Annotated in this window: 46 protein-coding genes and 1 CRISPR repeat array (1 of these 47 running past the window's edge); of the genes, 21 read left to right on the top strand and 25 right to left on the bottom strand. The window is 54.8% G+C overall.

Annotated elements, in window-relative coordinates; all coding sequences use genetic code 11:
* Positions 1–804: direct repeats of the CRISPR family, unit length 37 nt; unit sequence GTTGCAACGCTAAATCCATTACAACAAGGATTGAAAC; it reaches 4,407 nt to the left of the window's first position.
* A gap of 5 nt (positions 805–809) precedes the next feature.
* From CKO12_RS08000 to CKO12_RS07970, 7 genes are all read left to right on the top strand, one after another.
* Positions 810–998: a type II toxin-antitoxin system HicA family toxin gene (locus tag CKO12_RS08000; RefSeq protein WP_200154213.1), complete on the top strand. Its 189-nt coding sequence runs from the start codon at positions 810–812 to the stop codon at positions 996–998.
* Between the two features lie 3 nt (positions 999–1,001).
* Positions 1,002–1,316, top strand: a complete 315-nt coding sequence (locus CKO12_RS07995) for a type II toxin-antitoxin system HicB family antitoxin (protein ID WP_200154211.1) — start codon at positions 1,002–1,004, stop codon at positions 1,314–1,316.
* A 103-nt stretch (positions 1,317–1,419) separates the two neighbouring features.
* Positions 1,420–1,608 carry a type II toxin-antitoxin system HicA family toxin gene (locus CKO12_RS07990; RefSeq protein ID WP_200154212.1) on the top strand — a complete coding sequence of 63 codons (189 nt, stop codon included), beginning with the start codon at positions 1,420–1,422 and terminating at the stop codon, positions 1,606–1,608.
* 3 nt (positions 1,609–1,611) lie between these two features.
* Positions 1,612–1,926, top strand: coding sequence for a type II toxin-antitoxin system HicB family antitoxin (locus CKO12_RS07985; protein ID WP_200154211.1), 315 nt, complete (start codon positions 1,612–1,614; stop codon positions 1,924–1,926).
* A gap of 372 nt (positions 1,927–2,298) precedes the next feature.
* Positions 2,299–4,203, top strand: coding sequence for a pre-peptidase C-terminal domain-containing protein (locus tag CKO12_RS07980; protein WP_200154210.1), 1,905 nt, complete (start codon positions 2,299–2,301; stop codon positions 4,201–4,203).
* A gap of 81 nt (positions 4,204–4,284) precedes the next feature.
* Complete coding sequence (locus tag CKO12_RS07975) at positions 4,285–4,479, top strand: hypothetical protein (protein WP_200154209.1); 195 nt, start codon at positions 4,285–4,287, stop codon at positions 4,477–4,479.
* A 308-nt stretch (positions 4,480–4,787) separates the two neighbouring features.
* Positions 4,788–7,880 (top strand): putative Ig domain-containing protein, encoded by a 3,093-nt coding sequence (locus CKO12_RS07970; protein WP_200154208.1) that lies wholly within the window; start codon positions 4,788–4,790, stop codon positions 7,878–7,880.
* Positions 7,881–7,969: 89 nt separating this feature from the next.
* Here CKO12_RS07970 and ribD read toward each other — a convergent pair whose 3' ends face one another.
* From ribD to lpxK, 6 genes are all read right to left on the bottom strand, one after another.
* The gene (gene ribD, locus CKO12_RS07965) at positions 7,970–9,091 is read right to left on the bottom strand and encodes a bifunctional diaminohydroxyphosphoribosylaminopyrimidine deaminase/5-amino-6-(5-phosphoribosylamino)uracil reductase RibD (RefSeq protein WP_200154207.1); all 1,122 of its coding nucleotides are present in this window, start codon (positions 9,089–9,091) and stop codon (positions 7,970–7,972) included.
* On the bottom strand, positions 9,091–9,603 hold the full coding sequence (nrdR, locus tag CKO12_RS07960) for a transcriptional regulator NrdR (RefSeq protein WP_200154206.1): 513 nt from the start codon (positions 9,601–9,603) through the stop codon (positions 9,091–9,093). Before nrdR ends, ribD begins: the two co-directional genes overlap by 1 nt.
* 115 nt (positions 9,604–9,718) lie before the next feature.
* Entirely contained in the window at positions 9,719–11,305 is a 1,587-nt protein-coding gene (locus CKO12_RS07955) for a methyl-accepting chemotaxis protein (protein ID WP_200154205.1), read from the bottom strand.
* Positions 11,306–11,478: 173 nt separating this feature from the next.
* The gene (gene glyA, locus CKO12_RS07950; protein ID WP_200154204.1) at positions 11,479–12,732 is read right to left on the bottom strand and encodes a serine hydroxymethyltransferase; all 1,254 of its coding nucleotides are present in this window, start codon (positions 12,730–12,732) and stop codon (positions 11,479–11,481) included.
* Positions 12,733–12,823: 91 nt separating this feature from the next.
* On the bottom strand, positions 12,824–13,600 hold the full coding sequence (gene kdsB, locus CKO12_RS07945; protein ID WP_200154203.1) for a 3-deoxy-manno-octulosonate cytidylyltransferase: 777 nt from the start codon (positions 13,598–13,600) through the stop codon (positions 12,824–12,826).
* 12 nt (positions 13,601–13,612) lie between these two features.
* Positions 13,613–14,644 (bottom strand): tetraacyldisaccharide 4'-kinase, encoded by a 1,032-nt coding sequence (lpxK, locus tag CKO12_RS07940; RefSeq protein ID WP_200154202.1) that lies wholly within the window; start codon positions 14,642–14,644, stop codon positions 13,613–13,615.
* Positions 14,645–14,703: 59 nt separating this feature from the next.
* On the opposite strand from lpxK, the gene CKO12_RS07935 reads away from it, so the two are divergent.
* The 5 genes from CKO12_RS07935 (at position 14,704) to recQ (ending at position 24,314) form a co-directional block, all read left to right on the top strand.
* Entirely contained in the window at positions 14,704–15,750 is a 1,047-nt protein-coding gene (locus CKO12_RS07935; protein WP_200154201.1) for a response regulator, read from the top strand.
* A 38-nt stretch (positions 15,751–15,788) separates the two neighbouring features.
* Positions 15,789–16,160, top strand: a complete 372-nt coding sequence (locus CKO12_RS07930) for a response regulator (RefSeq protein WP_200154200.1) — start codon at positions 15,789–15,791, stop codon at positions 16,158–16,160.
* Between the two features lie 88 nt (positions 16,161–16,248).
* Positions 16,249–16,488 (top strand): hypothetical protein, encoded by a 240-nt coding sequence (locus CKO12_RS07925; RefSeq protein WP_200154199.1) that lies wholly within the window; start codon positions 16,249–16,251, stop codon positions 16,486–16,488.
* Positions 16,472–22,063, top strand: coding sequence for a PAS domain S-box protein (locus tag CKO12_RS14910; RefSeq protein WP_242466257.1), 5,592 nt, complete (start codon positions 16,472–16,474; stop codon positions 22,061–22,063). The genes CKO12_RS07925 and CKO12_RS14910 overlap by 17 nt, the downstream gene beginning before the upstream one ends.
* 37 nt (positions 22,064–22,100) lie before the next feature.
* Positions 22,101–24,314, top strand: coding sequence for a DNA helicase RecQ (gene recQ / locus CKO12_RS07910; RefSeq protein WP_200154198.1), 2,214 nt, complete (start codon positions 22,101–22,103; stop codon positions 24,312–24,314).
* 40 nt (positions 24,315–24,354) lie between these two features.
* On the opposite strand, the gene CKO12_RS07905 is transcribed toward recQ, so the two are convergent.
* Together CKO12_RS07905 and gpmI are read right to left on the bottom strand one after the other, a co-directional pair.
* On the bottom strand, positions 24,355–25,194 hold the full coding sequence (locus CKO12_RS07905; protein ID WP_200154197.1) for a thymidylate synthase: 840 nt from the start codon (positions 25,192–25,194) through the stop codon (positions 24,355–24,357).
* A 4-nt stretch (positions 25,195–25,198) separates the two neighbouring features.
* A complete protein-coding gene (gene gpmI / locus CKO12_RS07900; protein WP_200154196.1) occupies positions 25,199–26,740 on the bottom strand; it encodes a 2,3-bisphosphoglycerate-independent phosphoglycerate mutase in 1,542 nt (513 codons plus the stop codon).
* A gap of 289 nt (positions 26,741–27,029) precedes the next feature.
* Here gpmI and CKO12_RS07895 point away from each other — a divergent pair, with 289 nt between their 5' ends.
* The 3 genes from CKO12_RS07895 (at position 27,030) to CKO12_RS07885 (ending at position 31,229) form a co-directional block, all read left to right on the top strand.
* Positions 27,030–28,091, top strand: a complete 1,062-nt coding sequence (locus tag CKO12_RS07895; RefSeq protein WP_200154195.1) for a cytochrome-c peroxidase — start codon at positions 27,030–27,032, stop codon at positions 28,089–28,091.
* Positions 28,092–28,109: 18 nt separating this feature from the next.
* Complete coding sequence (locus CKO12_RS07890) at positions 28,110–30,530, top strand: O-linked N-acetylglucosamine transferase family protein (RefSeq protein WP_200154194.1); 2,421 nt, start codon at positions 28,110–28,112, stop codon at positions 30,528–30,530.
* Positions 30,531–30,629: 99 nt separating this feature from the next.
* A complete protein-coding gene (locus CKO12_RS07885; RefSeq protein WP_200154193.1) occupies positions 30,630–31,229 on the top strand; it encodes a hypothetical protein in 600 nt (199 codons plus the stop codon).
* Between the two features lie 204 nt (positions 31,230–31,433).
* Here the strand turns inward: CKO12_RS07885 and CKO12_RS07880 are convergent, their stop codons facing one another.
* The 4 genes from CKO12_RS07880 to purF all read right to left on the bottom strand — a co-directional run bounded on the left by CKO12_RS07880 (position 31,434) and on the right by purF (position 34,891).
* Positions 31,434–31,772, bottom strand: coding sequence for an HVO_A0114 family putative DNA-binding protein (locus tag CKO12_RS07880; protein WP_200154192.1), 339 nt, complete (start codon positions 31,770–31,772; stop codon positions 31,434–31,436).
* Positions 31,769–32,056: a hypothetical protein gene (locus tag CKO12_RS07875; RefSeq protein WP_200154191.1), complete on the bottom strand. Its 288-nt coding sequence runs from the start codon at positions 32,054–32,056 to the stop codon at positions 31,769–31,771. The genes CKO12_RS07880 and CKO12_RS07875 overlap by 4 nt, the downstream gene beginning before the upstream one ends.
* On the bottom strand, positions 32,053–33,246 hold the full coding sequence (locus CKO12_RS07870; protein WP_200154214.1) for an O-succinylhomoserine sulfhydrylase: 1,194 nt from the start codon (positions 33,244–33,246) through the stop codon (positions 32,053–32,055). The genes CKO12_RS07875 and CKO12_RS07870 overlap by 4 nt, the downstream gene beginning before the upstream one ends.
* 130 nt (positions 33,247–33,376) lie before the next feature.
* Complete coding sequence (gene purF / locus CKO12_RS07865) at positions 33,377–34,891, bottom strand: amidophosphoribosyltransferase (RefSeq protein ID WP_200154190.1); 1,515 nt, start codon at positions 34,889–34,891, stop codon at positions 33,377–33,379.
* Positions 34,892–35,038: 147 nt separating this feature from the next.
* Here purF and CKO12_RS07860 point away from each other — a divergent pair, with 147 nt between their 5' ends.
* From CKO12_RS07860 to CKO12_RS07845, 4 genes are all read left to right on the top strand, one after another.
* Positions 35,039–37,315: a diguanylate cyclase gene (locus CKO12_RS07860; protein WP_200154189.1), complete on the top strand. Its 2,277-nt coding sequence runs from the start codon at positions 35,039–35,041 to the stop codon at positions 37,313–37,315.
* A gap of 92 nt (positions 37,316–37,407) precedes the next feature.
* The gene (locus CKO12_RS07855) at positions 37,408–40,854 is read left to right on the top strand and encodes an acyl-[ACP]--phospholipid O-acyltransferase (protein ID WP_200154188.1); all 3,447 of its coding nucleotides are present in this window, start codon (positions 37,408–37,410) and stop codon (positions 40,852–40,854) included.
* Between the two features lie 63 nt (positions 40,855–40,917).
* The gene (locus CKO12_RS07850; RefSeq protein ID WP_200154187.1) at positions 40,918–41,172 is read left to right on the top strand and encodes a hypothetical protein; all 255 of its coding nucleotides are present in this window, start codon (positions 40,918–40,920) and stop codon (positions 41,170–41,172) included.
* A complete protein-coding gene (locus CKO12_RS07845; RefSeq protein ID WP_200154186.1) occupies positions 41,173–42,180 on the top strand; it encodes a S49 family peptidase in 1,008 nt (335 codons plus the stop codon). It begins immediately after the preceding gene.
* A 63-nt stretch (positions 42,181–42,243) separates the two neighbouring features.
* Here the strand turns inward: CKO12_RS07845 and CKO12_RS07840 are convergent, their stop codons facing one another.
* The gene (locus CKO12_RS07840; protein ID WP_200154185.1) at positions 42,244–42,828 is read right to left on the bottom strand and encodes a chorismate--pyruvate lyase family protein; all 585 of its coding nucleotides are present in this window, start codon (positions 42,826–42,828) and stop codon (positions 42,244–42,246) included.
* A gap of 291 nt (positions 42,829–43,119) precedes the next feature.
* Between CKO12_RS07840 and CKO12_RS07835 the strand changes: the two genes are divergently transcribed.
* Positions 43,120–43,314, top strand: a complete 195-nt coding sequence (locus CKO12_RS07835) for an alanine-zipper protein (protein WP_200154184.1) — start codon at positions 43,120–43,122, stop codon at positions 43,312–43,314.
* Here CKO12_RS07835 and CKO12_RS07830 read toward each other — a convergent pair.
* The 12 genes from CKO12_RS07830 to CKO12_RS07775 all read right to left on the bottom strand — a co-directional run bounded on the left by CKO12_RS07830 (position 43,293) and on the right by CKO12_RS07775 (position 56,565).
* Positions 43,293–44,249: a L,D-transpeptidase family protein gene (locus CKO12_RS07830; RefSeq protein ID WP_200154183.1), complete on the bottom strand. Its 957-nt coding sequence runs from the start codon at positions 44,247–44,249 to the stop codon at positions 43,293–43,295. The two genes, CKO12_RS07835 and CKO12_RS07830, sit on opposite strands and share 22 nt — an antisense overlap.
* A 59-nt stretch (positions 44,250–44,308) precedes the next feature.
* A complete protein-coding gene (locus CKO12_RS07825; RefSeq protein WP_200154182.1) occupies positions 44,309–45,229 on the bottom strand; it encodes an NAD(P)H-binding protein in 921 nt (306 codons plus the stop codon).
* Between the two features lie 92 nt (positions 45,230–45,321).
* Entirely contained in the window at positions 45,322–45,684 is a 363-nt protein-coding gene (locus tag CKO12_RS07820; protein ID WP_200154181.1) for an HPF/RaiA family ribosome-associated protein, read from the bottom strand.
* 178 nt (positions 45,685–45,862) lie between these two features.
* Positions 45,863–46,417, bottom strand: coding sequence for a hypothetical protein (locus CKO12_RS07815; protein ID WP_200154180.1), 555 nt, complete (start codon positions 46,415–46,417; stop codon positions 45,863–45,865).
* 57 nt (positions 46,418–46,474) lie between these two features.
* Positions 46,475–47,761 carry a citrate synthase gene (locus CKO12_RS07810; RefSeq protein ID WP_200154179.1) on the bottom strand — a complete coding sequence of 429 codons (1,287 nt, stop codon included), beginning with the start codon at positions 47,759–47,761 and terminating at the stop codon, positions 46,475–46,477.
* Between the two features lie 3 nt (positions 47,762–47,764).
* On the bottom strand, positions 47,765–48,748 hold the full coding sequence (locus tag CKO12_RS07805) for an aldolase catalytic domain-containing protein (RefSeq protein WP_200154178.1): 984 nt from the start codon (positions 48,746–48,748) through the stop codon (positions 47,765–47,767).
* 254 nt (positions 48,749–49,002) lie between these two features.
* Positions 49,003–49,761 (bottom strand): bacteriorhodopsin, encoded by a 759-nt coding sequence (locus CKO12_RS07800; RefSeq protein ID WP_200154177.1) that lies wholly within the window; start codon positions 49,759–49,761, stop codon positions 49,003–49,005.
* Entirely contained in the window at positions 49,758–53,141 is a 3,384-nt protein-coding gene (locus CKO12_RS07795; RefSeq protein WP_200154176.1) for a hybrid sensor histidine kinase/response regulator, read from the bottom strand. The genes CKO12_RS07800 and CKO12_RS07795 overlap by 4 nt, the downstream gene beginning before the upstream one ends.
* 1 nt (position 53,142) lies before the next feature.
* A complete protein-coding gene (locus CKO12_RS07790) occupies positions 53,143–54,729 on the bottom strand; it encodes a methyl-accepting chemotaxis protein (protein ID WP_200154175.1) in 1,587 nt (528 codons plus the stop codon).
* On the bottom strand, positions 54,726–55,229 hold the full coding sequence (locus tag CKO12_RS07785; RefSeq protein WP_200154174.1) for a chemotaxis protein CheW: 504 nt from the start codon (positions 55,227–55,229) through the stop codon (positions 54,726–54,728). Before CKO12_RS07785 ends, CKO12_RS07790 begins: the two co-directional genes overlap by 4 nt.
* On the bottom strand, positions 55,229–55,603 hold the full coding sequence (locus CKO12_RS07780) for a response regulator (RefSeq protein ID WP_200154173.1): 375 nt from the start codon (positions 55,601–55,603) through the stop codon (positions 55,229–55,231). The genes CKO12_RS07785 and CKO12_RS07780 overlap by 1 nt, the downstream gene beginning before the upstream one ends.
* Positions 55,604–55,755: 152 nt before the next feature.
* Complete coding sequence (locus CKO12_RS07775; RefSeq protein WP_200154172.1) at positions 55,756–56,565, bottom strand: response regulator transcription factor; 810 nt, start codon at positions 56,563–56,565, stop codon at positions 55,756–55,758.
* A gap of 462 nt (positions 56,566–57,027) precedes the next feature.
* Here CKO12_RS07775 and CKO12_RS07770 point away from each other — a divergent pair, with 462 nt between their 5' ends.
* Positions 57,028–57,528, top strand: a complete 501-nt coding sequence (locus tag CKO12_RS07770; protein WP_200154171.1) for a hypothetical protein — start codon at positions 57,028–57,030, stop codon at positions 57,526–57,528.
* Positions 57,529–57,671 lie beyond the last annotated feature (143 nt).

The raw sequence follows: 57,671 nt of genomic DNA, 5'->3' as shown, positions 1-57,671 counted from the left end.
GTGATCGCATCCATAAGTTCGGCTTTCAAGTTGCAACGCTAAATCCATTACAACAAGGATTGAAACATAGCCGGTTGCCTCATCAATCAAGGCAACGATGCCGTTGCAACGCTAAATCCATTACAACAAGGATTGAAACGACCAAGATGATTTTCTGGAACAACAAGGATATACAGGTTGCAACGCTAAATCCATTACAACAAGGATTGAAACATGCCGCATAAATCGCGGCGGTCTTCTTCACGTCAAGTTGCAACGCTAAATCCATTACAACAAGGATTGAAACAATGATGTGCAAAGTCTTATCAGTTTGGCATTTAGCGGTTGCAACGCTAAATCCATTACAACAAGGATTGAAACACAAACAGTGATCCAGACGACGATACGGACACATGTGTTGCAACGCTAAATCCATTACAACAAGGATTGAAACGCGACAAGCGAAACTGGGTGAGAAACCGCGCTTCAGTTGTTGCAACGCTAAATCCATCACAACAAGGATTGAAACTACGCCTTCTGCCATGCGTCGGCTTCATAGCCCCTGTTGCAACGCTAAATCCATTACAACAAGGATTGAAACCGGTCATCATTTCAGGGCGGATACCAGTGGCATCTCGGTTGCAACGCTAAATCCATTACAACAAGGATTGAAACTGATTCTGAAATTATCTGGCTTAATCGCCGGACACCACGTTGCAACGCTAAATCCATTACAACAAGGATTGAAACACGCCGCGCAGCGTTCCATTGCCGCCGTGCTGGGCACAGTTGCAACGCTAAATCCATTACAACAAGGATTGAAACATAAAATGAATAGCGCGGCAATTATTAAACGCCTTTATTCTGAGGGTTGGATAATGGTGGGTGGAAAGGGCGATCATCAAAAATTCAAACATCCTCAAAATAACGGGCACGTTGTAGTGCCGCATCCTCGAAAAGACATTGCGATTGGTACGTTGCGCAATATCTATCGGCAAGCAGGATGGGAATGGAGTTAAAACATGTTATATCCTGTTTATATTCATCTTGGTGATGCACATCATGCGCATGGTGTAACGATGCCTGATTTTCCGGGCTGCTTTTCGGCAGCAGATGATTGGGTTATGCTTCCTGCTGCAATTCAGGAAGCAATTGACGTTTATTTTGAAGGTGAGGATATGGAAATACCACTGCCAACGCCGTTAGAAGTATTAGCAGTGAATCCTGACTATCAAGACGGGGCATGGTTACTTGTGGATGTTGATGTATCACGATTTCACAGCGAGTCTAAAACAGTGGAACCAAGCGAAGTGAGGCTGGCGGCGTTGCAACGCTAAATCCATTACAACAAGGATTGAAACTGCCGGGGTGTGACTTCACGCCATGCAGTAAACGAGTGTTGCAACGCTAAATCCATTACAACAAGGATTGAAACATAAAATGAATAGCGCGGCAATTATTAAACGCCTTTATTCTGAGGGTTGGATACTGGTGGGTGGAAAGGGCGATCATCAAAAATTCAAACATCCTCAAAATAACGGGCACGTTGTAGTGCCGCATCCTCGAAAAGACATTGCGATTGGTACGTTGCGCAATATCTATCGGCAAGCAGGATGGGAATGGAGTTAAAACATGTTATATCCTGTTTATATTCATCTTGGTGATGCACATCATGCGCATGGTGTAACGATGCCTGATTTTCCGGGCTGCTTTTCGGCAGCAGATGATTGGGTTATGCTTCCTGCTGCAATTCAGGAAGCAATTGACGTTTATTTTGAAGGTGAGGATATGGAAATACCACTGCCAACGCCGTTAGAAGTATTAGCAGTGAATCCTGACTATCAAGACGGGGCATGGTTACTTGTGGATGTTGATGTATCACGATTTCACAGCGAGTCTAAAACAGTGGAACCAAGCGAAGTGAGGCTGGCGGCGTTGCAACGCTAAATCCATTACAACAAGGATTGAAACCAACGCAGCGTGAGATACTCCTGCGCCTTTTCGTACAGGTTGCAACGCTAAATCCATTACAACAAGGATTGAAACCTAGGGCGTTGTACCCTAGTAACGCAGAAAGGTACCGGCACACATATCTGGCAGTAGATAATCAGCGCCTACAGCGCCTTGACCTCTAGTTAAATAAAAGAATTTTGGTTACAATCTTCTAGGAGTTACACAGTTGGATGCTAAGTGCCTGATTTTATTGAAACTTGGTTTGTGCAGTGCATGATCGCGTTTTCATAAAAATCAATGACTTAACTTTCAACTGCGTAACTCCTATCTTCAATAAATTGCCGTACAGTAATCAGGAGTGTGAATATGGCTACAGACACAGACTATGCTGCCAATACTGCGACTAAGGGAACGGTTGCAGTGAATGGATCAATATCTAGCACCATCGAAACTGGCGGTGATAAGGACTGGTTTCGCGTATCGCTCAACGCTGGTACCGTTTATACCATCGACCTCGAAGGCTCAGATACTGGTCAAGGAACGTTAAGCGATCCCTTTCTAAACGGCATCTATAACAGCAAGGGAACCTCAGTTGTTTCTGGGATTGATGGCGGTGGATACGGGCAAAATGCCCAATTGACCTTCATTCCAACCAAGACTGGCGACTATTACATTTCCGCTGATGGCGATGCTAACAGTATCGGTACTTATAAGCTGTCGGTAACAAGCGGTGCGACCGATTATGTTGACACTACTGCGACTAAGGGAACGGTTGCAGTGAATGAATCAATATCTAGCACCATCGAAACTGGCGGTGATAAGGACTGGTTTCGCGTGTCGCTCAACGCTGATACCGTTTATACCATCGACCTCGAAGGCTCAGATACTGGTCAAGGAACGTTAAGCGATCCCTTTCTAAACGGCATCTATAACAGCAAGGGAACCTCAGTTGTTTCTGGGATTGATGGCGGTGGATACGGGCAAAATGCCCAATTGACCTTCATTCCAACCAAGACTGGCGACTATTACATTTCCGCTGATGGCGATGCCAACAGTATCGGTACTTATAAGCTGTCGGTAACAAGCGGTGCGACCGATTATGTTGACACTACTGCGACTAAGGGAACGGTTGCAGTGAATGAATCAATATCTAGCACCATCGAAACTGGCGGTGATAAGGACTGGTTTCGCGTGTCGCTCAACGCTGATACCGTTTATACCATCGACCTCGAAGGCTCAGATACTGATCAAGGAACGTTAAGCGATCCCTATCTAAACGGCATCTATAACAGCAAGGGAACCTCAGTTGTTTATGGGATTGATGGCGGTGGACTCGGTAAGAATGCCCAAGTGACATTCACCCCAACCAAAACCGGCGACTATTACATTTCTGCCGATGGCTCTGGCAAAAGTATCGGCACTTATAAGCTATCGGTAACAAGCGGTGCGACCGATTATGTTGACACTATTGCGACTAAGGGAACGGTTGCAGTGAATGAATCAATATCTAGCACCATCGAAACTGGCGGCGATAAGGACTGGTTTCGCGTGTCGCTCAACGCTGGTACCGTTTATACCATCGACCTCGAAGGCTCAGATACTGATCAAGGAACGTTAAGCGATCCCTATCTAAACGGCATCTATAACAGCAAGGGAACCTCAGTTGTTTCTGGGATTGATGGCGGTGGACTCGGTAAGAATGCCCAAGTGACATTCACCCCAACCAAAACCGGCGACTATTACATTTCTGCCGATGGCTCTGGCAAAAGTATCGGCACTTATAAGCTATCGATTGACAATGGTTCTGGAGGCGTTACGCCAAACCTTACGCTAGAAGGTGGAAATGGACACGATCTGCTAGTTGGCGGCGTAGGAAACGATATTCTGCTAGTTGGCGGCGTAGGAAACGATATAATGACCGGCGGAGCGGGACGAGACACGTTTCGATTTGTAAGACTAAACCAAGACGACACACAAACTACTACGACAATCACTGATTTCACTTCTGGCGTAGATAAGCTTCAGTTTGTTGCTCCTAATTTTGGTAATCTTGCAGTTGGCGTTTTGTCAGAAAGTCAATTGCTATCTGCCACCACGCTTGGGGCAGCCAAGTCGATGATGACAACAAACAATCCGGTATTTCTCTACGAAACAGATGGTGGCGCTCTTTATTTTGATCCTGACGGTATTGGATCAGCATTAGATGTGTCAATTGCAACTTTGGGTACCGTCGATTTAGCTTTTTCAGATATACAGATATTCAGCGTATAGTATCCAGGAGTTACACAGTCGAAAATCAAGCATTTAGGAATCAAACTGCGTAACTCCTGTTTTTTAAAAATATTGATTACGATGATTTATCCAGCAACCAATTTTGTCAATATCATCATATTAAAACCTTGGCGCTTTCTAGCGCAGCGTTTCGAGAAAACTTTAATAAAAAAGCGAGGTTTGGAATTTACGCCAGATGCCGTACCTAAAACTGCTTCTAAAGAGATGAATTGTTTTCAAGCAATTGCGGTGCGGGCAATGCACGATGAATCATGATATTTACCATGCGCATTGTCGCTGCAATGCGCTGCATGATGGTAATGACCGGCTCGCCGTGATCGCGTTGCAACGCTAAATCCATTACAACAAGGATTGAAACATAACGGCGGGCAAGAGGGCGTCACTCGCTTGATCAAAGTTGCAACGCTAAATCCATTACAACAAGGATTGAAACTCTGTCCCGCATGTCTCGCACAGTGGCTCGCCCGCATGTTGCAACGCTAAATCCAATATAATAAAAATTGAAACTTTCGATCTTAGTGCCTATAATTAATCATATATCCAGATTTAAAGAAAACCAGACAATGACAGATGATTCAATCACGCTCGACGCCAATCGTATTGCCGAAGCAGCGGCAGTGAATACTGCGCCAACGTTTAACGAGGAGGAAACCGGCAAGGTAATCACGAGCTTTGGTAGCGGTAGCGGTCGGAGCGTAGCGATACAAACCGACGGCAAGATTTTGGTGGCGGGAAGCAGTGGTTCCGATTTTGCCCTTGTTCGCTATAACACTGATGGCAGTTTAGATAGCAGCTTTGGTGGTGTTATTACTGATTTTGGCGGAGGTTACGATTCCGGCTATAGCGTGACTCTGCAAAAAGACGGCAAGATTCTGGTAGCTGGAACCAGTAGCAACAACTTTGCTCTCGCTCGCTACAACACTGACGGCAGCTTGGATAGTAGCTTTGACGGTGACGGCAAGGTCACGACTGATTTTAGTGGCAACGGCTACAGCGTAACCGTGCAAAAAGACGGCAAGATTTTGGTAGCTGGAAGTAGTGATTCAGATTTTGCCCTCGCCCGCTACAACATAGATGGCAGCTTAGATACCAGCTTTGATGATGACGGCAAGATTGTTACTAATTTCGGTGGCGCCTACGGTAGTTCTGGTCAGAGCGTGACCGTACAAACCGACGGTAAAATTCTGGTGACTGGAAGCAGCAGTTACGATTTTGCTGTCGCTCGCTACAACACTGACGGCAGTTTAGATGCCAGCTTTGACGGCGATGGAAAGGTCACTACCGATTTTGGTGGTGATGGATACTGGAACAGTGGCGATTCCGGCTACAGCGTCACCTTACAAACCGACGGCAAGATTCTGGTGGCTGGAGGCAATAGTTACGATTTTGCTATCGCTCGTTACAACGCCAACGGCAGCTTAGATACCAGCTTTGGCGGCGACGGCGAAGTCACTACCGATTTTGATGGGTATGATTCCGGCTACAGCGTCACCTTACAAACCGACGGCAAGATTCTGGTGGCTGGAGGCAATAGTTACGATTTTGCTCTCGCTCGCTACAACACGAATGGCAGCTTAGATGCCAGCTTTGACGGCGACGGCAAAATCACCACCGATTTTGGCAACTATTCAAGTAGTTGTGGCTACAGCGTAACTGTACAAACCGACGGCAAGATTCTGGTGGCAGGAAACAGTAACAGCGATTTCGCCCTTGCTCGATACAACGCCAACGGCAGCCTAGATACCAGTTTTGGCGGCAACACGCTTGATAGCATCCCCGTGTACACTGAAAACCAGTTGTACCCTTCTGCAACAACGCCATTAGATACTTCAGTTCACATCTTCGATGCCGAGCTTGCCGCCAAAGATGATTACGCTGGTTCTAGCATCACACTACAACGTCACGGTGGCGCAAATGCTGACGACGTGTTTTCTTCTAGCCTATCGGTACTTGATGAAGGGCATTATTTTTCGGTAGACGGCATCACCGTCGGCCGCGTCACGACTAACAGCGGCGGAAAATTGACCTTGACCTTCAGTGCTGGCGCAACGCAAGTGCAAGTAAATCAAGTCCTCAGCAGTTTCATCTACGGTTGCATGTCTATTTCAGATGTGTCCCCTGCTTTTATTCGCATCGATTGGATATTTAACGACGGCAACAGCAGCGGCACAAAAAGTGTGACTGATAGTCTTTCGGTGGCGATCATTCCGAGCGATGACGGGTTATTCAACGCGAATAATCTGCCAGATAAAACTGTTATTGCTAACGCACTTTTTACGTTCACTTTGCCCAACGATGCGTTTACCGACCCTGACAAAGAACCGCTGATTTACAGTTTGAGCGATGCCGATGGTCTCGCGCTGCCGCCTTGGTTATCAATTGATTCTAAAACCGGCGTCCTAAGCGGAACTCCTGACCCATTGGATGTTGGTGTTCTTAATTTGACCATCACCGCTCGCGATAGCTACAGCAACATTGCATCTGACACCTTCCAATTCACCATCACCGCCCCGAACAACGCGATCAATGGCACTGCAGGTAACAACAACTTAGTCGGCACTGGTGGCGACGATGTCATCAACGGCTTGGCGGGCAATGACACGCTCGATGGTGGCGCTGGCAACGACAACCTGCTCGGCGGCGATGGCACTGATGTGTATTGGGTGCGCGATGCTGGCGACACCGTGACGGAAACCAACGCTAAAACCAGCGGCGGTGTCGATACGGTCAACAGCGCACTGACGGCGTACACCCTGACCGCGAATGTAGAAAACGGACGCATCAGCGCCAGCGGCAGCGCCAATCTCATCGGCAATGCGCTGGCTAACGTCCTCACTGCCGGAGCTGGTGACAATATCCTCGACGGCGATGCTGGCATTGATACGGTTTCTTATGTAGACGCCACCGCAGCAGTCACGGTCAATTTAGCCATTGGCAGCGCCCAAGAGACCGGCGGTTCTGGCACCGACACCCTGCGCAATATCGAAAATCTGACTGGTTCTCATCACGACGACATTCTCATTGGCACTGCTGCCGCCAACATCCTCACTGGCAATCGCGGCGCGGATGTGCTGATTGGGCGCGACGGCGCTGATATTTACTACATTGATAATGCTGGAGATTTAGTCGTCGAAACGAGCGCCAGCGGCGGAATAGATACGGTTTACAGCGGACTAGCGGCGTACACGGTGCCGCTCAATGTGGAAAACGGACGCATCAACGCCAACAGCAGCGCCAATCTCACCGGCAATGTATTGGATAACACCTTGATTGGCGGGGCTGGCGCAAATGTGCTCAGTGGTGGCGCGGGTAATGACACGCTCACTGGTGGCGCTGGCCGCGATAGCTTTCAATTTGACACTGCGCTGGGCGCAGCCAACGTGGATCGAATCACCGACTTCAAAGCCGTTGATGACAGCATCCAACTTGATTGCGCCATATTCACGCAACTGAAGCCGACCGCCACACTTGCCGCAGCAAACTTTTATGCCAGCGCCAGCGGCAATGCCCACGATGCGGATGATCGCATTCTCTACAACACCAGTTCTGGTGCGGTTGCCTATGATGCCGATGGAGCAGGCGCGAGTCCCGCTGTTACCTTTGTCATTCTTGGTATTGGCGCAACGCTCACAGCAGCAGATTTTGTGGTGATTTGATATGGTGATTTACGCAATGATTTGTTGTGCGCTAAAGGATTGATAACAAACAACTCATAAAAAAGCCCCCAATCAACGGGGCGCTAAAATTAAAACAGTGGTCGCGCCACAATCCGCACATCCACCCCAATCTGCCGCACTTCGATAAATGTGAATGCCACTCGCTCGTTCATCGTCATTAACTGCGGCAATTGAAATAAACCCAGCGCCATGTCGCCCATAATATGCGGCGCTAAATACAACACCAATTCATCAATCAATTCTGCCGCCAGCATCGCGCCAGCTAAAGTCGCGCCAGTTTCTAATAACACCTCGTTAATTCCGCGCTGCGCCAGCTCGCGCATTAACGCCGTTAAATCCACCCGCCCCTCGTGCGCAGCGCAACGATAAACCTGCGCCCCCACCGCTTGCAGCGCCGCCATCCGCTTAGGCGCATCGGCGCAACCAACCACCAGCGTCTCACCCGGCAACCGCAGCAATCGCGCATTCAGCGGCAGCCGCCAATGGCTATCGACCACCACCCGCAGCGGCTGGCGCACCGCCTCATCTGCCGCCATGCCCGGCAATTCGGTCGCACTCAGGCGCACATTCAGGCTCGGATTGTCCACCAACACAGTGCCGATGCCGGTCACAATCGCAGAACTGCTCGCCCGCAGCCGCTGCACATCGCGCCGCGCCGCGTCCGACGTAATCCACTGACTATCGCCATTTGCCAGCGCCGTGCGCCCGTCCAAACTCGCCGCCAATTTGCAGCGCACCAGCGGCAATCCCAGCTCCATCCGTTTGATAAACCCACGATTGAGCGCCCGCGCCTGCGTCTCCAGCAGCCCCACTTCCACCGCGATACCCGCTTGGCGCAATTGCGCAAAACCCTGTCCGGCCACCAGCGGATTAGGATCAGTCATCGCCCCCACCACCCGCGTCACTCCCGCTGCCAGCAACGCCTCAGTGCAGGGCGGAGTGCGCCCATGATGGCAACACGGTTCCAGCGTCACATACGCAGTTGCGCCCCACGCCGCCGTGCCAGCTTGTGCCAGCGCCAACCGCTCGGCGTGTGGTTCACCAGCGCGGTGATGCCACCCTTCGCCCACCACCCGCTCGCCCTGCGCCAGCACGCAGCCGACGCACGGATTGGGCGCAGTGGTATAGCGCCCGCGCTCCGCCAATTGCAGAGCACGCGCTAAATGTTCGTAATCGACCCGCGTATTCATTAAATGCTTGGCTCCGCATCAATAAATAAATCCAATTGTTGCTCACTGAAATCACAGCCGGGCTGGCGCTCCAGACGGGCAATTTCATCGCGGAACGCATTGACATCCGCAAATTTGCGATAAACCGAAGCAAAGCGCAGATAAGCCACCTGATCAATTTGGCACAATTCACTCATCGCCAATTCTCCAATCCAGATAGATGACACTTCACATTCTCCGCCCGACATCAACCGATGCTGAATGTGCGACAAGGCTTGCTCAATTTGCGCAGTGCTAATCGGGCGTTTTTCTAAAGCCCGCAACATACCGGAGCGCAATTTGCGAATATCAAACGGCACCCGACTGCCATCGCGTTTAACGATGCGCGGCAAATTGAGTTCGGCGGCTTCATAGGTCGTAAACCGTTCTTTACAGCCCGCGCACTGCCGCCGCCGTCGCACCTGTTCGCCTTCGCCAACTAAGCGCGAATCAACCACTTTGGTGTCTTGGGTACCGCAGAAGGGGCAGCGCATGAGATCAACCGCCAGCCGCAGCGCCGCGAAGCGTTGCGAGCAAAATGTGACAGTGCCAAACGGGATACAGCATTAACTCAGGCATTCGATTCCAATTATTCAATCATTCACTGTGTTATTGATAAAATCGTTGCATTTTTAATTCAAGCGTCTGCGCCAAATCGCGCAATTCATCACCAGCATCTGTGGTGCGATGTGCGCAAGCAGCCGAGCGGGAAATTTCCAACGCAATATCGCGCAAATTGTGGTTAATATCTTCCACCATTGCGCTTTGTTCTTCCGCTGTATTAGCAATGCGTGAATTCATCGAACTGATTTGCGCGACGGCTTCAGTAATGGTGGCGAGTGAAACGCCCGCTTGCGTTGCCTGCTCCACGCTGACCTGCGATTGCCCGCGACTACTGGCCATCGCCCGCACCGCTTCCTGACACCGCTGCTGCAAGGTTTCAATAATCTGCTGAATATCGCGGGTCGATTCCTGCGTCCGACTCGCCAGCGTCCGCACTTCATCGGCGACCACCGCAAACCCGCGTCCCTGCTCACCAGCGCGAGCGGCTTCAATCGCCGCGTTGAGCGCCAGCAAATTGGTTTGCCCCGCAACGCTGCGAATCACCTCCAACACCTTGCCGATGTTCTCGCTGTCAGTGGACAACTGCTGAATCACCTGCGTCGCCGCGTCGATTTCCAGCGCCAGCGCATCAATCGCCGTCAGCGTGGCATCAACCACCTTGCGCCCGGTGGCGGTTTCCTGTTCCGCCAACTGCGCCGCATCTGCCGCTGCCGTTGCATCCTGCGCCACCTGCGCCACCGTGTGCGTCATGTCTTGAATCGCCGTCGTCATCGCCGAAGTTCGCGCCTGCGCCCGCACCACTTCACGATCATTTTCTTCCGTCAACTGTTTGAGGCGCTGACCGGCGTTGGTGAGCGCGTGCATCACGCCGCGCACATCGCTGATAAACTGTTGAAAACGCTCCAATAACGTATCAAACGCGCCGGCCATGATGCCAACTTCATCGTCCTGACGAATGCTGGCGCGATGACTGAGATTGCCGCTATCGCGCACCGCGCCAATCACCTCGCGCAGCTTGCCGAGCGGACCGGTCAGGGTGGCGAGAATCAGCAGCGATAACGCCAGCAACACCGCCACAATTGCCGCAATGCCCAGCCCTAAATGCTCGGCATGAAGCCAGAAAATGGCATCAATATCATCAAGATAAAGCCCGGAGCCGATGATCCAGCCCCAAGGCGCAAATCCCATCACATAAGACGTTTTAGCGACGGGATGCGCGTGACCGGGTTTTGGCCACAGATAATCAACAAAACCTGCATTGCGTTGTTTCACCGTGTCAATAAAAGCAATAAATAGCCGTTTACCATTTGGATCTGCGTTTTGACTCACATCCTGACCATCCAGTTTAGGATTTGTCGGGTGCATGATCATGCGCGGACTCATATCATTGATCCAGAAATAACCGTCGCTGCCATAACGCAAGGTTTTAATCAGCGCAATTGCGGCTTGTTGCGCTTCTGGGCGCGTCATTTTCCCTGCTGTTTCCTGCGCATGAAAGTAATTAAATACATGATGCGCGGTTTCAACCACATGCTGCGTTTTGACTTTACGATCTTCGAGTAAATTATAGCGCAATTCGATCAGCGCCTGCGCACCGAGCGCGAGCATTCCCAGCACAGATAATGTAGTCATTAACCAAAATTTATGCTTCACCCGCAGATTGTTTAACCAAGAAAGCATCAACATCCCCTCGTCTTTTTCTTATTCACCTATCACCGCCGGGAGTGCCGGCGGCGTTGGTTTTTAGTGATCGGTTTTTAGTTGTCAGTTGTCAGTTGTCAGTCAATGCGCTGACGTTTATTGCATTATCCGTACACCGGAAACCGTTGGCACAGCGCCAGCACCTGCGCTTTTATCGTTGCAATCACTGCTGCATCGCCTCGCGCATCAATCAGATCGCACATCCAGCCCGCCAATTCTCGCGCTTCCGCACCATTAAAACCGCGTGTCGTCATCGCTGGCGTGCCAATCCGAATGCCGCTGGTGACAAATGGCGATTGTGGATCATTAGGCACGGCGTTTTTATTCACCGTGATATTCGCCGCCCCCAACCACGCATCGACATCTTTTCCAGTCAATCCTTGATTGATAAAACTGACCAAAAACAAATGATCGTCGGTGCCACCAGAAACCACATCATAGCCCCGCGCCATAAAAACCTCTGCCATGATCTGCGCATTGCGCACCACCTGTTCTTGATAGGTTTTGAAGCTCGGTTCTAATGCCTCTTTGAAAGCGACGGCTTTCGCGGCGATGACGTGCATTAACGGGCCGCCTTGAATTCCCGGAAATACAACTGAATTCAGCTTTTTTTCAATCTCGGCATTGGCTTTGGCGAGAATCAAACCACCACGCGGGCCGCGCAGGGTTTTATGCGTTGTTGTGGTCGTCACATCCGCAATCTGCACCGGACTTGGATATACGCCGGCTGCGACTAAACCGGCAACGTGCGCCATATCCACCAATAAATATGCGCCCACGCTGTCGGCAATCTCGCGGAAACGTTGCCAATTCACGATCCGCGAATACGCAGAAAAGCCGGCAATCATCATGCGCGGGCGATGTTCCAGCGCCAGCCGCGCCACTTCTTCATAATCAATTTCGCCAGTCTCTGGATTCAAACCGTATTGCACGGCGTTATACAATTTGCCAGAAAAGTTCGGTTTTGCACCGTGCGTTAAATGCCCACCGTGCGCCAAACTCATGCCCAAAATTGTATCGCCTGCATTGCACAGCGCCATAAATACTGCGGCATTGGCTTGTGAACCAGAATGCGGCTGCACATTGGCATACTCGGCACCAAACAATTGCTTGGCACGATCAATCGCTAATTGTTCGGCGACATCAACAAATTCACAGCCGCCGTAATAGCGTTTGCTGGGATAACCCTCGGCGTATTTATTCGTTAATACGCTCCCTTGCGCCTGCATCACCGCCGGACTGGTGTAATTCTCTGATGCAATCAATTCAACGTGTTCTTCTTGGCGCTGCGCTTCATTCTGCATCGCTGCCCACAATTGCGGATCGGTCACACTCAAATTCATATTTTGGTCAAACATCGTTATTCATTCTCCGGTTGATTAAAAATGACAGGCTCAATAATAAACCATATCACTGCGTGCTTACATTTTACTGCTCACTGCTCACTCATTAAAAATCACTGCGCTGCAATAACTCCGCCGCCGCTGCTAAATCCGCTGCGGTATCCACGCCAATTCCCGGCGCAATCCGCGCAATGCCAACTTGAATCACCGCGCCGTGCCACAGCGCCCGCAATTGTTCCAATGCTTCCGCTTCTTCCAAAGGTGCCGGTGCCCATTTCACAAATTGCTGCAAAAACCCAGCGCGATAGGCGTATAGCCCGATATGGCGCAGAAATGGCGTCGCGGCTGGCAACGGATCGGTCGCAGCGGCAGCGGCAAAATCATCGCGGTGCCAAGGCAGCGGCGCCCGCGAAAAATACTGCGCTCGCCCCCGCGCATCGGTGACGACCTTGACCACGTTGGGATCAAACAAATCGGCGCGATCCGTCAGCGGAAATGCCAGCGTCGCCAGCGCCGCTTCGGGATGCGCCGCCAATTCTGCCGCCACTTGTTGAATCAACTCCGGCGGCAGGCACGGCTCATCGCCCTGCACGTTGACCACGATCTGCGCCTCCGCCCAGCCGCAGCGGTCAATCACCTCCGCCACCCGATCCGTGCCGCTGCGGTGCGTCTCCGCCGTCAACAGCACGGCGATGTCGCGCTCGGTGCAGGCCGCCACAATGCGCAGATCGTCAGTGGCAACAAGCACTTGCGCAGCGCCGCTGGCTCGCGCTCGTGCGGCGACGTGGGCGATCATCGGCTGCCCCGCCAGCTCGCGCAGCGGTTTACCGGGCAAGCGGGTGGAAGCAAAACGGGCGGGAATCACGACGTTGAAATCAATCATTTTTTTCAGTTGTCAGTTGTTGGTTGTCAGTTGGCGCAGCGTGGCGACCTTGGCATCAAATTGGGTGAGGAATTCGGCATCTAATTCGGCAGCAACCGCTAAAAACCAGTGGTCTGCGCCCGCAAACGCCGCACATTTCACCGCATCTTTTTCCGTCATCAGCACCGGCAGCGGCGGCCACGCCGCAATTTCAGCAGCAGTGAACGGGTGATGATCGGGATAAGGGCGCGGCTCAATTGCCACTCCCGCCGCCGTTAATTGCGCAAAAAATCGCGCCGGACTGCCAATCCCCGCCACCGCCAGCACTCGTTGTCCGTGAAAAGCAGCGAGCGGGCGCGTGAGTTCTGGCTGGCGCACATTCACCACCGCGCCAGCCAGCAAACGCATGTGCAGCCCGTCGCCGCTGCCGCCGTGATAGAGCAATAAATCGACCGACGCCAACCGGCTGGGCGGCTCGCGTAACGGCCCCGCCGGCAGACACTGTCCGTTCCCAAAACCGCGCTCGCCATCAATCAGTGCGATCTCCACATCTCGCGCCAATTGATAATGTTGCAACCCATCATCAGTCAGCACGATGTCGCAGCCATGTCGCCACGCCAATTGTCCCGCCGCCACCCGCTGCGGTGCCGCAATCACCACGCAGCCGCTGCGCCGCGCCAGCAGCACCGCCTCATCACCGACCTGCGTCGGATCGCTGGCAGCCGTGACCATCTGCGGCCAGTGCCGCGCTGCGCCGCCATAACCTCGCGTCAAGATGCCCGGCGTCCAGCCCTGCGCCCGCAGCCGCTGCGCCAAATGCAGCACCAGCGGCGTTTTCCCCGTGCCGCCGACCGTGAGATTGCCAATCACGAGCACCGGAATTGGCAGCCGCGTCGTGTGCAACCAGCCGCGTTGATAGCCGCTGCGCCGCAGCCGCACCACCGCGCAATACAGCACCGATAGCGGTAATAATGACCACTTCAGTAGCTGAATAATAAAGCGACGACGGCGTGACAACGAAATACCGTCACAACATTGGTCGTACCAGATTGGTGTTGGATTCATTCGTGATAAAGTTAAAAATACGCCAAACTGAAGTCTATCAACATGGGCGAGCTAAACCAATGACAACCGATAAACGCCAAACCGTATTAGTGGTTGATGACGCTCCCGCTAATATCGACTTGTTAGTCGGCAGCTTAAAAGAAGAGTATAACGTTAAAGCTGCCACTCGCGGCGAAAAAGCGTTGCAAATTATTCGTTCCGAAGTGCCGCCGGATATGATTTTGCTTGATATTATGATGCCCGGCATGGATGGTTACGAAGTCTGCCGCCAATTAAAAGAAGATTTCACCACCCGCCATATTCCGATTATTTTTATCACCGCCAAAATCGGCATTGAAGACGAAATACGCGGCTTCAAATTAGGTGCCGTCGATTACATCACCAAACCGATTAGCCCGCCGATTGTACAGGCGCGAGTGCGGGCGCAATTGGCGCTGTTCGATCAAAATCAATTCTTAGATCGGCAGGTCAAAGAACAAACTGCGCAACTGCACGACACGCAGTTGCAAATTGTGCGGCGTTTGGGGCGAGCAGCGGAATATAAAGATAACGAAACGGGCTTGCATGTGATTCGCATGAGCCATTATTCGGAGATTTTAGGACGCGCCGTCGGCATGAGTGAGCGCGAAGCCGCGTTGTTATTAAATGCTGCGCCAATGCACGACATCGGCAAAATTGGCATTCCCGATTCCATTTTACAAAAGCCCGGCAAATTAGATGCTGCGGAATGGGTCACGATTCAAACGCATTGCCAAATTGGTGCGGATATTATTGGTGATGCTGGTGATTCCGAATTATTGGAAATGGCGCAAGTGGTCGCTTTAACGCACCACGAAAAATGGGATGGTTCTGGTTATCCTCAGCATCTTGCTGGCGAAGCAATTCCGCGAGTGGGGCGCATTGTCGCCGTTGCTGATGTGTTTGATGCGCTCACTTCGGTACGTCCTTATAAACCTGCGTGGCCGGTAGAACAGGCGCTTGCATTATTGCAACAGGGCGCAGGCAGTCATTTTGATCCGCATTTAATCGCGTTGTTTATGCACGCGCTGCCAGAAATTTTAGCCTTCAAAGATCAGTATTCCGAACGAGAAGAACGTCACAATTAATCATAACAACTCCTTTATTGTGTGGACGATAGTACGCCATGAATCTTCAAACGCAACGCACAATTTTGTTAGTCGATGATGCGCCAGCAAACCTTGATTTATTAAAAGGTATCTTGCGCGAACAGTATAAAATTAAAGCTGCGACCAGCGGCGCAAAAGCACTTCAAGCAGTGCGTAAAACGCCGCCTGATTTGATTTTGTTAGATGTGATGATGCCAGAGATGGATGGCTACGCAGTCTGCCAACAATTACAAGCCGATTCTGCCACCGCTGCAATTCCAGTGATATTCGTCACGGGGCATGTGAATGCGGCGGAATTGGCGCGAGGCAACGCACTCGGCGCAGTTGGTTTTGTCACAAAACCCATTGATCCGGTGCAATTATTGGCGCAAATTGCGGCGCTGTTTTAATTGAGTTGGCAGTTTTTTCAGTTGTCAGTTGGCGGTAATTACGTTGTTTTTACTGACAACTTTTTTCATTACGCATTGTGAGCATTTTATGCTGCGATATTTCATTATTAGTTGCGTGATGCTGTTGCTGATTATTGCGCCAGCGCGGGCTGAAACCGCGTTATCATTTCCGTTATTGTCTGCGCATAATGCGCAAAAGTGGTCGCCATTTCATTTTTATGCGCAGAACATGCCGCCGGAGTTTTCAATTGATGATCTCAATGTATTGGCGCAGGTCGCGGCGGTGATTCACCGCGCTGACGGTGGCGGCAATGTCAGAACAAGCTGATGCGATGTTGTCGTTGTGGTCACTTGCGCCGGGGGCGCTGGCGCTGATCGGGCTGATGATCGCGCTGTTGCTGGCATTACGCCGGTTTGGGGCGGCGCGAGTGGTGCAATTTTTTGATCGTCATAACCTGCGCCAAGTAGGAATGCTGGCGGTGATGGGTTTTTTGGCGCTGGTGTTGGTGGTGGCGCTCTACGGCTTGCGCAAAATGGAGCGGCAACTGCGCCATGAGTTGGGCGAGACTTTGGTGAGCGTGAATGCGTCCACCAAGCAGACGCTGGAGATGTGGTTGTCGAGTCACGAGCGGGAAATTCGCGTCATTGCGCGTGATCCGGCGCTGCTGACGCTGACGCAAGAGTTGACGGCGCTGCCGCAGTCGGCAGCAGTTTTAACTGGCAATGCGTTGCTGCTGCCTTATCTCCAGCAGTTGCAGCCGCAGCTCACCACGATGGGCGCGACGCAGTTTTGTGTGATTGCGCCGGAGCGGACGGTATTGGCGGCGAGCGTGACGACGCGGGTGGGGCTGCGCACGCAGATTGCGATGTGGCAGCCGGAGTTGCTGACGCGGGCGTTGGCGGGCGAGACGGTGTTCATTCCGCCGGTGTATGACAGCAGCGCCTCACCGCTTGCTGAGACGGTGAGCGCGGCGGGGCGGCAGGCGGCGATGTTTGTGGTGACGCCGATTGCTGATGCCGATGGTCATATTTGGGGGGCGCTGGCGCTGCAATTTGATCCGCGAGTGGAATTCAGCCCGATCACGCAGGTGGCGCAGGTGCGGGGCAGTGGGGAGAGTTATGTCTTTAATCGGGCGGCGATGTTTTTGACGCCGTCACGGTTTGCTGAGGCACTCCAGCCGGTCGCGGTGCATTTCCGCCATGACACCAGTTTATTGGGGCTGCGGGTGCGCGATCCGGGCGGCAATCTGTTGGCGGGATTTGAGCCGGCGGTGCTGCGGGCGCAGTGGCCATTGACGCGACTGGCGAGCGCGGCGTTGAGCGGGCTGGCGGGACATGACATCGACGGCTACCGCGATTATCGCGGGGTGATGGTGCTGGGAGCGTGGAGCTGGTCGGAGCGACTCGGCGTGGGTTTGGCGACGGAGTTGGATGTGGCCGACGCGCTGGCACCGTATCGGACGATGCGGGCGCTGGTGTTGGGATCGCTGTTGAGTGTGGCAGTGCTGGCGCTGGGGCTGACGGCGTTGGCGATTTGGTTGGGCGAGCGCACCCGTGATCGTTTGCAGGAATTGGTGGCGGCGCGGACGCATGAGCTGCGCAAGCTGGCGCAGGCGGTGGAGCAAAATCCGCTGTGCATCGTGATTACGGATGTCAAAGGCTGCATTGAACACGTCAATCCGACCTTTACTGCGGTGACTGGCTACACGTTGGCGGAGGTGCGCGGTAAAAACCCGCGCTTGTTGAAAAGTAATTTGACGCCGCCGGAGCAGTACGGCGCGTTGTGGGCGACGATTTGTGCGGGGCAGGTTTGGCACAGTGAAATCTGCAATCGCCGGAAAAATGGCGAGCTGTATTGGGGGTCAATTTCGATTGCGCCGGTGACGGATGCGAGCGGACTGGTGACGCATTTTGTGGCGATGACCAAGGATTTGACCGAGTCCAAGCGGGTGGAGCTGGCGCTGCGGGAGGCAGAAGCCACGCGCCAAGTGGCGCAAGCGGCAGCGCAGGCGGCGCTGGAACGCAACGCGCTGATTTTGGATTGCGCGGGCGAGGGCATCATCGGGCTGGATACGGCGGGAAGCATCAGTTTTTGCAATCGGGCGGCGGCGGCGATGCTGGGTTATGCGGTGCCGGAATTGGTGGGCGCGGTGCTGGCGGAGGTGGTGGGCGACGCTGTTGGTAGTTGGCAGGCGGCTGAGGAAGATGTTGGCAGTTGTCAGTTGTCGGTTGTCAGTGAAGACGGCGCAGCGCATCCCGCGTCAACTGATAACTGCCAACTGACAACTGACAACTCTCAACCGCCCACCCCAAGCCAACATCACACCACCGAAAACATCTTTCTCCGGCGTGACGGCAGTCAATTCCCGGTGGAAGTGGTCGCCGTGCCGATGCGCCAAGCCGAGCAATTTCTCGGCACGGTGATCGTGTTCAAAGACATCACCGAGCGCCAACTCGCAGCGCAGGCGCTCGCAGCGCGGGAGCAGCATTTCCGCACCTTGGTCGATACCATTCCCGGCACCGTCTATCGCTGTTTGTTTGATGCGCAGTGGACGATGTTGTTTATCAGCGACGAGGTGGAACGGCTCACCGGCTATCCCGCCTGCGAATTCACCAATAACGCGGTGCGTACCTTCACCAGCGTGATTCATCCTGATGACGTGCAACTGGTGGAAGATCGGATCAGTGCCGCCGTCGCCGCGCATCTCGCCTACACCGTTGAATATCGCGTGCGGGATTGCGCCGGGCGGGTGCATTTCGTGTATGAGCAAGGGCAAGCGACCTACGCCGACACTGGCGACACCATCACTCTCGCCGGCACCGTAATTGACATCACCGAACGCAAACAGATTGAAACCACGTTGGCGGAAGAGCGGGCGCAGTTGAAAACGCTGCTGGATACGACGCCGCTGGGCGTGGCGATTTCCACCCAAGGCATCATCCGCTTTGCCAATCCCAAGTTTTTGAACATGCTTGATTTTCAGGTCGGCGACCTTGCCAGCGCGATGTATTTTGATCCGCACGAGCGCGAGACCATCATTGACCATCTCGTGCAAAGCGGGCGCGTCGATAATTACGAAGTGCGGTTTTATGGGCGGGATCGCCGCATCCGCCACATGCTCGCCAACTTTATGGTGCTCAATTATCAGGGCGAGCCGGGCATCCTCGGCTGGGTGCTCGACATTACCGACCGCAAACAAGCTGAGGAACGCATTCGCGCCAGCGAAGCGCGGTTAGAAGCTGCCGCCAGCGCCGCCAATCTGGGGCTGTGGGATTATTTCCCCGCCACCGGCGAGGTGTTCGCCCATCTCAATTTCGCCACCCAACGCGGTTATGCGCCCGCCGTGCTGCGCGAAACCGCTGAAAAATGGTCACAGGTGCGCGGCGGGCGCGAGGCGCTGTGCGATCAAATTCATCCCGACGATCAGCCGCTGATGCGCGGTCATTTGCAGGCGCATCTTGACGGCGACACCGATGCTTATCGCGCTGAATATCGGGTGCGCTGCGCCGATGGCAGTTGGAAATGGCTGCTGGATGCCGGTCAGGTGATTGTCCGCGATGAGCGCGGCGCAGCGCGGCGGATGGTCGGTGTGTGCGCTGACATCGACACGCTCAAACAATTGCAGGCGGAGTTGGAGCACACGCTGGTATTGGCAGAAGAGGCGACCCGCGCGAAATCTGATTTTCTCGCCAATATGAGCCACGAAATCCGCACGCCGATGAACGCGATCATCGGCATGTCACATCTGGCGCTGCAAACCGAGCTGGATGCCAAACAACACAATTACATCGACAAGGTGCATCGATCCGCCGAGGCGCTGCTGGGCATCATTAACGACATTCTCGATTTCTCGAAAATCGAAGCCGGCAAGCTCGATATGGAAGTGATTGATTTTCGGCTGGAAGACGTGATGGACAATCTCGCCAATCTGGTCGGATTGAAGGCGGAAGAGAAGGGCGTGGAATTGATGTTTGATATTCATGCCGACGTGCCCACCGCGTTGATTGGCGATCCGCTGCGGCTGGGGCAAATCCTCATCAATCTCGGCAATAACGCCGTCAAATTCACCGAACGCGGCGGCGACATCGTGGTCACGGTCACAGCAGCCGAACTGAGCGCCAGCAGTGTGCAGCTCCAATTTACGGTGCGCGACAGCGGCATTGGCATGACGGCGGAACAGCAGACGCGGCTGTTTCAATCGTTCAGTCAGGCGGATATGTCCACCACCCGCAAATACGGCGGCACCGGGCTGGGGCTGGCGATTTGTAAACGCTTGACCGACATGATGGGCGGCGCGATCTGGGCGGACAGTGCGCCCGACTGCGGCAGCACCTTCGCGTTTACGGCGCATTTCCAGCGCCAGCAAGGGGCGTTGTCGCAGCCGCGCTTCAAAACGATGGAGATTCAAATGCTGCGGGTGTTGATCGTGGACGACAACGCCACTTCGCGGGAGATTTTGTCGGAAATGCTGGCGCATTTTGGCTTTGAAGTGGATCAAGCCGGCACCGGTCAAACTGCAATTGCGCTGTTAGAACAAGCAGATAACGCCACGCCCTACGATCTGGTGCTCATGGATTGGAAGATGCCGGGCATGGACGGCGTCGCCACCATTCGGGCGATTCAAGACGATGATTCGATCACCCACGTTCCGACCTTGATTATGGTCACGGCTTACGGACGCGAAGAGGCGCAAACCGCTGCGGCGGGGCTGAATCTCACCGGATTTTTAACCAAGCCAGTCACGCCGTCGACGCTGCTGGACACGATCATGCAGGCGATTGGTCACGAGATCGCGTCGATCACTCGCGCTGCCGGTCGCCAAGAAGAGGCGTCTGATGCAGTGGCGCGACTGCGCGGAATGCAGGTCTTGCTGGTCGAAGACAACGAGATCAATCAGGAGCTGGCGCTGGAACTGCTGACCAGTAACGGCTTGCGCGTGGAGGTCGCCAATAACGGGCTGGAGGCGTTGCAAATGCTGGATAACGCCAGTTATGACGGCGTGTTGATGGACTGCCAGATGCCGGTGATGGACGGTTATGAAGCGACGCGGCAGATTCGGGCGCAGGCGCGATTTGCGCAGTTGCCGGTGATTGCGATGACCGCCAACGTGATGACGGGCGACCGCGACAAGGTGCTGGAGGTGGGCATGAATGACCACATCGGCAAACCAATCAACGTGCGAGAACTGTTCACCGTGTTGGCAAAATGGCTGGCACCGCTGCCAGAAACCGCACTGCAACCGGATGAAACCTGCGTGACTGACAACTGCCAACTGCCAATCGACAACGCGCCAACCGATGACTTCCCCGCTCTGCCCGGCATCGACACCGCAGCCGGACTCGCCATCACCCAACACCAGCCGCAGCTCTATCGCAAATTGCTGTTGAAATTCCGCGCCAGCCAGCACGATTTCGCCGCGCAGTTTGCGACCGCCCAAACCAGCGCCGATCCCGAAGCTGCGACGCGCTGCGCCCACACGTTGAAAGGCGTTGCCGGCAATATCGGGGCGACGGCGACGGCGGATGCAGCGCGGGAGTTAGAAGCGGCATGTCTCGCTGCGGCAGAACCGGCAGTCATCAGTGAATTATTGGCAGCAACGGTGGCGGCGCTGGTGCCGGTCATTGACGGCTTGGCGACACTTGCGCAACCGGCTGCCGCTGCACCCGCCGCGCAAGAACTGGATCACGCGACCGTTGCACCGTTGCTGGCGCAGTTGCAAGCGTTACTCGCTGATGACGACACCGACGCGGCGACCGTGCTGGATGAATTGCAGCCGCTGCTGGCAGGCACGGCGCTGGCAGCAGCACTGGACGCGATCCGACACGCGGTGGATGACTATGATTTTGAGGCGGCGTTGACGGCGTTATCAGAGCTGTTGCGCCAACTGACAACCGACAACTGACAACTTTTTTTCACCTGACAACTGCTTTCACCACCACATGACCGCTCCCACTCCCCACCAGCTCCTCAACCGCGTGTTTGGTTTTGAGCACTTTCGCGGCGCACAAGCCGACATCATTGATCTGGTGCGCGGCGGCGGCGATGCGCTGGTGCTCATGCCCACCGGCGGCGGCAAATCGCTGTGTTATCAAATCCCCGCTCTGCTGCGCGAGGGCACCGGCATCGTCATTTCGCCCTTGATCGCGCTGATGCAAGATCAAGTTGATGCCCTCAAACAGCTCGGCATCCGCGCTGCTTTTCTCAATTCCTCGCTCAATTGGGAACAGGCGCAGGCGGTGGAGCTGGCGCTGCGGGAGGGCGAGCTGGATTTGCTCTATGTCGCGCCCGAACGCCTGTTGACCACGCAGTTTCAAAGTCTGCTCGATCAGGTGCCGCTGGCGCTGTTTGCGATTGATGAGGCGCACTGCGTCGCCAAATGGGGGCACGATTTCCGCCCCGATTATCTCCAGCTTGACTGTCTCCACACCCGCTGGCCGGAGGTGCCGCGCTTGGCGCTGACCGCCACTGCCGATGCGCCAACGCGCAATGAAATCGTTGCGCGGCTGCATTTGCACAACGCCCAGCACTTCGTCTCCAGCTTTGATCGCCCAAACATCCGTTATCGCGTCACCGCCAAAACCAACTCGCGCCAGCAATTGCTGGAATTCATCCAGCACGAGCATCGCGCCGAGGCAGGCATCGTCTATTGCTTATCACGCAAACGGGTTGAGGAAACGGCGGAGTTTTTGTGCGGCAAAGGATTGACGGCGCTGCCATATCACGCCGGTTTGGATGCCGACACCCGCCGCCGTCATCAACGCCGTTTTTTGCGCGAGGACGGCGTGATCATGGTCGCCACGATTGCCTTTGGAATGGGGATTGATAAACCGGATGTGCGCTTTGTGGCACATCTGGATTTGCCCAAAAGTTTGGAGGCGTATTACCAAGAAACCGGTCGCGCCGGCCGTGATGGACAGCCAGCGGACGCGTGGCTGGCATACGGTTTAAGTGACGTGATGACGCTGCGGCGGATCATCGACAGTTCCGATGCCGATGAGCAATTTAAGCGGCTGGAGCTGCACAAATTGGAAGGAATGCTCGGCTTTTGCGAAACGACCGCATGTCGGCGGCAGGTGCTGCTGCATCATTTCGGCGAGACGCTCGCCGCGCCGTGCGGCAATTGCGATACCTGTTTGGAACCGGTGGCGACTTGGGACGGCACGACCGCAGCGCGGATGGCGCTGTCGTGTCTGTATCGCACCGGGCAACGCTTCGGCAGCGGTCATTTGATTGAGGTGTTGCTCGGCAACGATTCGGCGCGGCTGCAACAGTTTGGTCACGACCGCGTCAGCACTTTCGGCATCGGGCGCACGGTGGACGGGCAGCCGATGACGGCAGGGCAATGGCGGTCGGTGTATCGGCAATTGGTGGCAGCAGGGCTGGTGACGGTGGATGTGGAAGGATATGGCGCGTTGAAACTGACCGAGGAGAGCCGGCCGTTGCTGCGCGGCGAGTGCTCAATTCAGTTGCGGCGCGAGCCGGAGCGGAAACGTTCATCACGCGCGGCGCGGGCGCAGCGGGCGGCGAGTGCGGTGCCGACTGCGCCGGAAGCAGTGGCGCTGTGGGAGGCGCTGCGGCAATTGCGGCTGGCGCTGGCACAAGCGCAGGACGTGCCGGCATTCAACATCTTTGCGGACGTGACGTTGCAGGAATTGGTGACGTATCGCCCGCGTGATTTAACGGAATTGAGCCAGATCAGCGGCGTGGGGCTGGTGAAATTGGAACGGTTTGGCGCAGCATTTTTGGAAGTGTTGACCGCTCACGCGGCGCAGCACGGACGCCCGGCGACGCTGCCGCCGCTGCCAGAACGGGCGCTGCGCAGCTCGCCGCCGAGCGATGAATTGACGGAGACGGAACAAAAAACGCTGGTGCTGTGCCGACAAGGATTGCCGCCAGCAGCGATTGCGGCGCAGCGCGGATTTCAATTGAGCACGATTTACGCGCATTTGGAGCGGTGCATCGCGGTCGGCAAATTGGAATTAGCGGCAGTGGTGACGCTGGAAACGGCGGCGTTGCGCGAGATTGAACAGGCATTTGCGCAAGTGCCGCCGGAGACGATTTGGGCACTCAAGCCGGTATTTGAGCAATTCAAAGGGCGGTATGAATACGGGGTGCTGCGTTGTGTGCGGGCGGCGTTAATTCAAAAAAGTTGATGACAATGCAGCAACTTTTTTAGTTTTTCAACTGACAATTTCACACCGCTAACGGCGCTCGAATTGCAGGCAGCGGGTCATAACCAATGATGTCAATGTCATCAAAGCGGTATTCAAACACACTCGGCGGACGACGGTTTAAGCGCAATTGCGGCAGCGGGCGCGGTGCTCGCGCCAATTGCGCCAGCACGATCTCATCCGTCAAATGATTTTGATACAGATGCACATCGCCAAAAGTGTGAATGAATTCGCCCACTTCTAATTCACACTGCGCGGCCAATAAATGCGTCAATAACGCATAACTGGCAATGTTAAATGGCACGCCAATAAACAAATCGGCGCTGCGTTGATATAACTGACACGACAACCGCCCGTCATTGACGTAAAACTGAAATAAGCAATGGCACGGCGCGAGCGCCATTCGTCCAGCGCGGGCGTTGTCCTGTGGGCTGATCGTTTCATCCGGCAAATCCGCCGGATTCCACGCCGTCACCACCAACCGCCGCGACTGCGGGCGCGTGCGAATGGTGGCGACCAATTCCGCAAGTTGGTCAATCACCAGCCCATCCGCCCCGCGCCAGCTCCGCCACTGCGCCCCATAAATCGGGCCGAGTGCGCCATCCGCCGTCGCCCAGTGATCCCAAATGTGTACGTCGTGCGCGTTGAGTGCGCGGTTGTCGGTGGAACCCGCCAAAAACCACAGCAATTCGTGAATCAGGCTTTTGATATGCACCCGCTTGGTGGTCAACAGCGGAAAACCCGCTTGTAAATCAACGCGAATCTGGCGTCCAAACAGCGAGCGCGTCCCGACGCCGGTGCGGTCGCTGCGGTCGCTGCCGTGCGCGTATACCTCGCGCAAAAGCTCAAGATAGACCTGCATCAGCTCAGACCACCGCCGCGCCCAGCAACAGCGAGCGCCCGTCCATTTGCGGCGGAAGCGGCAGCCCCAGCAGCGTCAACACCGTCGGCGCGACATCTTTTAACTCGCCGCCAATGCCCAACAGCCACGGCGTTTCATCAATCACCATGCACGGCACCGGATACAGCGTGTGCTGGGTGTGCGGCGTCCCCGTCACCGGATCAACCATTTCGTCGCAGTTGCCGTGATCGGCAGTCAAAATAACGGCATAACCGCACGCCACCGCCGCATCCAGCACCCGCCCCACTTCAGCATCCAGCGCCTCCACTGCCGCAATCACCGCCTCGCGCACCGCCGTATGTCCGACCATATCGCCGTTGGCGAAGTTGACGACGATGAACGGAAAGCGCCGCTCGTGCAGCGCCGCAATCACCGCGTCGGCAACCGCTGGCGCACTCATTTCTGGCTGCAAATCGTAAGTCGCCACCTTGGGCGACGGAATCAGCACCCGCTCTTCGCCGGGAAATGGCTCGCTGCGCCCGCCGTTGAAAAAGAAGGTGACGTGCGCGTATTTCTCCGTTTCCGCGCAGTGGAATTGCGCCAGCCCCGCGTCGCTCAAAATCGCGCCGAGCGTGGTTTTGGGCATATCGTGCTCAAACGCAAACGGCAGCCCAAAGCTGGTGTCATATTCCATCATGCAGGTGACGTTGACGGCGCTCACCCCGCGCCGGTCGAAGTGGTTGAACTCCGGCTGAAATAGCGGTTCCAAGAGCTGGCGCGGGCGATCTTTGCGAAAATTGAGGTGGATCACATGATCGTCGTTGCCAATCTGCTCCGCGCCGTCCAGCACGGTCGGGCGGATAAATTCATCATCTTCTCCAGCGGCATACGCAGCCTCAATCGCCGCCAACGCACTGGCTGCACGGCGACCTTCGCCATCGACCAGCGCCCGCCACGCCAATTCGGTGCGTTCCCAGCGGTTATCACGATCCATCGCGTAATAGCGCCCGCTGACTGTGGCAATTTGTCCACCGGCAGCCGCGAGTGCGGTCTCCAGCGCGGGCAAATAATTGCGCACTGAGCGCGGCGGCGTGTCGCGCCCGTCAGCAAACAGATGAACCAGCGGGCGAGCGCCCTGTTGTCGGCTTAATTCAATCAATGCCAGCAAGTGATTGACGTGACTGTGAACGCCGCCATCGGACACCAAGCCCATCATGTGCAGCGGGCGCTGCGCCCGTACCGCAGCTTGGGCGGCGGCAACCAGCACCGGATTGGTAAAAAAGCTGCCGTCGCGGATCGCTTGATCGATCAGCACCAAATCTTGGCGGACGATGCAGCCGGAGCCGAGCGACATGTGCCCGACCTCGGAATTGCCCATTTGCCCATCCGGTAAACCGACCGCCAGCCCGGAGGCTTGCAAGGTGGTGTGCGGATGATGGGCGAAATAGTGGTCAAGGCGCGGGGTGTGGGCGAGGACGACGGCGTTATTGGCTTTGGCGGGATTGATGCCAACACCGTCCAAAATCACGAGAAGCACCGGACGGTGCGGTTGCTGCGGTTGGGTCATGGGGAAGCTCGGAATTGAATAACCAGCGGTTGTAGTGTCAGTTGTCAGGTGAATTCAACAACATAGGATATTTAGATGTGAATTGGGTTTAAGAATAATCGTGATTGCGCTTGATGTCGATTGTTCACGCGCCAGCACTCTGCTCACGGGTTGACTTTCTAAGTGTTTGATGTTTTTTGAAAAACTGCCAACGAAAACCCGATGCCAACACACTCGGCGCTAGTGCCACCATGCGCACCGCGCTACCATTTTGCGCTCTTACCAACCCTCCACTGCATGAGAAACCCAGATGTCAAAATCTTTGCTGACGCTTGCCATCATTGCCGCTCTGAGCGCGACCGGCGCGACTGCCGCGACCGACACTGCTTCGCCCGAGCAGGAATTACGCGCCAAAGCCACTGCCGCTGGGCTGCAACCCTTGCCCCGCACTGCGCCCGCGCAGCGCGATAACCCAACCAGCGCCGAGAAAATCGCCCTCGGCAAGATGTTGTTTTTTGATCCGCGTCTGTCTGCCAGCGGCGTGATTAGCTGCAACACCTGCCACAACCTCGGCACCGGCGGCGATGACAATTTGCCGACTTCTATCGGACACGGCTGGCAACGCGGCCCGCGCAATTCGCCGACTGTGTTTAATGCCGTGTTTAACAAGGCGCAATTTTGGGACGGACGCGCTGAGGATTTGAAAGCGCAGGCGAAAGGGCCGGTGCAGGCGGGCGTGGAAATGAACAATAAACCGGAGCAAGTCGTCGCCACGTTGAAAAGTATGCCGGGCTATATCCAACGGTTTACTCGCGCCTTCCCCGGCGAGGCAGACCCGGTCACGTTCGACAACATGGCAAAGGCGATTGAAGCCTTTGAAGTGACGCTGGTGACGCCGAATGCGCCGTTTGATCGGTTTATGAAAGGCAAAGATAACGCGCTGAATTCTGAGCAAAAAGAAGGGCTTGGGCTGTTTATTCAGCGCGGTTGCACCTCGTGTCACAACGGCGCCAACGTCGGTGGTCAAGCCTATTTCCCCTTTGGTTTGATTAAGCGCCCCGGCGCAGACGTGTTGCCACCGGAGGATAAAGGACGCTTTGCCGTCACCAAATCCGCGTCAGATGAATACGTCTTCCGCGCTGCGCCGCTGCGCAACGTCGCCCAGACCGCGCCCTATTTCCACTCCGGGCTAGTGTGGGACCTCAAGCAAGCCGTCGCCATCATGGGCGCAGCCCAGCTCGGCGCGACGATTGATGATGCCGAAGCGGGCAAGATCGCCGCATTTTTGGGGGCGTTGACGGGAGAAGCGCCCAAGGTCGATTACCCGCAGTTGCCGCTGGAAACTGATACGACTCCGCGTCCGCAGTATTAACAGTTGAATGAGCACGCCATGACCACGTCTCCACTTGAATCCCTCACCGAGCTGTTTACCGCCGTCGAACAGTTGAAAACTGCCGGGCAAACCGAAGCAGCATTGGCGCGGTATCGCCACTGGCTGGCGCAAGCCGCAGCCTCACCGTTGGCGTATGCGGTGTGGTTCAACTTGGGCGTGGAATTGGCGGCGCTCAAACGTCCGACCGAGGCAATTGCCGCTTATCAACAAGCACTGGCAATAAAAGATGATTTTGTGCCGGCACATTTCAATCTCGGCACCCAACTGGAACAGCTCGGACAACCGGCGGCGGCACTCGCGCAGTGGCACGCCATTCTTGACAACTATCAGGTCACGCTGGCGGGCGATCTCGCGCTGCACACGCTGGTACTCAATAACCTCGGACGGCTGCTCGAAATTGAGCGCGATTATCCGGCCGCCGAGGCGATGCTGGCGCGGAGCTTGCTGTCGGATGCTGCGCAGCCCAAGGCGCTGCAACATTGGCTGCATCTGCGGCAAAAACAGTGCGCGTGGCCGTTATTTGCGGAATTGGGGCGCGTCACGCCTGAGCAGATGATCGCTGCTGCGTCGGCGCTGTCCACGTTGGCGCTGACCGATGATCCGGCGCAGCAGTTGGCCATCGCGCAGCGGTTTGTCGCCGAGCGCGTCGCGCCAGCTCCGCCTCCGCTTGCCACTGCGGACGGCTACGGACATCGCAAGCTGCGGATCGGCTATCTCTCATCAGATTTCTGTTTGCATCCGGTGGCGCTGTTGACGGTGCAGTTATTCGAGCTGCACGACCGCGAGCGATTCGCGGTGCATGGTTTTTGTTGGACGCGAGAAGACGGCTCGGCACTGCGGCGGCGAATCATCGCGGCGATGGATCAATTCACTGTGATTGGCGAGCTGGACGATGCAGCGGCGGCGCGGTGCATTCGAGAGCAGGAAATTGATATTTTAATTGATTTACAAGGGCTTACCAGCGGGGCGCGTCCCAACGTGTTGATGCAGCGCCCCGCGCCGGTGCAGATCAGTTATCTGGGTTTTCCGGGCACCAGCGGGCTGCCGACGCTGGATTATTTATTGGCGGATGCGTTTTTGATCCCGGACGACGAGCGCCAGCATTACAGCGAGCAGCCGTTGCTAATGCCGCAGTGTTTTCAGGTGAGCGACTGCCGCCGTGATCAAGCGCCGCCGCTGACGCGAGCAGCGGTGGGTTTGGCGGAGGATGCGTTTGTATTCTGTTGTTTTAACAACAATTACAAGATCACTGAGGAAGTGTTTGGCGCGTGGATGCGGATTTTGCAGCAGGTGCCCGGCAGTCTGCTGTGGCTGCTGGCAGATAATCCGTCGGTGCCGCTGAATCTGCGGCGGGAAGCGCAGCAGCGCGGGATCGATCCGCAGCGGCTGGTGTTTGCCGAACGGGTCGCGCCAGCGGTGTATCTCACGCGCTACACGTTGGCGGATGTCTTTCTCGACACCTTCCCGTTCAATGCCGGCACGACGGCGAATGATGCGCTGTGGATGGGGCTGCCGGTGTTGACGCGCAGCGGGCGGGCATTTGCGGCACGGATGGCAGGCGCATTGCTCCACGCCGCCGGGCTGGATGCGCTGATTGTGGACACGTTGGCGGAATACGAGGTGCTGGCGGTGCAGTTGGCGCAGTCGCCGTCGCTGCTGCTGGCGCTGAAAACGGCGGCAGCGGCGCTGCGTGAGCACGGCGGGATATTCGATATGCCAGCGCGGGTGCGGGAGATTGAGGCGCTGTATGTGCAGGCGTATGTCGAGAAATGCCCGACTGCCGCCCTTTTTCAAAACGAGAGTGAGGAAAGTGCGGCAACGATTCCGTGCGTGTTGCAGCTTGGTGGTGAGCAAGCAGCCAGCAGTGAGATGGTGCCCATTTTTCAGCGCGAGCAGTGGCGGCACCTCCGTTATGACTGCGATCCGACGACGCAGCCGGATATTGTCGGCGCACTCAACGACTTGCGAGCGGTGCCAACGGGCGCGATGGACGCGGTGCTGCTCAATCACACGCTGGAACGATTGTTTGCTCACGAGGTGAGCGTGGTGCTGGCAGAAGTGCGGCGCGTGCTCAAACCAGCGGGCTTTGTGGTCGTGATTTGCGCCGATTTGCAGGCAGCCTGCGCCAAAATTGCCGCAAATCAGGCGAATCAACCACTGTGGCAGGCGGACGTGCCTCTCACGCCAATTGATCTCATCTTTGGTCATCAAGCCGCCATTGCTGCCGGTCACACGCAATTGGCGCACCGCTGCGGCTTCACCCGCGACAGCTTGGCGGCGGCGCTGACGGCTGCCAACTTTGGGCGCGTCGGCGTGATCGCCCGCCCGGAATACGGTGATTTATGGGGATTTGCGAGCGTGCAACCGCTGCTCGCCGCTGATTTTGCCGAATTAAGCCAGCGCGTGTTTATTCAATAATCAATACGATTTTGATTAACATTATTTTATTCTTATATTATTCATAAAATTGTGTTATGCTGCTATGCAACAAAATAACACTTTTTCACTGAGGTTGACATGGCAAGTGCATCATTGCGTTCTTCTGTACAAGGACAACCATTTAATGACGTGCTCAACGAATTACACGCGCACACCTTCACCGGAGTGCCCGGCGAATCCGATCCATTTACGTTGAGCGAATTAGACCGCGAATATATTGCGTATGCGCTGGCGCTGTATTATCAATGCGATCATTGCAGCCAATATCACGGTCGTGCGATTGAACGTTTGCGCAAAGAATTAAACTGCGTCGATTGGGATTGGCAGGCAGAAATGGTCAAATTGATTCTATTTTTGCGCACCAGTCACGATACGATTTCAACCTTGGAATGGAAAGGTTGGATGGAGGCATGGCGGAGTTTTGCGGAGCGCATTCATCATCATCATTTTGGGCTGGGCTGTAACATTGCGTATGCGATTGGCATTGCCCGCGCTGATGAGCATTTAATGACGGTGGCGTTCAAATCATTAACGATTCTGTTCGCCGATGAGAATACGTTATTAGGCGCGATTCGGGATATTGATCGGGTGGTGGTGTTTATGAAGGCTGCGACTTCAAAAAACCGCACCGATCCGATGTTGCGAAAGCAATTGCAATCACGCGGCATTCAAGTGTAAGTCAATGACTGACTGCTGAATAAAATAACCCCGCGCTGTCATTCAACAGCGCGGGGTTTTTATGTGTAGGTTGGGTTGCCGCTGTTGGCAACCCAACAACTGACGCCAACATCACTGCGATTGAATTACACCGTTGTCGCACAAGGGAGTTGGGTTTTTCATGCTTTGCAGTTGGGTTGACGCGGTCAACCCAACCTACAACTTTCACGGTCGCAACATAAAATCAACATGCACCGCATCAAAAGGAAATTCAATCGCGCCATCTTTGCGGCGATTTAATAAGCCAGCATTAACTAACACTGCGACATCTTCATGCACAATTTTCACTTGGCAACCCACCCGCCGCACGATTTCACATAAACTGACCGGTCCCAAGCCAGTGATGGCGTTGAGAATTGCCCAGCGGCGCGGCGTCAAGGTTTTCCACAAATCAGCAGTCGTTTCAAAACCACGAAAATGATCTTGCGCATCACCATTAAATGCTTTTATAAAACGAGCGTTAATTGCATCGCGCTGTAAAACACCAATTGTCACCATGCTCATACTTGCCCCGCGTGATATTCATCAACCCGTTGCCAAAATTCATTTAATAATTCAGTTAAAACTGCTTCGGGCGTTAATGCAGGATGTGCCAGTTGTCGTCCGGCTCCCGTGTCATTATCCAGAGAAAAGGCGCAGCCGCCATTCACAATGAAAGCCAGCCGATATTTTAATTGGGAATGGTGCGTGGTGGTGTTGGTGACGCGCCAGACGCGCAATTGCGCAAAAGCGCGTTCTCCTTGCTTAACATGCGCACTAAACAATTGCTCACTGTGGTCATCTTTCATAATGGTGGCAGCGTGTGAAATGCTAAATCCGCTTGAATATCGTGAATTGATTCTAATCCGACCGCAATCCGAATCAAGCCATCGCTAATCCCCACCGCAGCGCGTTCCTCCGCCGTCAAGCGCCCGTGCGTGGTGGTCGCCGGATGCGTGATCGTGGTTTTGGTGTCGCCGAGATTGGCGGTAATCGACAGCAGCCGCGTGGCATCAATCAATTGCCACGCCGCCGCCTGTCCGCCGTGTACCGCAAAAGTGACGATGCCGCCGCCAGTGCGCTGTTGGCTACCGACGAGATGCTGCTGCGGATGGCCGGGCAAACCGGGGTAATAGACCTGCGCGACCGCCGGTTGCGTGTGCAGCCACGCGGCGAGCTGCGCGGCGTTTTGAGAATGCGCCAGCATCCGTAATTCCAACGTTTCCAAGCCCTTCAGAAAAATCCACGCATTAAACGGACTCAGCGTCACTCCGGCGGTGCGCAACACGCCGTACACCTCCTCGCCGACGATTTGGCGATTGCCGACCACCGCGCCGCCGACGCAGCGCCCTTGTCCGTCAAGATATTTCGTCGCCGAATGCACCACCACATCTGCGCCGAATTCCAGCGGACGTTGCAGCGCCGGGGTGCAAAAGCAGTTATCCACCGCCAGCAGGCAGTCGTGACGATGGGCGAGATCGGCGAGCTGGCGCAGATCGACCATTTCCATCAGCGGATTGGACGGCGTCTCGCAAAACAACAGCCGCGTGCGGTCATCAATTGCCGCTTCCCACGCGCCCAAATCAGTCGGCGGCACATACACGGTCTCAATGCCAAACCGCGCTAAATACTTGTTAAACAACATGGTTGTGCTGCCAAACAGACTGCGCGACGCCACGATCCGCTCACCGCTGCGCAACAAGCCCATGCACGTCGCCAAGATCGCCGCCATGCCCGACGCAGTCGCCACCGCGCAGTCGCCACCTTCCAACGTCGCCAGCCGTTCCTCGAACGCCCGCACGGTCGGATTGGTGAAACGTGAATAAATGTTGCCCGCTTGCGCACCACTGAACCGCGCCGCAGCTTCAGCCGCGCTGGCAAACACATAGCTGGAGGTTGTGAAAATTGGCTCGCTGTGTTCACCCTCCGCCGTGCGGTGATGACCGGTGCGAATGGCGCGAGTAGCGAACTGCAATTCTTCCCAATTCTGTGATGACAACAGCGGGTTTTCTAATTCAGTTGTGAATTCCACAGGCGATGTACTCAATAGAAAGTTGGCAGTTGTCGGTTATCAGTTGTCAGTATTACGTTAAATGCAACTGCCGCAGTGATGATCAACAGACGGGAATTTAATCCGAATTATAAAGATCAAGCGCCGTCTCGCAATTCATTAAATGCGGATGTTTCGCACGATCATTGCGCCGTGCTTCTAAACTGCGCAAATATTCCGGCGTGACATCGCCAGTAATATACACGCCATCAAAAACGGAAGTATCAAAACGATCAACGTGACTTTTACCTTTTTTCTGCACCGCCACAATTAAATCATTCAAATCTTGAAACAACAATCCATCCGCGCCCAATTCGCGTGCGACTTCTTCATCGCTGCGCCCGTGCGCAATCAATTCACTCGCAGCCGGCATATCAATGCCATACACATTCGGATACCGCACCGGCGGCGCTGCTGAAGCGAAATAAACTTGATGAGCGCCAGCTTCGCGTGCCATTTGAATAATCTGCTGTGAAGTGGTGCCGCGCACAATGGAATCATCTACTAATAGCACGTTTTTCTTGCGAAATTCTAAACTGATGGCGTTGAGTTTTTGTCGCACTGATTTCTTGCGCACCTTTTGCCCCGGCATGATAAAGGTGCGGCCGATATAGCGGTTTTTAATAAACCCTTCGGCATAAGACACGCCCAGATGATTGGCTAATTGCAATGCGGCGGTGCGGCTGGTGTCTGGAATAGGAATCACGACATCAATATCGTGAGTTGACCATTCACGTTTAATTTTAGTTGCCAGCTTTTTACCCATCCGCGAGCGGGCTTTATAGACTGAAATGTTGTCAATGATTGAATCAGGACGCGCAAAATAAACGAATTCAAAAATGCAGGGTGAGAGAATTGGCTGCGGCGCACATTGCTGAGTGTACAATTGCCCATCAATCGTCATTAACACCGCTTCACCCGGCGCAACATCCGCCACAATTTTGAAACCGAGCGCATCTAATGCGACGCTTTCAGAAGCAATCATGTATTCCACGCCATCGCTGGTTTCGCGCCGTCCATAAATTAAAGGACGAATGCCATTGGGATCACGAAAGCCAAAAACACCAAAGCCGGGAATCATTGCCACTGCCGCATAACCACCGCGACAACGTCGATGCACTCCCGTCACGGCACGAAAAATATCTTGCTCGTCAATACGCAATTTGCCCTGTTGCTGCAATTCGTGCGCAAAGACATTTAATAGCACTTCCGAATCAGAATCGGTATTGAGATGCCGCAAATCATCAACAAAAAGATCGCGTTTTAACGCATCCGCATTGGTCAAATTGCCGTTGTGCGCTAATACAATGCCATAAGGGGAATTGACATAAAACGGCTGCGCTTCGGCGGAACTCGCCGCGCCAGCGGTGGGATAACGGACATGACCGATGCCGAGCGTGCCGCGCAATTGAATCATGTGACGGGTTTGGAAGACGTCGCGTGCCAACCCATTATCTTTGCGTAGGAACAGACGCTCGCCCTGACAGGTGACGATGCCAGCGGCATCCTGTCCACGATGCTGCAACACCAGCAGCGCATCATAAAGTGCTTGATTAACGGGACTTTTACCGACGATGCCAACGATGCCGCACATGACAATTCTCGCCATCGCTGCGGCAGAAGACGCAATACCGGAGCGATGAAGCAAATGATTGAAAACGCGGCAAGGTAACGCAGAATTTCACACTGGGCAATGAAACGCCCAATAGCGCGGTTGCGCGGAATATCTCGGACGCTCAGGATGCAAAATAGTCTCAACTCATTATTAACGCGGCACATGGTGATGACGGTCGTCCCCCAACTCAGCGGCTGGCTCTGGCGATTTCTCCTCGTCATCACCATCGCGCCCGCTGCATGGCCGTCGTCTGCACACGCGCACACTGCGCCCCCCGTCACGCTCACGACCGCTGAACGCGCATTCATTCAAGCCCATCCCGTGCTCACGCTCGGCACCAGCGATGCGTGGGAACCTTACGTCATCGTCGGCTCCGACGGTCACGTCAGCGGTTATGACGCCGACATCCTCGCGCAGATCAAGCGCCTCACCGGTTTAGACATCCGCCTGCTGCCCGGCGACTGGCGGCTGCGGCAAGAACAAGCGCAACGGCGCGAGATTGACGGCCTGAGCACCGGCGGCATTCACCCCGAACGCCGCACTTATCTCAATTTTTCCGACCCTTACATCCGCCTTAATAAATTCGTTCTCGTCACCAAAGGCAACCCGCACAACATCCGCACCCGCGCCGATTTGGACGGACGCACTATCGCCATTCATCGCGGCAACCTCGCTGATGAAAAGATCGCGCAAGGCTTCCCCCGCTCGCACATCGTCCCGCTCGACAGCGTCGACGCCGTGATTGACGCCGTTTCCAGCGGGCGCGTTGACGCCACTTTCGACAACGGCTCAATGCTGTATCGCGCCAATCGTATTGGCAGCCCTTATTTACAATTTGCGTTATCAATCAATGAATCGCTGGAGCTTGCTTTTGGCGTTCGCACCGATTGGCCAGAAGCCATTTCAATTATTAACAAAGCCTTAACTGCGCTCGGTGATGACGAGCGCCAGCGCATTCAAGCCCGCTGGTTTTTAACTCCGCTTGATAACGTGCAATCGCTCACCACCCGCGTGATTTTGAATAATGACGAAACTGAATTTTTAGATCGGCTCGGCGCAATTCGATTGTGCATTGATCCGAATTGGATGCCGATTGAAGCCTTGCTGCCAGACGGCACTCATCAAGGCATTTTGCACGACTTAATTACCGAATTAATGCAGCGTTTGGGACGCAGCACCGAATTAGTGCGTACCGCCAGTTGGGAGGAATCACTCAGCGCCATTCGTGCCGGACGCTGCGACATGATTTCCGGTGCCGCAATTACGCCCGAACGCAGCGAATATCTCAATTTCACGCGCCCACTATTAACCGAACCGCTGGTGCTTGCCATTCGGTCTGATAATACGTTTGATGGCACCCTCGATCACTATTTTAATCAAACCTTTATCATGGTATCTGGTCACGCTGCGATTGAATTATTGCGCCGTCATTATCCCGCCATGCGTATTGTAGAAGCGCCAGATGTCGCCACCGCGATTCGTGCCGTTGCCAACGGCAATGCGTTTGGTTATATCGACTTATTGCCCACGATTACTTGGATAGCGCAGCACAACAACATTCTCAATATCAAAATTGCTGGCAATCTCGATGAATACTATGAATTAGCCATCGCCGTGCGCAAAGAATTACCGTTATTATTATCGGCGCTCTCCAAAGCCGTCGCCAGCTTACATCCTGAAGAGATTCAAGCGATTCGCGCCCACTGGATTTCAATTCGCTATGAACAGCCCGCCGATTATCGCTGGCTGTGGCCGTATTTCACCGGCGGCATTTTATTATTGATTGTCATGTCAGTGTGGACACATCGCCTCAGCCGCTTAAATGACGCCTTACGCGCTGCCAATATCCGCATCACCTTATTAACCATCACTGACGAACTCACCGGCTTATTTAATCGCCGTCATTTCCATGAAGTCATGGAACGCGAATGGCGGCGAGCACTGCGCGAACAGCGCCCGCTGCACTTGTTAGTGATTGATATTGATTATTTCAAATTGTATAACGACAATTATGGTCATCCCGCCGGAGATGTCGTCTTAAAGCGCGTGGGTGAATTATTAAACTTTCATACCCGGCGCGGCAGTGATTTTGCGTTTCGGATTGGCGGCGAAGAATTCGCCGTGTTGCTTACGGAAACCAATCAAGAAGCGGCGCTTGTGTTTGCGGAATCATTACGCAGCGGCGCAGAACAGCTCGCCATTCCTCACGCATACAATGCCATCGCGCCAGTTGTTACCCTGTCATTGGGTTTAGTGTGTATTCTGACTGACCCCACTGCTGCACAAGTGATGATGTTGAATTGGGAAATGGCTTATCACCGCGCTGATGAATTGTTATATCACGCCAAAACCGCAGGACGTAATCGGGTGATTGCGGGGCAGTGGCACGCATCAACACCATAAAAAAGTTGTCAGTTTTCAGTTAGCGGTTGTCAGTAAAAAGCACGGTTGTCGCCGATAACTGACAACTCAATCAATTATTGAGCGAGGGTGTTATGGGACAATTGTTCCGCATTACCGGTTTTTTATCGTATCTCGTGATGCTATTTTTGAATGCGTTTGTGGATTTAGGGCACAAGATCATCATTCAAAATACGCTCTTCAAAACCTATGACGGCGACGCGCAAATTTTATTCACTGCAATTGTCAACGCGCTGATCTTGTTACCCTTCGTTTTATTATTTACACCGTCAGGGTATTTATCCGACCGGTTTCCTAAAAATCAGGTGATGCGGATTAGCGCGTGGTTTGCCGTCGCGCTCACGTTGGCAATCACTCTGTTTTATTATCTCGGCTGGTTTTGGGCAGCTTTTGCGATGACCTTTTTATTGGGCGCACAAGCAGCAATTTATTCACCAGCGAAATACGGGTTTATTAAAGAATTAGTCGGCACCCCGGCACTCGCTGCCGCGAATGGTTGGGTGCAAGCCGCTACAACTACCGCAATTCTTACTGGCATTTTTGTATTTTCAATTCTGTTTGAACAGCAATTGAGCACCGCTGTATTTGCCACGCCCAATGATGTGATGCACTTCATTGCACCATTAGGTTGGTTATTGGTGTTGTGTTCATTGGTTGAAGTCACGCTGGCGTATCGTTTACCGCACCGCGCCGCCACTCAAATCGCAGCATTTGATTGGGCGGCATATCGCAGCGGCCGCTCACTGCGCGACAACCTGCGCCGTACCCACGCGCAACCCATTATTTGGCGGGCAATCATCGGCTTGGCGCTGTTTTGGGCGATTTCGCAGGTGCTGTTGGCGGTCTTTCCCGCCTTCGCCAAAGACGCGCTCGGCGTCACCAACACCATCGTCATTCAAGGAATGTTGGCCTGCTCCGGGCTGGGCATCATCGGCGGCTCCATCATCGCCGGTCGCCTATCACGCGATCACATCGCCACCGCGCTGATTCCGGTGGGCGCAATCGGCATCGCCATTACGCTGTTTATTTTGCCAACTCTCAGCAGCGTCATTGCGCACACGCTCAACTTTTTCAGTCTCGGCGTGTTGGCGGGATTTCTGCTGGTGCCGCTCAACGCCCTGATGCAAGCGCAAGCGCCGCCGGAGCAGTTGGGGCGCATCTTGGCCGCTAATAACTTCATTCAAAACAATCTGATGCTCGCGTTTTTAGTGCTCACGGTCGCCGCTGCGTATTTCAATCTCAGCAGCTTGGTGTTGTTGCTGGCGCTGGCCGTGATCGCCGTGATTGGCGCGGGTTACAGCCTCACGCAGTTGCCACAAGCTTTGGTGCGCGTCCTGATTCACGGCGCGATCTCAGCGCGGTATCGCTTAACAATCATTGGTTTAGAACAGCTCCCGCCGAGCGGTGGCGTCTTGTTGCTGGGCAATCACGTCAGTTGGATTGATTGGGCGCTGCTGCAAATCGCCAGCCCGCGTCCGGTGCGTTTCGTGATGGAACGCGCCATTTATCAACACTGGGGCTGGCGCTGGTTGCTGGATGTGTTTGGCGTGATTCCGATTTCCCGCGCCAGCAGTCGCCAAGCCATTCGCAGCGTTGCTGAAGTGCTCGATGCCGGTGAAGTGGTGTGCGTTTTTCCCGAAGGCACGTTGAGCCGTAACGGACAACTGTCTGATTTTAAGCGTGGTTTTGAATTAGCCGCCCAAGCTGCGCAGCACGGCGTGATCATCCCGTTTTATCAGCGCGGGTTGTGGGGCAGCCGCTTTTCCTGCGCCAGCACCGCGCTCAAACGCCAGCGGCGAGTGCGCGGACGCCGTGAAGTCTGCATCGCATTTGGGCAGCCGCTGGCGCTGACGGCGGGCGCAGAAACGGTCAAGCAAGCGGTGTTTCAACTGTCCGTCGCCGCGTGGCAGCGTCACGTTGCGCAAGTGCCGACGGTGCCAGAAGTGTGGTTGGCGACGGCGAGCCGTCAGCGCAGCGCCGTGACGGTGATTGATTCCAGCGGCGGGACGTTGACCAATCGCCGGTTGCTGACGGCAGTCTGGCTATTTGCAGCGCGGCTGCGCCAGCTCGTGCCGGAGCCGGTGATCGGGATTGCGTTGCCGCCGAGTAGCGCCGGGGTGATCGTCAATCTGGCGGCGCTGGCGCTGGGCAAAACGGTGGTCAATCTCAACTACACCGCTGGCGCGGAGGCGCTGCGGGCGAGCGTGGCGCAGGCGGGCATTCGTCACGTCATCACGGCGGAGCGGTTTTTACGGCGGCTGGAGCAGCGCGGGATTGATCTGCCCGCCGCGCTGCCGGCAGTGACGCTGCATCGGCTCGAAATCCTCCGCGCTGAGATCGGACGCAGTGCGGCGTTGACGCGGCTGGTGCTGGTCAGCGTGTTGCCGCAGTGGGCGCTGCGGCGGTTGCTGCTGCGCCCCACTGCGCCGACGGCAACGGCAGCGATTTTGTTCTCCAGCGGCAGCGAAGGTGTGCCCAAAGGCATCGAACTGACGCATCGCAATCTGGTTGCCAACGTGCAGCAAACCGCTGAGGTGCTCAATGTGCAGGATGAAGAGCGCGTGTTGGCGAATCTGCCGTTATTTCATGCGTTTGGCTTGACGGTGACGACGGTGCTGCCGCTGCTAGAAGGCATTCCGTTGATTTGCCATCCCGATCCGACTGACGTGCTCGGCACCGCCAAAGCGATTGCCCGCCATCGCGCCACGCTGTTTTTCAGCACTGCGACCTTTTTGCGGCTCTACGTCCGCCACCAGCGCGTTGATCCGCTGATGTTGCAATCGCTGCGGCTGGTGATTGCTGGCGCAGAGCGACTGGGTTCGGCGGTGCGTGAGGCGTTTGCGCTGAAGTTTTATCTGCCGATTTATGAGGGTTATGGCGCGACCGAGACGACGCCGGTGGCGAGTGTCAATGTGCCCAACGCGCTTGATCTGGATAACTGGAAAACGCAGTCGAGTTCGCGGCTGGGCACGGTGGGAATGCCGCTGCCGGGGACGTGTTTTCGCATTGTTGAGCCGACGACTGGCGCGGAGCTGACGCCGGGCACAGATGGCTTGATTTTGATCGGCGGGGTGCAGGTGATGCGCGGTTATCTCGATGCGCCGGATAAAACAGCGGCGGTGATTCACGAGCGCGACGGCATTCGTTGGTACGCCAGCGGCGACAAAGGGCATCTGGACGCGGATGGCTTTTTGACCATCGTGGATCGCTACTCGCGCTTTGCCAAAATCGGCGGCGAGATGGTGAGTTTGAGCGCGGTGGAAGATCAGATACGGCTGGCGCTGGCGCAGCCGGAGTTGGAACTGCTGGCAGTCGCGGTGCCCGATGAGCGCAAAGGTGAGCAGATTGTGCTGTTGGTCGCTGGCGCGGTGGAGGTTGACGCGCTGCGGCGGCAATTATTGGCGGCGGGCATGAATCCGCTGCATTTGCCGGCGGTGATTCAAGCGGTGGCGGCGATTCCCAAACTCGGCAGCGGTAAAACTGATTTTGGCGCAGCGCGGGCGCTGGTGGCAGCAGAATGAGATGGCGATTGCTTTATTGCCGATGCTTTGTTAAAAACTAACGAGCGGTGGCGGTGCGTTGAATTGCAGTTTATTTCAATCTGCAATGACACCATCGCCGCCGTATTTGCATTATTTATTGCGATTGATTGGGAGTACGTCATTATGGCAGGCAGTTCACTGGCGGCCGCAGAGTTATTGCTGGTGGTTGGGTTATTGGGTTGGTTTTTTTATTCGCAGCAGGCGGCATCAAAACGCACGGCGCAATTGAAACAAGAGCAGGAACCGACGCCGACGCCAGCTTCAGATTCATCACCTTCAACACGGGATCAGCATTAAATGAACTGGAAGTTGTGGAATCGCGCACAGCATCGCCTGCCAACGCCGGATGATCCTGATTGGGATCGCGCCTTGATTAACTACATGGCGGCAGATTATCTGCGCGGGCAGCGGTCACGGCGACGCTGGAGTTTGATTTTCAAGTCGCTAATTTTTCTGTATTTCGTGGGAATTTTAGTGGCGATTGCGGTGCCGGATGTGCTGGATGAAATGTCGTCACCAGAGGCGCATGTGGCGCTGATTGAGGTGAAAGGGACAATCGCTGCGGAGAGCGAGGCGAGCGCCGATAACGTGATTAGTGCGCTGCGGACGGCATTTGAAACCGACGCAGTGAAGGGCATTATTTTGCGGATCAATAGCCCGGGCGGCAGTCCGGTGCAAGCGGGTTATATCAATGATGAAATCAAACGCTTGAAGGCGAAGTATTTGAAGGAAAAAGAAAAGGATTTGCCGGTATACGCGGTGGCAGTCGATTTGTGCGCTTCTGGCGGGTATTACATTGCGGTCGGCGCAGATGCCATTTATGTCGATAAAGGGAGTTTAATTGGTTCGATTGGGGTGCGGATTGGTGGGTTTGGCTTTCAGGATTTGATGAAAGATATTGGCGTGGAACGGCGGCTGCTGACCGCTGGCGCGAATAAGGGCATTCTTGATCCGTTTTCGCCGTTGCCAGAAGAACAGCGGACGTTTATTCAAGGGGTGCTCAATACGCTGCATCAACAATTCATTGCGGAAGTGAAAAGCGGACGCGGTGATAAACTCAAAGGTGGCGAGGAAGTATTCAGCGGATTGTTTTGGAGTGGACAAGAGGCGGTGGCGCTGGGATTGGCGGACGGGCTAGGTAGTTCCAGTTATGTTGCCCGCGAAGTGATTGGCACCGAGACCATCGTTGAATACACCAAAAAGCGCGATTTGTTGGATTCATTTGCGAAACGGTTGGGAGTGAGTTTTAGCACTGGGCTATTGGAGCCGATGTTGAATTGGTGGGGTGGTGCGGCGGTGCATTAAAGCAATTGCGGTTGACTGCACTGACAACCGATAACTGATAACGCAATCCAATTGCCCTCAATATCATTGTTCATACAGCGCCAGCGGAAAAGACTCGGTAATGAGAATGACCGGCTGGCGTGCAATGAAAATGCGATAAGTCCGAAATACCGCTGCCGCGCCGTCGGCAGTGCGATCCAGCCCGACATCCAATACTTCGCGGTAACTTTCCAGCCCGCTATCGCGGATCAACACGCCGATGCCGATCTCGCGATCAATCAGGCGTTGGCGAAAATCTACCGGAATCTGCGCGGGACGAATCACCGAAAAGGCTTCAGCAAAGCTGCGTCCGCTGTCTTGTCCACGCAACCGCGCTTCGCGGATCAAACAGTGCTCGCCGGGCGTCAGCGCAATCCAAGGCAAGTCCTCGGTGGCGGTTTCAAAGCGTTGCGCGAGGGTGTCTACCGTCACCGGCTCCCAAAAATAGGCCTCCAAAATCTTGGTCACGGTGCCGTCAGTCACCAGCAAGGTGCGCAAAAATGGCGGCAGCGCACTGAGCGGCTGGGGGCTGCCATCAGTAGCAGCAATGACGCCATCACGGACAAAGCCATCGCAACGAAAGAGGGGCTGACTGACAACTTGGCGGGCGCGTCCGCAATAGCGATTCATAAACAGTTGCTCTCGACGCCGCGCCGCTGTGCGCTGCTGCGTGGTAAAAAATACTCAGTGTGGTGAATTGTAGACTTGAAATTGCAGCACATTTGCGTCAATCTTGACGACACCACCTTTTGCGTCACAATCATCACGTCGTTGCCCACTGGCTGGGATTCTGTTGGATATTCACTACAGGATGATGGTTTGGTTGTTGTGGCGGCAGACAGGTTCGGAAATCACCCCCCTGATTGTGTTATAAATACTGCGCCTCACGGCCAACTTTTTTCACTTTGGAGTTTTAACAACATGACCAAAATCGTCAAACTCGCTTCTTTATCCACTGCTGCAATTCTGAGCGTTGCTTTACTGGGCGGCTGCACCGACCAGACCGCTCGTGATACCGCGCAACAGGCGCTGGATACTGCTAACGCTGCGCAATCCTGCTGCACCTCCAGCACCGAGCGGCTGGATCGGATGTATCAGAAGATCATGGGCAAGTAAGACCCGTCGCCGGAATGATTCCGGCGTCCTATCACCTGAGGGACGCCGGTATCTTCCTTCACCGCTCGCTCCACGCTCGGCCAGTCAATCACGACCCCCTCCCCATGTTGCAGCGTTTCAGGAATGACTGAACGCGCACTTTTACGAATACTCTTCTCGCCCAGTTGCACTTCTAAATACAGCTCATCACCGCGCCAGCCGATTTTGTACGGCTGATCGACGATGGCGACTGGCGTGTCAATGCTGACCTGACCAAACAACTTTTCTACGCCTTCGGGATACATGCGAATACAGCCGCCGCTGACTTCCATGCCCATGCCCCACGGCATACTGGTGCCGTGAATCAGATAATCAGGATTGCTCAAGCGCATCGCAAAGCGTCCCAGCGGATTATCCGGTCCCGGCGGCACCTGCGCCGGCAAGATGTCACCACGAGCGGCGTGCGAGGCGCGGACATTCGGCCCCGGCGTCCAAATCGGGTCTTTCTTTTTTTCGATGATTTTGAAGGAACCCAGCGGCGTGCCCATCGCATCGCGCCCGACGCTGATGGCAAAAATCTGGACTTCGTTGGGGCGTTCTGGCGGGAAGTAATACAGCCGTTTTTCCGCACGATTGATGATGATCCCGACGTGGGGCACGTTGGGGAGCACATAAAACGTCGGTACCAATACCTCGGTGCCTTCGCCGGGCACCCACATATCCGCTTTGGGATTGGCCTGCCGCATGTCGGCAAACCCCAGATTGTTCTGCCGCGCAATGTCCATCAACGTATCTTTGCCACGCGCCGTGAAATAAAACGGAAATCCCACCACCGAATCACGCGGATTATCGAGCTGAAACGTTTCTGCCTGCACCGGTGCGATGCCAGTCCAGTTCCCACTCCAACCCATGACGCTCAACAGCACGGCCAGTCCAAGGTGTTTTTTCGTGCGCATAATCACTCACATTCTTGTCATGCGATGCCGCGTTGAGGCGCGGCACGGTGTGTTTTAGATCAACCCAAATAGCTCAGTTGCGCCACGCCAAAGGGCGTGGGCGTCAAGCCTAAGCGGGCAAAGCTGTCGTTTTCAGTACACACGTTGCCTTCTAACAACATCTGCAATTGCTCGCGGGAAATCGGGAACCAAGGATAACGATCCAGCCACCCTGCCAGCGTTTGGATCGGCAACACGGGCGCTGGAATCATCACTTTTGAGGTACCGGACGCGGTGGCGATGGTCTGCAAAATCGCTTTCCAACTGTAGCGTTGCGGTCCGCACAAGCTGTAGGTTTGGGATTCGGTACGCGAATCAGTCAGCGCCAGCGTGAAAGCTGCCGCCACGTCGTGAACGCTCACCGGTGCCAATTCAAATCCGCCCGCGCCCAGCGGCGACAAGCCTTGATAAAACAACGGCGCAGGCAGCGGGCTGGCGATGATGTCGCGTTTGAGCTGGGAGCAAAATTCCATCCGTCCCAGCGGCTCACCAAAGATCACGGAGGGGCGAAAAATCGTCCACCGCAGCGTTGAGCTTTTTAACGCCTGTTCCGCCCGATATTTGGTGCGTTGATAGGTGGTGCCATCAGCGCGAATGCCGTTGGCGCTCATTAAAATGAACCGCTTGACGCCCGTCGCGTGCGCAGCCGCGATGGTGTCCACCACGCCTTGATATTGCAGCCCTTCAAAGGTAATTCCCTGCGCCGGGAACTCGCGCAGAATGCCGATGAGATACATCACGGCATCTGCGCCGGTGAGACAGGCGGTCAACGCCGCCTGATCTGCCACCGTGCCGGGCACGGTTTCGCAGTCTGCCAGCCGCTCAATTTTATCGTGACTGCCCGGGCGCACCAGTAAGCGCGGAGTGTGTCCAGCGTCTAACAGATGGCGCACGAGATGCGCACCGACAAAGCCGGTACCGCCGATGATTGCAACTTTCATGGCATCAATCCTGAACAGTGAAGGAATCGAGGTAAAAACGGACAGTGGGAGCGGGTGGCGGTGCAGTCAAGCGCAACAAACAGGTGCGGCGTTTAGTAATTGGCATTGGTATGGTGGGCGACGCAGGCAACCGCTGGCGTAGTGACCAATGACGGCAGGCTGTGGCGGCGGGAGCGGCGGACATTGCGGCGAGCGGCGATGAACACATCGGTGATCGCTTCAGCGGCAGTTTTACGCGCTTCGCGGACGATAATCTGGCAACTCGGAGGCAGGCGAGTGGTCAATTCACAGCGCACGCGATGACCGTGCAGCGGATCGAATTCTTCTTGAATAGTGACTTGAATATCAAGATGTCCGGTGGGAAAACGAGCGGCGAGGGTTTCGGCTTCAGTTTCAATGTGACGACGAATATCAACATCCAATGCGAGGGTATCCCCGCCAATCTTCATACGCATAAATCAAATTCTCCAAAAGATTGACCGGACAACGACCGCGTGAGGACGCGCCGGGCGAACCGAAGTACAGCTTAAAGTGAAGGGGTCACGGAAGGTGCGGGGAAAAAGCGGTAGGACGACGGAGCGAATCATGGCGACGGGACGCGAGAAAAGCAAGAACGGCTGCATGGTCACCGCCTCACTCGAATAGATTTTGCAATGCACGTTGGAAATGCCGATACGCCTCCCAGCCATCCCGATCCATCACCTGATCAATTACCCAACGATTTTCTGGCAGATCACCCATGAGCGTTTGAATTTCAAATCCGAGCTGGCGCAATAACGCATAACTCGGCCCTTCCTCCGTCCATTGATATGCCGCGTATTCCTCAGCACGAGCATTGAGACGCGCAATAAACGGCGTCCCATAATCGCCCGCACCCAGCAAATCTTGGCTATTGTCTTGCACATGCGCAAAGACCTTTTTAGCAAATGCCAACATTAACGTGCGGCGCTCTTCATCAATGAGCCACTTGTGCGTTAAGCGATCCGCCGCTTGCAATAGAAAAATTAAATACTCCTGAATCACCAATAACCGCTGTTCATCGCTGGCATAAATAAAGCGTTCACAATGTAAGTGAATTGCTTGCTCCAGCGCCAACCGCCACGCAATAAAGGCAAGCGCACTCGCAATTTCTGGCAACGAGCGTTCTCGCGTCTCATCTTGCCAATGACTTTTAATTCGCAGCGCCATTTATTATCCTCATTGAATAAGACATCGACCGCTGTCGATGTCTTGATTGTCGAACGATTAACGCCCATCTCGCGGCACATGATCGGTGATACCCGCACCGGTATAAATTTGGCGCGGACGCGCAATTTTACTCCCCGTCGTGCAAGATTGTTCCCACCAATGCGCAATCCAACCCGGCAGCCGTCCAATTGAAAATAACACGGTAAACATATTGGTTGGAATGCCGACCGCCCGCATAATAATCCCGCTGTAAAAATCAACATTCGGATACAGTTTGCGCTCGACAAAATAAGGGTCTTCGAGTGCGATCTCTTCCAATCTGCGGGCAATATCAAGCAGCGGATCATTAAAGCCCAGCGTCGGCAATAACCGCTCGGCAACGGTTGCCAACATCCGCGCTCGCGGATCAAAATTTTTATACACACGGTGCCCAAAACCCATCAAGCGCACCTTACTATCTTTATCTTTTGCCATCCGCACATATTCTTCTGGGCTAATGTGCCCGCGATGAATACGATCTAACATTTCCAATACCGCAACATTCGCACCGCCGTGTAATGGCCCCCACAACGCGCACACTCCCGCTGCACAAGCTGCGAATAGATTAGCCTGACTAGAACCCACCATCCGCACAGTTGAGGTTGAGCAATTCTGCTCGTGATCGGCGTGTAATAACAGCACCAAGTTAATTGCATCACGCACTACTGGTTCACAAAAATGCTCGGCATAGGGTTGTGAAAACAGCATGTGCAAAAAGTTCGGCACATAACGCAATGCTGGATCAGGATAGATATACGGTTGACCAATTGAATGCCGATACGCATACGCGGCAATGGTACGCACCTTACTGATTAACCCTGCGGCTGCTACTCGAAAATGCTCTTCATCTTCTAATTCAAAACATTCGGGATGAAAACAAGATAAGGCGTTAATCATCGCCGATAAAATCGCCATCGGCGGTGCCGAGCGCGGGAAACCCTCAAAATGATGCTTCATGCTCTCGTCAAGATTGGCAGAAGCGGTTAAATCGGCTGAAAAAGCGCGATATTCCTGTTCACTCGGTAAATGACCAAAAATTAACAGCCACGCCACTTCCACAAAATTCGGGTTCTGCTCGAATTGCTCAATCGGAATACCGCGATAGCGCAAAATACCTTTTTCGCCATCAATAAAGGTAATTGCACTTTGACAACTGCCGGTATTGCCATAGCCGGGATCAAGCGTGATATAACCGGTGCGGGCGCGTAAATCTTGAATATCAATTGCGCGTTCGCCTTCGGTGCCCTCACAGATTGGAAATTGGAAAGATTGCTCGCCAATGACTAAAGTAGCTTCGTTAATCATTCATTAGCCCTCTGCGACGATTTTGTCATAAAAACTCAGGAAATCATCTGGCGTTGCCCCTTCGCGCCATTCAATCGCAGTGCGCGGATGTTGATTCAATTGTCCGGTGATGTGATACGGAATTGAAGGCCCCCAATCGAGTTCTTTACGCAACGGTACGAGATAGTTTTGAATCATCTCAATCACTGGGCGCAGATTGAATTTGGGATTGCGCAAGAAGCCAAGCAGAATCTCAGTGTGGCAATTGCCCGCGCCGCGCCCAAAGCCATATAAAGTGGAATCAACCCGATTACAGCCGAGAATAATCGCCTCAATGGTATTAGCAAACGCTAATTGCAAGTTGTTGTGCGCATGAATACCGATTTCTTTGCCAGTACCTGCTAAAGCGGCGGCGTATTTGTGATACAGCCGATCCACCTGTTCGCGGTATAAATAACCAAAACTATCCACAATCACCATCGTGGTGGCGGGAGTTGGTGCAATCGCTTCTAATACGGTGTCGATCTCTTCTTCAGTAATGCTAGACACGGCCATTAAATTGGAAGTTGCTTCATAGCCCAATTCAGTGGCGTAGTGAATCATCTCCACTGCTTCTGACACCTGATGCGCGTAATAGGCAACGCGAATGGTGGATAATACGCTCTCGGCAGCAGGAACCAATTGGGTTTGCCAATCGCTTTTGCCCGCATCAGCCATCGCTGCTAATTTCAAGCCGGTGGTAATTGGATCGTGATCGCCCACTACGCGCCGTAAATCCTCTTCATCGCAATGACGCCACGCCCCAAATTTATCTTTGGGAAAAATGCGCGGTGAGTTTTTATAGCCAATTTCCATATAATCAACACCAGCCGCAACGCAGGTGCAATAAGCGGCTTGCACGAATTGATCGCTGAATTGGTGGGCATTGACTAATCCGCCGTCGCGGATGGTGCAATCAAGTACCTTGAGTTCCGGGCGAAAGGTAATCCATGGGGCTTTTTCAGTCATAGCGATTCTCTATTGTCAATGGTGTGTCGGACTATTTTGACCGCAAGCGGCGCTCTGAGCAAATCGGTAGACCTGTCGCTGCTGCGCAGTGAAGGCGAGAGTTTTTGCGCGTGGTATTAAGCAATAGCAAAAGCATTCCAAGATGTTATGAGCTATGGACGCAATCCAGTTGCTAAAATAAAAGCAGGAGCTGGTGCAAATAACCGCTATACAAAACACACGCGCAACTGCATAAAAAGATCAGGGTGATTTCTTTATTGTTGCTGGTGGTTTTGAATTTCTACGGCGGTGTAAACGACTAACATGCCCCAAATCACTTTATTAACGATGTCGCCGATATTAACGGTGAATTCGCGCAGGACGACGCCAACGCCGGGATCAAACACGATGGCGTAGAAAAAGCCGGCTGGAAAAATCATCCACCCAATTAAGAAAAAGAAAAATAGATACGCCAGTGCATCGCGTTGTGTGGGTGCCATTTCAGCGACTGGCAAGCGGCGCAATACTTGAAAAAGTGACCAAGTTAAATAAGAAAACAGTAAGCCGCTGATGCTGAACCAGAAAAGAGCCAGCAGTGATAAATTGTCGCCAAGATGCGCGAGGGTGGCGTGTTCACCAAGATAGCCAGTGAGAATCATGGCGGCATCAGTCAGTAATAAGGTGCGTAAAAAGGTGGTGCCGACGCGCTCTAAACCCATTAATAATGGAAACATGCTGATTAACACTAAGGTCGTTGCTAACCAATAGGCGTAGCGCAATTCAAGCGGTAACGAAGTGATGGCGGCAGTCATTTCGGTAATGCCCGTAGCGCCCGCAGTGAGTGGTTGTAGCCGCATAAAAAAGTAGAAATGAAGGATGCTGGAAACGAGGCAAATACCGATATTGAGGAGCGCCAGCAGTCGTAAATGTCCGCGCAAGCGGGGAATTTGCGTGAAAAAATAAAGTACGGCGGCGGATGCGGCGATGCCGCAAGTGAGAAATGAAAAATAGGTTAAATGAAAAAGCGTGGTCATGGCATTGGTGTCCGCTGTGAACGCATGGTGTTATCCAGCGCCTGTTGAATAAAATCTAATACGGCTTCGTCGTGATACGGTTTAATAAAATACTGGTTGACGCCTACGCGCAAGGCTTCATGGCGATGACGGGCGGTGGAGCGTGAGGTGATCATGGCAATCGGCAACTGGCTGGTGGCGGAGTGGGCGCGTAAATGGGCGGTCAACTCCAGCCCGTTCATTTGCGGCATTTCCATGTCAACCAGCAACACGTCGACACGCTCGTGGCGCAAGGTTTGGAGCGCGTCCATGCCATCGCGGGCGGTCAGGGCGCGATAGCCGCCGTCCGTTACCAGTTGTGCCAGCAGGTGGCGCATCGAGAGCGAATCATCGACGATCAATACGGTGGGCACTGCGAGCGGCACGATCAGTGCTGCGGTCGGGGCGGTGGCGAGCGGGGCGGTGTGGGTGAAGTCGAGCAGGGTGCGCAGGTCGATGATGGGGACGACGCGCCCGTCGCCGAGAATGGATGCTGCCAGCACGCCGGGGCTGGCGGGTACCAGTGCGCCGAGCGGTTTGATGAGCAATTCGCGGTTATCAAGCAGTGCGTCGACCAAGATGGCGTGGTCGCCGTGCTCCGAGGTCAGCACCAGCACGACGCCGGGGCTGGATTCCAGCGGCGGTGCGGGCAATCCAAGCAAGGAGTTGAGGTGCAGCAGCGGGTAAGTCGCGTCGGCGTGGTGAAACTGCCAGCCGCTGGCGCTCGCGGTGCGGTCGCCTTCGGCAGCGAGCACGGCATAGCGCACGTCATTGGCTGGCACTGCCAAGGGAGCGCCTTGGCAGTGAATGAGCAAGCAATGAATCGTCAACAGCGAGGTCGGCACACGGGCGCGGAGTTGATAACCGCTGCCGGTGGTTGATTCCAGCGCCAGCGTGCCGTTGAGCGAGCGGATGGTGGTGGCGACGACGTCCATGCCGACGCCGCGCCCGGAAATGTGGGTGACGTGCTCGCGGGTGGAAAACCCGGGGCGCAGCGTCAGCGCGAGCAGTTCTTGCGGGGTGAGCTCGGCTGCGGTGGTGAGCAGACCGCTGGCGCGGGCTTTGGCGCGGATGCGTTCCCACGCGACGCCAGCGCCGTCGTCGCGGCAAGTGACGACAATTTGATCGCCAAGCTGTTGAAATAAAACTGTTAATTCGCCTTGCGCTGGCTTGCCGACGGCGCGTCGTTGCGCGGGCAATTCGATGCCGTGATCGATGGCGTTGCGCACGATGTGCATCAAGGCGGGCAGCAGGCGTTCCAGCACATCGCTGTCGATGCGTACGGCGTCACCCTGCACGATGAGCACGGCATCTTTGCCCGTCGCCCGGCAGATTTGGCGCACGGCACGTTGTAAACGTCCGACGATGGATTGCACCGGCACCAAGCGGGTGCCGAGCGTCAACTGGCGGAGTTCATGGCTCAATTTGAGTTGTTGGCGGTTGAGTTCGTCTAAATCGCTGATCGTGGCGTCCAGCGTCTGCGCCAAGTCGCGGGTGTCGTTGACGCTTTCGTTGAGCTGGCGAGCGGCAATCAACAGCTCGTCGTAGTGTTCCAATTCCAGCGGATCGACGGGCGCGGCGTCGCCGGCGGTGCGGTGCAGACCACGCAAATCAACCCGTTGTTCCAGCGCGGTGATTTGGAGCAGATGCCGCAGCGTGACTTCGCTGGTATCGCGCACGGTGCGCTGGGCAAGTGTGAGCTGCGTTTCAGATTGCGATAACGCCAGCGCCAGCTCGCCCACCAGCCGCAGGAGGTTGTCAATGGTGGCGGCGGGAATTTGGAGTACGGCTTCATCGTTGGCGGCTAACTGGGCGCTGGCTGGCGCGAGCGGAGCGTCCAGTGCGGCAGACAGCGTGATCGGGGCGGATTCTGAGCGCGAGACGGAAGCAGATTCAGGTGCAGATGCGACTGCTGGCGCGGCGACCAGCGCGGCGCTGCCTTCTTGCTCAAGGCGACAAACCCAATCTAAAACCTGCTGCATGAGGGGCTGAAAGGTTGCCGGGGCGTGTTGCTCAATGCCGTTGAGCACATCAAACATCATGGCAAGACCATCGGCGGCAGCCAGCAAGGTGTCGCCCAACGCCGGACTGGGCGCGAGATCGTGCGCCGTCAAAAATTCCAGCACATCTTCCAGATGATGACCCAGCACGGCGACGGCGCGGATGCCGCATACATTGGCGGAACCTTTCAGCGTGTGGGCATACCGCTGTGCCTGCCGCAGAGCGTCTTCAATCACACCGCCGCCCAGAATGACTTGAATCACGGTCGCCAACCGCTGCGTTAAATCCACACCTTCGCGGCAAAACCCCGCCAACACGCTGGCATCCACATCATCCGCCGGAGTCAACGCAACGTCAGCGGGGTCTATCTGCGTGGCACGAGGCGGAGCGGCGTCACTGTCAAGCCGCAGCGGGTCTTGATACAGCGCGGTGATGAGTTCGGCAGCGCAGTCGGCGGCTAACGGTTGCGTCCACGCGGGATGGGTGAGCGTTGCGACCAAAGCACGGCGCGGCGCTTCCGCTAACGGCGCGGCGAAATAGTCGTGCATCCGCTCCAGCAGGTGCGTCAAATCGTCAAGCAAGGCTTGTGACCACGCCGTTTCTGGCGCTTGCGCGGCGAACTGGTCACTCAAGCTGCGGCACAGCGCAGCAAAGGCGGTCAAGCCAGCATCGGCTGATGCTTCGGTGAAGCGTCCCAACATTTCCCGGCTGGCGGCAATGGCGACGCTGCGGGCATCGGAGTGCGGGGCGTGGGCGAGATCGGCGAGATGGTCGAGAAAATCTTGGGAATTGTCGGCGGCAGCGGCAGCCAAAATGGCGAGTAATTCAAGCGCATCGGCGGTTAAAAGCGGTTCGCTGTTGTCACAGTTGTCAGTTGTCGGTTCGCAGTCGGCATCAGCACGTTGGCAAGCATCTGGCACCAGCAACTGCTCATCCTGAAAACTGTCAACTGACAACTGCCAACTTTTTTCCCACAGCGCAACCGCCTCCGCTCCCAACGGCGGATCAAACGCCGCACTGCTGGCGAGTTCCACCATCGCCCTGACCAATTCCGGCTCCTGCGGCGCAGCGAGAGACGCATCCAGCAGCGCCAGCAACTCCAAAATAATCGTCTCCGCGCCCGCCGGCTCACGGTGCGGTAAATCGCTGACAAAACTGTCAATAACCGTCAGCAGTTCCGTGAGATGTGCGCCCGCCGCCTCCGCCGCTGGCCACAGTTCGCCCAACAATTCCGCAAAAGCATTCGCCGCTATCAGCCGCTCCTCTGGCGTCGCCGTCGCCGCACCCGCCACCACCACTGCGTGGCGCAGCGCCGGAATTGCCGGATAAAACACCGCAGCGAATGCCGCCAAAGTCGTCATCTCACGCGACCGAGATGAGATTGGATGTCAGCGGCACCGCTGGCGCTGGTAAGCGAAACAGCCCAATTGAATCAAGAAGTTGCTGGGAATACGTCACCAAATTATTTGTCGCTTGCGCCTGTTGATTGATCTGAGCCGTCGTTTCCAACGTGCTGGCTCGCATCGACTCCACCCGCAGCATCAAGGTGCGATTGGCACCGACCTGATGTTGCGCCCGATCATCAATTTGGCGCACCGCATCAACCAGCTTGATCGTCGCCTGCTGCGTCGCCAACATCCGCTCACCAGCGCCCTCAATCGTGCGCGATTCGTTGCCCACCGCCTCCGTCGCCTGATTCACCGTTTGAATGGTGTCCTGCGTTTCCACTTGGATATTGCGAATCAGCGTGGCGATTTGACTGGTCGCATGACGCGAACTGTCCGCCAACCGCTGCACCTCTTGCGCGACCACCGCAAAACCGCGCCCCGCCTCGCCAGCAGTTGCCGCCTGCATTGACGCATTGATCGCCAAAATGTGCGTGCGCTCAGAAAAACTGTTGATGATGTCCACGATGCCGCTGATTTCCTGCGACCGTTCACCCAACCGCTTGATCCGCTTGCCCGTTTCCTGAATTGAAGTGCGAATGTTGCTCATGCCCTGCACCGCGCCCTTCACCGACGTGAGCGCCTCATCATTGGATTGGGTCGCCGTGTTCGCTGCCGCGCTGCAAAACTGCGCCAGCACCGCAATGCCATCAATCGCCGCAACGGTCTGCGCCAAATCATCAGCGGTGCGCTCAATTTCCAGCCGCTCCGCATCTGTCACCGCCACCACTTCCAGTCCCTGCGCCTGCGCTTGGAGCGCAGCCTGTCCCACGCGCCCGGCGATCTCGCGCACCTGCACCAACACCCGCGCACTTTCCGAAGTGATGCGATTTAACGCATCGCTCAACGGCCCGGTGATGTCCTCTTTGACCGGCAATTTGAGCGTCAAATCCCGCGCTTGGCTGATTTCGCTGCTGATTTGCAGCATGGCGATAATGGAATCGTTGAGCTGATCGTTCTGCCGCTCCAAAAAATCCAGCCCGCGATTGAAGGCGAGCACGGTGCTGCCCAGCTCATCCTCAGCGCCGGGATCAAGCCGTTCAGAAAAATCGCGCCGCCGTTCCATCCCCACGAGTGCGCCGCGAATGCGCGTGAGACCATCTCGAATGCGCTCGGCAGGATGCACGATGAAGCGTTGTGCCAGTCGCACGATAGAAATGTAAAACACCAAGCCAGTCAGCAAGGCGCTCAACAGCAGCACTGCGACCAACAGCGCCATCATCACCTGTTGCTGCTCGGCACTGGCAGCGAGCGCCGCCTCCACGCGCTGGCGCAAATACTGCGTGGTGGCGGCCTGCGTGTCTGGCGTGCCGGTTTGGTGCAGCAAGGCGGCAAGCTCTTGATTGTGCTCAGGATGCACCGCTTGCCACATCTCGGCGCGTTCTCCGTACAGTCCGTTGACGCTCAACAACACGGCGGCGGAGACGAGAAAAAAGACCAATAACACCAATGCGGTGGTGACGATGGTGAGTTTTGCGGAGATGGAAATGTCGTTGAGAGTCATCGCACTGATTCCGACGTCAAAGTAGCAAAATTGATCTGACACGCCCGCTGCGCCAGCAGCACGAGCAATCCGCCAAGATCACTGTCGAGATAAGGCACTGCATCCACCGTCAAGCTGTGCTGCGCGAGTTCAGAGAGCGGCTCCGGCAGTGGCGGCGGCGGGGCGGTGGGCGTGTCCGGCGGCACCGTGATGCCGGTAATGTCATCAATGCCCAGCGCGGCACACGCTTCGCGGCGACCCAGCGCCAGCAGATACCGGCTCGGATTGGCGCTGCGCTCGCCCAGCAGGGCGGCTAAATCGTAGACCGGCGCGACATCACCGCGAAAGCTGGCCAACCCCAAACACCAGTGTTGCGTAAATGGCAGGCGAGCGCACGGCAACGGCGGATAGACCTCGGCCGGCATTCCCAGCGGAATCAGCAGCCAGCGGGTGCCGATCCGAAAGGCGTGGCGAAATTCACCCGCTGGCGCAGCGTCTGCTGGCGCGTCAACGTCCGTCATCACGCCCGCCCACCATCAACCAACTGATTGATATAGTTCAAAATCTCAGCGTCCGCATACGGTTTGACGACATATCCTTTCGCGCCCTGCAATTGCGCCCACATCTTGTCGGCTTTCTGGTTTTTACTGCTGACCACCACCACCGGAATGCGCTCAGTGGTGGGGTCTTCGCGCAGCGCCCGCGTCGCGTGAAAACCGTCCACGTCTTCCATCACGATGTCCATAAAAATCAAATCGGGGTGCTCACTTTGCGCCCGCGCCACCACTTCACGTCCCGATACCGCAGTTGCCACGCTGTGCCCGGCTTTGATTAACACATCCCGCAAATGATCGCGCTCAGTTGCAGAATCATCGACCACTAATAACTTTGCCATTTTAATCCCCTATTCACGCCCGCAAATCATGCGCAGCAATGTGATTATTTTTAGGAGTGACGCGGTTGAAAACAGTTGTCAGTTTTGAGTTGGCAATTGTCAGTAAAACACAGCGTTATTACCAACAACTGCCAATTCAAAAACGCATGATTTTAATTCAAATAACGCTGTAAAGTAGCATTGAGTTGTTCCAGCGCCAGCGGTTTCGTCAAATACACATCGGCAGCAGCAAATGTGCCGCGAAGTTTATCAAACCGCGAGGTTTTACCGGTCAACAATACAACTGGCGTTTGAATGTGCAATTTGCGTTTCAGCGTCCGACACACTTCATAACCATTGATGCCCGGCAGCATCACATCAAGAAAAATCAATTGATACACCCGCTCTTGCACCCGCGTCAGGGCTTCCTCGCCAGTGGTCGCAAAATCAACGGCATGTCCCGCTTTGGTGAGGCGCACCTCCATCATCGTCCGCACCGACTCGCTGTCGTCCACCACCAAAATGCGTTTAGCCGCAAGCGCCGGCGCAGGTGGGGGCTGCGTTTTTCCATGATCCGCAATGGCTTGCGCGGAGAGGTCATCACGAATCGCCAACTCCGGGGCGAAGTGATACACCTCCAAAACCAGTTCATCGAGCGTTTTGAGGATGCGGATTGCCAACAGCGGGCGCTTAAAACCGACGCTCACCACTTCGCTGGACAGATGAGAGAGCGCATCGGTATTGCCAACCTGCACGACCGGAAAATTCGCGCCAAAACAACGGCTGCGCAGTTCGCGCCAGCCCTGCACACCTTGCGGCAGATCGTCGTTAATGATGCAAATATCGGGTGGTTTGCGGTCTTGCGCCCAGAGAACATAGTGCTGCGGGCGGACAGCAGACAATTGAAAAGCCCGCTCTAAACTCTTTTCTTCATGCGCAGGAAAACCGCACAGGGCAATCGTGAATTGTTTTTGCTTGCTCATAGTCTTTTACTTTCCGTTGATAGGTCGTGCGACCTGCAACTGAAGTCCTGAACAGTACTCAACCGAATAATTCGGTGAGGATACAAGCGATTGATTTGATTGTGACTTATCAGTTGTCAGTGACAATACTGTTTTTTAGTGACAATTGTCAATTAACAACTTATTTTCAACCGCGTGACGCTTAATACCATAAAACGCGCCATTCTCGCGCTGTAAAAAATCCCATCTACCGCAGCATCGCTTGATTTATATCAACAACAGCGTAATGCGCTGGCGTGGTACGCATCATATCAAATTCGCTCAAATTCACTGCATTTGAGCTGGGCGGCGGCAGGATTCAATACTGCAATCTTTGTTGGCGATCAATAGTATTGTGTGCGAAATCGTTTTAGGTTTACCATGCGCCTGCTGGATTAAAATCGCGCCAGTTTTTCATTTTAATCACGTCTATCAGGTACGCAAATGAACGCTAAACTTGTTATTTGTATAGGAGTGCTGGCAGTGTGTCATACCGCTGATGCTGCAAAATGTCAGGCACCCGATGGCAAATGGTATCCTTATCACAGCCCACAGTGTGAAGCTGCGGCTGAATCAGCATTTGATCCTCGGTTGGAATTAGATCGCGCCGTGCAAATGCGAGAAGATAAACGCTTGGAATATGACGCTGGTTTTCAGCAGCAACGCCTTGATTTATTGCATTTAGAACATCAGCGTAAGATGCTGGAATTGGAGTATTCTACTCACGCCCAACAGCGTTCATTGCGGATGGAGGAACGCAAAGTTGATTTATTAGAAAGTGAAGTCACTGCTGATCGTCAATATACCAGAGAAATCCAGAACGATGCGCGGATTCAACGCAATATCAGCAACATTCAACAAACGATTGATCTCAGAAAAGATGCTGAAGCAGCGCGGTTGGGAGTGACGCGGCAGCAATATGATGTGATAAGAAATAAGTATTAACTGAAATGACCGCTATTATAGTTGTCCGCAAAACTAACCATACAGCACCCAAGGCACGAACTGTTCTATCCAGCCCTTGGCATAGCTTGATGATTTGCTGAATACAGCCCAAGAATCAGAGATGACTGACTTTAAGTACTCAT

The organism is Chromatium okenii (assembly GCF_016583745.1).
Taxonomy (GTDB): Bacteria; Pseudomonadota; Gammaproteobacteria; order Chromatiales; family Chromatiaceae; genus Chromatium; species Chromatium okenii.
The sequence above is the reverse complement of the archived record's forward strand: the minus strand, read 5'-3'. Positions and strand labels throughout refer to the sequence as shown.

Bases quoted from the DNA above. Each gene is read 5' to 3' on its own strand.
- CKO12_RS08000 (WP_200154213.1), top strand. From the start codon at position 810: ATGAATAGCGCGGCAATTATTAAACGCCTTTATTCTGAGGGTTGGATA.
- CKO12_RS07995 (WP_200154211.1), top strand. From the start codon at position 1,002: ATGTTATATCCTGTTTATATTCATCTTGGTGATGCACATCATGCGCAT.
- CKO12_RS07990 (WP_200154212.1), top strand. From the start codon at position 1,420: ATGAATAGCGCGGCAATTATTAAACGCCTTTATTCTGAGGGTTGGATA.
- CKO12_RS07985 (WP_200154211.1), top strand. From the start codon at position 1,612: ATGTTATATCCTGTTTATATTCATCTTGGTGATGCACATCATGCGCAT.
- CKO12_RS07980 (WP_200154210.1), top strand. From the start codon at position 2,299: ATGGCTACAGACACAGACTATGCTGCCAATACTGCGACTAAGGGAACG.
- CKO12_RS07975 (WP_200154209.1), top strand. From the start codon at position 4,285: ATGATTTATCCAGCAACCAATTTTGTCAATATCATCATATTAAAACCT.
- CKO12_RS07970 (WP_200154208.1), top strand. From the start codon at position 4,788: ATGACAGATGATTCAATCACGCTCGACGCCAATCGTATTGCCGAAGCA.
- ribD (WP_200154207.1), bottom strand. From the start codon at position 9,091: ATGAATACGCGGGTCGATTACGAACATTTAGCGCGTGCTCTGCAATTG.
- nrdR (WP_200154206.1), bottom strand. From the start codon at position 9,603: ATGCGCTGCCCCTTCTGCGGTACCCAAGACACCAAAGTGGTTGATTCG.
- CKO12_RS07955 (WP_200154205.1), bottom strand. From the start codon at position 11,305: ATGACTACATTATCTGTGCTGGGAATGCTCGCGCTCGGTGCGCAGGCG.
- glyA (WP_200154204.1), bottom strand. From the start codon at position 12,732: ATGTTTGACCAAAATATGAATTTGAGTGTGACCGATCCGCAATTGTGG.
- kdsB (WP_200154203.1), bottom strand. From the start codon at position 13,600: ATGATTGATTTCAACGTCGTGATTCCCGCCCGTTTTGCTTCCACCCGC.
- lpxK (WP_200154202.1), bottom strand. From the start codon at position 14,644: ATGAATCCAACACCAATCTGGTACGACCAATGTTGTGACGGTATTTCG.
- CKO12_RS07935 (WP_200154201.1), top strand. From the start codon at position 14,704: ATGACAACCGATAAACGCCAAACCGTATTAGTGGTTGATGACGCTCCC.
- CKO12_RS07930 (WP_200154200.1), top strand. From the start codon at position 15,789: ATGAATCTTCAAACGCAACGCACAATTTTGTTAGTCGATGATGCGCCA.
- CKO12_RS07925 (WP_200154199.1), top strand. From the start codon at position 16,249: ATGCTGCGATATTTCATTATTAGTTGCGTGATGCTGTTGCTGATTATT.
- CKO12_RS14910 (WP_242466257.1), top strand. From the start codon at position 16,472: ATGTCAGAACAAGCTGATGCGATGTTGTCGTTGTGGTCACTTGCGCCG.
- recQ (WP_200154198.1), top strand. From the start codon at position 22,101: ATGACCGCTCCCACTCCCCACCAGCTCCTCAACCGCGTGTTTGGTTTT.
- CKO12_RS07905 (WP_200154197.1), bottom strand. From the start codon at position 25,194: ATGCAGGTCTATCTTGAGCTTTTGCGCGAGGTATACGCGCACGGCAGC.
- gpmI (WP_200154196.1), bottom strand. From the start codon at position 26,740: ATGACCCAACCGCAGCAACCGCACCGTCCGGTGCTTCTCGTGATTTTG.
- CKO12_RS07895 (WP_200154195.1), top strand. From the start codon at position 27,030: ATGTCAAAATCTTTGCTGACGCTTGCCATCATTGCCGCTCTGAGCGCG.
- CKO12_RS07890 (WP_200154194.1), top strand. From the start codon at position 28,110: ATGACCACGTCTCCACTTGAATCCCTCACCGAGCTGTTTACCGCCGTC.
- CKO12_RS07885 (WP_200154193.1), top strand. From the start codon at position 30,630: ATGGCAAGTGCATCATTGCGTTCTTCTGTACAAGGACAACCATTTAAT.
- CKO12_RS07880 (WP_200154192.1), bottom strand. From the start codon at position 31,772: ATGAGCATGGTGACAATTGGTGTTTTACAGCGCGATGCAATTAACGCT.
- CKO12_RS07875 (WP_200154191.1), bottom strand. From the start codon at position 32,056: ATGAAAGATGACCACAGTGAGCAATTGTTTAGTGCGCATGTTAAGCAA.
- purF (WP_200154190.1), bottom strand. From the start codon at position 34,891: ATGTGCGGCATCGTTGGCATCGTCGGTAAAAGTCCCGTTAATCAAGCA.
- CKO12_RS07860 (WP_200154189.1), top strand. From the start codon at position 35,039: ATGCAAAATAGTCTCAACTCATTATTAACGCGGCACATGGTGATGACG.
- CKO12_RS07855 (WP_200154188.1), top strand. From the start codon at position 37,408: ATGGGACAATTGTTCCGCATTACCGGTTTTTTATCGTATCTCGTGATG.
- CKO12_RS07845 (WP_200154186.1), top strand. From the start codon at position 41,173: ATGAACTGGAAGTTGTGGAATCGCGCACAGCATCGCCTGCCAACGCCG.
- CKO12_RS07840 (WP_200154185.1), bottom strand. From the start codon at position 42,828: ATGAATCGCTATTGCGGACGCGCCCGCCAAGTTGTCAGTCAGCCCCTC.
- CKO12_RS07835 (WP_200154184.1), top strand. From the start codon at position 43,120: ATGACCAAAATCGTCAAACTCGCTTCTTTATCCACTGCTGCAATTCTG.
- CKO12_RS07830 (WP_200154183.1), bottom strand. From the start codon at position 44,249: ATGCGCACGAAAAAACACCTTGGACTGGCCGTGCTGTTGAGCGTCATG.
- CKO12_RS07825 (WP_200154182.1), bottom strand. From the start codon at position 45,229: ATGAAAGTTGCAATCATCGGCGGTACCGGCTTTGTCGGTGCGCATCTC.
- CKO12_RS07820 (WP_200154181.1), bottom strand. From the start codon at position 45,684: ATGCGTATGAAGATTGGCGGGGATACCCTCGCATTGGATGTTGATATT.
- CKO12_RS07815 (WP_200154180.1), bottom strand. From the start codon at position 46,417: ATGGCGCTGCGAATTAAAAGTCATTGGCAAGATGAGACGCGAGAACGC.
- CKO12_RS07810 (WP_200154179.1), bottom strand. From the start codon at position 47,761: ATGATTAACGAAGCTACTTTAGTCATTGGCGAGCAATCTTTCCAATTT.
- CKO12_RS07805 (WP_200154178.1), bottom strand. From the start codon at position 48,748: ATGACTGAAAAAGCCCCATGGATTACCTTTCGCCCGGAACTCAAGGTA.
- CKO12_RS07800 (WP_200154177.1), bottom strand. From the start codon at position 49,761: ATGACCACGCTTTTTCATTTAACCTATTTTTCATTTCTCACTTGCGGC.
- CKO12_RS07795 (WP_200154176.1), bottom strand. From the start codon at position 53,141: ATGACGACTTTGGCGGCATTCGCTGCGGTGTTTTATCCGGCAATTCCG.
- CKO12_RS07790 (WP_200154175.1), bottom strand. From the start codon at position 54,729: ATGACTCTCAACGACATTTCCATCTCCGCAAAACTCACCATCGTCACC.
- CKO12_RS07785 (WP_200154174.1), bottom strand. From the start codon at position 55,229: ATGACGGACGTTGACGCGCCAGCAGACGCTGCGCCAGCGGGTGAATTT.
- CKO12_RS07780 (WP_200154173.1), bottom strand. From the start codon at position 55,603: ATGGCAAAGTTATTAGTGGTCGATGATTCTGCAACTGAGCGCGATCAT.
- CKO12_RS07775 (WP_200154172.1), bottom strand. From the start codon at position 56,565: ATGAGCAAGCAAAAACAATTCACGATTGCCCTGTGCGGTTTTCCTGCG.
- CKO12_RS07770 (WP_200154171.1), top strand. From the start codon at position 57,028: ATGAACGCTAAACTTGTTATTTGTATAGGAGTGCTGGCAGTGTGTCAT.